The 53761-nt window shown below is 37.1% G+C and carries 73 protein-coding genes, 1 tRNA gene and 1 pseudogene (1 of these 75 cut by a window edge); 26 read left to right on the plus strand and 49 right to left on the minus strand.

What is annotated here, in order from left to right:
* The first annotated feature begins 545 nt into the window (after window positions 1–545).
* Window positions 546–797 carry a hypothetical protein gene (locus F3H00_RS03065; protein WP_148800801.1) on the plus strand — a complete coding sequence of 84 codons (252 nt, stop codon included), beginning with the start codon at window positions 546–548 and terminating at the stop codon, window positions 795–797.
* The gene (locus tag F3H00_RS03070; RefSeq protein WP_103644369.1) at window positions 798–1085 is read left to right on the plus strand and encodes a type II toxin-antitoxin system RelE/ParE family toxin; all 288 of its coding nucleotides are present in this window, start codon (window positions 798–800) and stop codon (window positions 1083–1085) included.
* 10 nt (window positions 1086–1095) lie between these two features.
* Here F3H00_RS03070 and F3H00_RS03075 read toward each other — a convergent pair whose 3' ends face one another.
* The 4 genes from F3H00_RS03075 to F3H00_RS03090 all read right to left on the minus strand — a co-directional run bounded on the left by F3H00_RS03075 (window position 1096) and on the right by F3H00_RS03090 (window position 6287).
* On the minus strand, window positions 1096–2346 hold the full coding sequence (locus tag F3H00_RS03075; RefSeq protein WP_149703691.1) for a coiled-coil domain-containing protein: 1251 nt from the start codon (window positions 2344–2346) through the stop codon (window positions 1096–1098).
* 440 nt (window positions 2347–2786) lie between these two features.
* Window positions 2787–4067, minus strand: coding sequence for a 5-methylcytosine restriction system specificity protein McrC (locus tag F3H00_RS03080; protein WP_149703692.1), 1281 nt, complete (start codon window positions 4065–4067; stop codon window positions 2787–2789).
* 4 nt (window positions 4068–4071) lie between these two features.
* The gene (locus F3H00_RS03085) at window positions 4072–5733 is read right to left on the minus strand and encodes an McrB family protein (protein ID WP_149703693.1); all 1662 of its coding nucleotides are present in this window, start codon (window positions 5731–5733) and stop codon (window positions 4072–4074) included.
* Window positions 5734–5834: 101 nt separating this feature from the next.
* Window positions 5835–6287 (minus strand): Lcl C-terminal domain-containing protein, encoded by a 453-nt coding sequence (locus tag F3H00_RS03090; RefSeq protein ID WP_103644365.1) that lies wholly within the window; start codon window positions 6285–6287, stop codon window positions 5835–5837.
* Between the two features lie 352 nt (window positions 6288–6639).
* On the opposite strand from F3H00_RS03090, the gene F3H00_RS03095 reads away from it, so the two are divergent.
* The 6 genes from F3H00_RS03095 to F3H00_RS03120 all read left to right on the plus strand — a co-directional run bounded on the left by F3H00_RS03095 (window position 6640) and on the right by F3H00_RS03120 (window position 12545).
* On the plus strand, window positions 6640–7071 hold the full coding sequence (locus tag F3H00_RS03095; protein WP_103641169.1) for a hypothetical protein: 432 nt from the start codon (window positions 6640–6642) through the stop codon (window positions 7069–7071).
* Window positions 7072–7200: 129 nt separating this feature from the next.
* The gene (locus tag F3H00_RS03100; RefSeq protein ID WP_107792765.1) at window positions 7201–8142 is read left to right on the plus strand and encodes a hypothetical protein; all 942 of its coding nucleotides are present in this window, start codon (window positions 7201–7203) and stop codon (window positions 8140–8142) included.
* A gap of 10 nt (window positions 8143–8152) precedes the next feature.
* Window positions 8153–8764 (plus strand): hypothetical protein, encoded by a 612-nt coding sequence (locus F3H00_RS03105; protein WP_149703694.1) that lies wholly within the window; start codon window positions 8153–8155, stop codon window positions 8762–8764.
* Window positions 8765–8979: 215 nt separating this feature from the next.
* A complete protein-coding gene (locus F3H00_RS03110) occupies window positions 8980–10329 on the plus strand; it encodes a hypothetical protein (RefSeq protein ID WP_149703695.1) in 1350 nt (449 codons plus the stop codon).
* Between the two features lie 109 nt (window positions 10330–10438).
* Window positions 10439–10996, plus strand: coding sequence for a ClpP family protease (locus F3H00_RS03115; protein ID WP_149703696.1), 558 nt, complete (start codon window positions 10439–10441; stop codon window positions 10994–10996).
* A 1-nt stretch (window position 10997) separates the two neighbouring features.
* Complete coding sequence (locus F3H00_RS03120) at window positions 10998–12545, plus strand: type IV secretory system conjugative DNA transfer family protein (protein WP_149703697.1); 1548 nt, start codon at window positions 10998–11000, stop codon at window positions 12543–12545.
* Between the two features lie 439 nt (window positions 12546–12984).
* Here F3H00_RS03120 and F3H00_RS03125 read toward each other — a convergent pair whose 3' ends face one another.
* The 34 genes from F3H00_RS03125 to F3H00_RS03280 all read right to left on the minus strand — a co-directional run bounded on the left by F3H00_RS03125 (window position 12985) and on the right by F3H00_RS03280 (window position 39748).
* Entirely contained in the window at window positions 12985–13425 is a 441-nt protein-coding gene (locus F3H00_RS03125) for a hypothetical protein (protein WP_149703698.1), read from the minus strand.
* The gene (locus F3H00_RS03130; RefSeq protein WP_149703699.1) at window positions 13422–15050 is read right to left on the minus strand and encodes a phage integrase SAM-like domain-containing protein; all 1629 of its coding nucleotides are present in this window, start codon (window positions 15048–15050) and stop codon (window positions 13422–13424) included. Before F3H00_RS03130 ends, F3H00_RS03125 begins: the two co-directional genes overlap by 4 nt.
* Window positions 15051–15079: 29 nt before the next feature.
* Window positions 15080–16390 (minus strand): tyrosine-type recombinase/integrase, encoded by a 1311-nt coding sequence (locus F3H00_RS03135; protein WP_149703700.1) that lies wholly within the window; start codon window positions 16388–16390, stop codon window positions 15080–15082.
* 285 nt (window positions 16391–16675) lie between these two features.
* Window positions 16676–18451, minus strand: a complete 1776-nt coding sequence (locus F3H00_RS03140) for a hypothetical protein (RefSeq protein WP_148800588.1) — start codon at window positions 18449–18451, stop codon at window positions 16676–16678.
* Window positions 18448–19098: a hypothetical protein gene (locus F3H00_RS03145; RefSeq protein ID WP_148800586.1), complete on the minus strand. Its 651-nt coding sequence runs from the start codon at window positions 19096–19098 to the stop codon at window positions 18448–18450. Before F3H00_RS03145 ends, F3H00_RS03140 begins: the two co-directional genes overlap by 4 nt.
* Window positions 19088–19354, minus strand: coding sequence for a hypothetical protein (locus F3H00_RS03150; RefSeq protein WP_148800585.1), 267 nt, complete (start codon window positions 19352–19354; stop codon window positions 19088–19090). The genes F3H00_RS03145 and F3H00_RS03150 overlap by 11 nt, the downstream gene beginning before the upstream one ends.
* Window positions 19354–19908: a putative peptidoglycan-binding domain-containing protein gene (locus F3H00_RS03155; RefSeq protein ID WP_148800583.1), complete on the minus strand. Its 555-nt coding sequence runs from the start codon at window positions 19906–19908 to the stop codon at window positions 19354–19356. Before F3H00_RS03155 ends, F3H00_RS03150 begins: the two co-directional genes overlap by 1 nt.
* Before the next feature lie 11 nt (window positions 19909–19919).
* Entirely contained in the window at window positions 19920–20276 is a 357-nt protein-coding gene (locus F3H00_RS03160) for a phage holin family protein (protein ID WP_021091152.1), read from the minus strand.
* 96 nt (window positions 20277–20372) lie between these two features.
* Entirely contained in the window at window positions 20373–20621 is a 249-nt protein-coding gene (locus tag F3H00_RS03165) for a hypothetical protein (protein WP_148800581.1), read from the minus strand.
* Window positions 20602–20952: a hypothetical protein gene (locus F3H00_RS03170; RefSeq protein ID WP_148800579.1), complete on the minus strand. Its 351-nt coding sequence runs from the start codon at window positions 20950–20952 to the stop codon at window positions 20602–20604. Before F3H00_RS03170 ends, F3H00_RS03165 begins: the two co-directional genes overlap by 20 nt.
* Window positions 20949–21575 carry a DUF7338 family protein gene (locus F3H00_RS03175; protein WP_148800577.1) on the minus strand — a complete coding sequence of 209 codons (627 nt, stop codon included), beginning with the start codon at window positions 21573–21575 and terminating at the stop codon, window positions 20949–20951. Before F3H00_RS03175 ends, F3H00_RS03170 begins: the two co-directional genes overlap by 4 nt.
* Window positions 21575–21715 (minus strand): hypothetical protein, encoded by a 141-nt coding sequence (locus F3H00_RS10295; protein WP_187424124.1) that lies wholly within the window; start codon window positions 21713–21715, stop codon window positions 21575–21577. Before F3H00_RS10295 ends, F3H00_RS03175 begins: the two co-directional genes overlap by 1 nt.
* Entirely contained in the window at window positions 21712–21978 is a 267-nt protein-coding gene (locus F3H00_RS03180; protein WP_148800575.1) for a hypothetical protein, read from the minus strand. Before F3H00_RS03180 ends, F3H00_RS10295 begins: the two co-directional genes overlap by 4 nt.
* Window positions 21975–22421 (minus strand): hypothetical protein, encoded by a 447-nt coding sequence (locus F3H00_RS03185; RefSeq protein WP_148800573.1) that lies wholly within the window; start codon window positions 22419–22421, stop codon window positions 21975–21977. Before F3H00_RS03185 ends, F3H00_RS03180 begins: the two co-directional genes overlap by 4 nt.
* 9 nt (window positions 22422–22430) lie before the next feature.
* Window positions 22431–23864, minus strand: coding sequence for a tail fiber protein (locus tag F3H00_RS03190; protein WP_148800571.1), 1434 nt, complete (start codon window positions 23862–23864; stop codon window positions 22431–22433).
* On the minus strand, window positions 23858–23992 hold the full coding sequence (locus F3H00_RS10690; protein ID WP_262367398.1) for a hypothetical protein: 135 nt from the start codon (window positions 23990–23992) through the stop codon (window positions 23858–23860). The genes F3H00_RS03190 and F3H00_RS10690 overlap by 7 nt, the downstream gene beginning before the upstream one ends.
* Complete coding sequence (locus F3H00_RS03195; protein ID WP_148800569.1) at window positions 23979–24362, minus strand: hypothetical protein; 384 nt, start codon at window positions 24360–24362, stop codon at window positions 23979–23981. The genes F3H00_RS10690 and F3H00_RS03195 overlap by 14 nt, the downstream gene beginning before the upstream one ends.
* 2 nt (window positions 24363–24364) lie before the next feature.
* Entirely contained in the window at window positions 24365–25348 is a 984-nt protein-coding gene (locus F3H00_RS03200; RefSeq protein WP_148800567.1) for an SU10 major capsid protein, read from the minus strand.
* Between the two features lie 131 nt (window positions 25349–25479).
* Window positions 25480–29727 carry a hypothetical protein gene (locus tag F3H00_RS10300; RefSeq protein ID WP_188115293.1) on the minus strand — a complete coding sequence of 1416 codons (4248 nt, stop codon included), beginning with the start codon at window positions 29725–29727 and terminating at the stop codon, window positions 25480–25482.
* Between the two features lie 10 nt (window positions 29728–29737).
* A complete protein-coding gene (locus tag F3H00_RS03210; RefSeq protein WP_149703701.1) occupies window positions 29738–30880 on the minus strand; it encodes a hypothetical protein in 1143 nt (380 codons plus the stop codon).
* Window positions 30881–30906: 26 nt separating this feature from the next.
* Entirely contained in the window at window positions 30907–31218 is a 312-nt protein-coding gene (locus F3H00_RS03215) for a hypothetical protein (RefSeq protein ID WP_148800562.1), read from the minus strand.
* A gap of 10 nt (window positions 31219–31228) precedes the next feature.
* Window positions 31229–31879 (minus strand): HIT family hydrolase, encoded by a 651-nt coding sequence (locus tag F3H00_RS03220; protein WP_148800560.1) that lies wholly within the window; start codon window positions 31877–31879, stop codon window positions 31229–31231.
* A gap of 157 nt (window positions 31880–32036) precedes the next feature.
* Window positions 32037–33611: a portal protein gene (locus F3H00_RS03225; RefSeq protein WP_187424122.1), complete on the minus strand. Its 1575-nt coding sequence runs from the start codon at window positions 33609–33611 to the stop codon at window positions 32037–32039.
* Window positions 33598–33870 carry a helix-turn-helix domain-containing protein gene (locus F3H00_RS03230; RefSeq protein ID WP_148800558.1) on the minus strand — a complete coding sequence of 91 codons (273 nt, stop codon included), beginning with the start codon at window positions 33868–33870 and terminating at the stop codon, window positions 33598–33600. Before F3H00_RS03230 ends, F3H00_RS03225 begins: the two co-directional genes overlap by 14 nt.
* A gap of 23 nt (window positions 33871–33893) precedes the next feature.
* Window positions 33894–35183, minus strand: a complete 1290-nt coding sequence (locus F3H00_RS03235) for a phosphatase (RefSeq protein WP_148800556.1) — start codon at window positions 35181–35183, stop codon at window positions 33894–33896.
* A complete protein-coding gene (locus tag F3H00_RS03240; RefSeq protein ID WP_148800554.1) occupies window positions 35176–35709 on the minus strand; it encodes a hypothetical protein in 534 nt (177 codons plus the stop codon). Before F3H00_RS03240 ends, F3H00_RS03235 begins: the two co-directional genes overlap by 8 nt.
* Entirely contained in the window at window positions 35709–36089 is a 381-nt protein-coding gene (locus F3H00_RS03245) for a DUF1064 domain-containing protein (protein WP_148800552.1), read from the minus strand. Before F3H00_RS03245 ends, F3H00_RS03240 begins: the two co-directional genes overlap by 1 nt.
* The gene (locus F3H00_RS03250) at window positions 36058–36318 is read right to left on the minus strand and encodes a hypothetical protein (protein ID WP_148800551.1); all 261 of its coding nucleotides are present in this window, start codon (window positions 36316–36318) and stop codon (window positions 36058–36060) included. Before F3H00_RS03250 ends, F3H00_RS03245 begins: the two co-directional genes overlap by 32 nt.
* Complete coding sequence (locus tag F3H00_RS03255) at window positions 36315–36497, minus strand: hypothetical protein (RefSeq protein ID WP_148800549.1); 183 nt, start codon at window positions 36495–36497, stop codon at window positions 36315–36317. Before F3H00_RS03255 ends, F3H00_RS03250 begins: the two co-directional genes overlap by 4 nt.
* Window positions 36494–37108, minus strand: a complete 615-nt coding sequence (locus F3H00_RS03260; RefSeq protein ID WP_222862605.1) for a DNA cytosine methyltransferase — start codon at window positions 37106–37108, stop codon at window positions 36494–36496. Before F3H00_RS03260 ends, F3H00_RS03255 begins: the two co-directional genes overlap by 4 nt.
* Window positions 37105–37731, minus strand: coding sequence for a DUF6475 domain-containing protein (locus F3H00_RS03265; protein ID WP_148800547.1), 627 nt, complete (start codon window positions 37729–37731; stop codon window positions 37105–37107). Before F3H00_RS03265 ends, F3H00_RS03260 begins: the two co-directional genes overlap by 4 nt.
* Window positions 37718–38563: a helix-turn-helix domain-containing protein gene (locus tag F3H00_RS03270; protein WP_149703702.1), complete on the minus strand. Its 846-nt coding sequence runs from the start codon at window positions 38561–38563 to the stop codon at window positions 37718–37720. The genes F3H00_RS03265 and F3H00_RS03270 overlap by 14 nt, the downstream gene beginning before the upstream one ends.
* Window positions 38564–38575: 12 nt before the next feature.
* Window positions 38576–39388 carry a hypothetical protein gene (locus F3H00_RS03275; RefSeq protein WP_149703703.1) on the minus strand — a complete coding sequence of 271 codons (813 nt, stop codon included), beginning with the start codon at window positions 39386–39388 and terminating at the stop codon, window positions 38576–38578.
* A gap of 90 nt (window positions 39389–39478) precedes the next feature.
* Window positions 39479–39748, minus strand: a complete 270-nt coding sequence (locus tag F3H00_RS03280) for a hypothetical protein (RefSeq protein ID WP_148800540.1) — start codon at window positions 39746–39748, stop codon at window positions 39479–39481.
* A gap of 85 nt (window positions 39749–39833) precedes the next feature.
* Between F3H00_RS03280 and F3H00_RS10305 the strand changes: the two genes are divergently transcribed.
* On the plus strand, window positions 39834–40007 hold the full coding sequence (locus tag F3H00_RS10305; RefSeq protein WP_188115294.1) for a hypothetical protein: 174 nt from the start codon (window positions 39834–39836) through the stop codon (window positions 40005–40007).
* On the opposite strand, the gene F3H00_RS10310 is transcribed toward F3H00_RS10305, so the two are convergent.
* The gene (locus F3H00_RS10310; protein ID WP_188115295.1) at window positions 39991–40143 is read right to left on the minus strand and encodes a hypothetical protein; all 153 of its coding nucleotides are present in this window, start codon (window positions 40141–40143) and stop codon (window positions 39991–39993) included. The two genes, F3H00_RS10305 and F3H00_RS10310, sit on opposite strands and share 17 nt — an antisense overlap.
* Before the next feature lie 51 nt (window positions 40144–40194).
* Here F3H00_RS10310 and F3H00_RS03285 point away from each other — a divergent pair, with 51 nt between their 5' ends.
* Window positions 40195–40401: a hypothetical protein gene (locus F3H00_RS03285; protein ID WP_149703704.1), complete on the plus strand. Its 207-nt coding sequence runs from the start codon at window positions 40195–40197 to the stop codon at window positions 40399–40401.
* Here the strand turns inward: F3H00_RS03285 and F3H00_RS03290 are convergent, their stop codons facing one another.
* The gene (locus F3H00_RS03290; RefSeq protein WP_148800536.1) at window positions 40402–40620 is read right to left on the minus strand and encodes a hypothetical protein; all 219 of its coding nucleotides are present in this window, start codon (window positions 40618–40620) and stop codon (window positions 40402–40404) included.
* Window positions 40621–40734: 114 nt separating this feature from the next.
* Here F3H00_RS03290 and F3H00_RS03295 point away from each other — a divergent pair, with 114 nt between their 5' ends.
* From F3H00_RS03295 to F3H00_RS03310, 4 genes are all read left to right on the plus strand, one after another.
* Window positions 40735–41430: a S24 family peptidase gene (locus F3H00_RS03295; RefSeq protein ID WP_148800534.1), complete on the plus strand. Its 696-nt coding sequence runs from the start codon at window positions 40735–40737 to the stop codon at window positions 41428–41430.
* Window positions 41431–41771: 341 nt separating this feature from the next.
* Window positions 41772–42212 carry a Panacea domain-containing protein gene (locus tag F3H00_RS03300; protein WP_148800532.1) on the plus strand — a complete coding sequence of 147 codons (441 nt, stop codon included), beginning with the start codon at window positions 41772–41774 and terminating at the stop codon, window positions 42210–42212.
* On the plus strand, window positions 42196–43074 hold the full coding sequence (locus F3H00_RS03305) for a hypothetical protein (RefSeq protein WP_148800530.1): 879 nt from the start codon (window positions 42196–42198) through the stop codon (window positions 43072–43074). Before F3H00_RS03300 ends, F3H00_RS03305 begins: the two co-directional genes overlap by 17 nt.
* Entirely contained in the window at window positions 42992–43456 is a 465-nt protein-coding gene (locus F3H00_RS03310) for a thermonuclease family protein (RefSeq protein ID WP_148800528.1), read from the plus strand. Before F3H00_RS03305 ends, F3H00_RS03310 begins: the two co-directional genes overlap by 83 nt.
* Window positions 43457–43459: 3 nt before the next feature.
* Here the strand turns inward: F3H00_RS03310 and F3H00_RS03315 are convergent, their stop codons facing one another.
* Entirely contained in the window at window positions 43460–43981 is a 522-nt protein-coding gene (locus F3H00_RS03315; RefSeq protein WP_148800526.1) for a hypothetical protein, read from the minus strand.
* Between the two features lie 782 nt (window positions 43982–44763).
* Here F3H00_RS03315 and F3H00_RS03325 point away from each other — a divergent pair.
* The 12 genes from F3H00_RS03325 to F3H00_RS03380 all read left to right on the plus strand — a co-directional run bounded on the left by F3H00_RS03325 (window position 44764) and on the right by F3H00_RS03380 (window position 49935).
* Window positions 44764–45111 (plus strand): hypothetical protein, encoded by a 348-nt coding sequence (locus F3H00_RS03325; RefSeq protein WP_149703705.1) that lies wholly within the window; start codon window positions 44764–44766, stop codon window positions 45109–45111.
* 62 nt (window positions 45112–45173) lie between these two features.
* The gene (locus F3H00_RS03330) at window positions 45174–45980 is read left to right on the plus strand and encodes a PD-(D/E)XK nuclease-like domain-containing protein (RefSeq protein ID WP_148800520.1); all 807 of its coding nucleotides are present in this window, start codon (window positions 45174–45176) and stop codon (window positions 45978–45980) included.
* A gap of 16 nt (window positions 45981–45996) precedes the next feature.
* A complete protein-coding gene (locus F3H00_RS03335; RefSeq protein ID WP_148800518.1) occupies window positions 45997–47019 on the plus strand; it encodes a recombinase RecT in 1023 nt (340 codons plus the stop codon).
* Window positions 47020–47021: 2 nt separating this feature from the next.
* Window positions 47022–47216 (plus strand): hypothetical protein, encoded by a 195-nt coding sequence (locus F3H00_RS03340; RefSeq protein ID WP_148800516.1) that lies wholly within the window; start codon window positions 47022–47024, stop codon window positions 47214–47216.
* A complete protein-coding gene (ssb, locus tag F3H00_RS03345) occupies window positions 47201–47686 on the plus strand; it encodes a single-stranded DNA-binding protein (RefSeq protein ID WP_148800514.1) in 486 nt (161 codons plus the stop codon). The genes F3H00_RS03340 and ssb overlap by 16 nt, the downstream gene beginning before the upstream one ends.
* 76 nt (window positions 47687–47762) lie before the next feature.
* The gene (locus F3H00_RS03350) at window positions 47763–48014 is read left to right on the plus strand and encodes a hypothetical protein (protein ID WP_148800512.1); all 252 of its coding nucleotides are present in this window, start codon (window positions 47763–47765) and stop codon (window positions 48012–48014) included.
* Window positions 48004–48501, plus strand: coding sequence for a hypothetical protein (locus F3H00_RS03355; protein ID WP_148800510.1), 498 nt, complete (start codon window positions 48004–48006; stop codon window positions 48499–48501). Before F3H00_RS03350 ends, F3H00_RS03355 begins: the two co-directional genes overlap by 11 nt.
* Window position 48502: 1 nt before the next feature.
* Window positions 48503–48793: a hypothetical protein gene (locus F3H00_RS10485; RefSeq protein WP_223155230.1), complete on the plus strand. Its 291-nt coding sequence runs from the start codon at window positions 48503–48505 to the stop codon at window positions 48791–48793.
* A gap of 168 nt (window positions 48794–48961) precedes the next feature.
* Window positions 48962–49201 carry a hypothetical protein gene (locus F3H00_RS03365; protein WP_148800508.1) on the plus strand — a complete coding sequence of 80 codons (240 nt, stop codon included), beginning with the start codon at window positions 48962–48964 and terminating at the stop codon, window positions 49199–49201.
* Window positions 49198–49578: a YopX family protein gene (locus tag F3H00_RS03370; protein WP_148800506.1), complete on the plus strand. Its 381-nt coding sequence runs from the start codon at window positions 49198–49200 to the stop codon at window positions 49576–49578. Before F3H00_RS03365 ends, F3H00_RS03370 begins: the two co-directional genes overlap by 4 nt.
* Complete coding sequence (locus F3H00_RS03375) at window positions 49571–49753, plus strand: hypothetical protein (RefSeq protein WP_148800504.1); 183 nt, start codon at window positions 49571–49573, stop codon at window positions 49751–49753. The genes F3H00_RS03370 and F3H00_RS03375 overlap by 8 nt, the downstream gene beginning before the upstream one ends.
* On the plus strand, window positions 49750–49935 hold the full coding sequence (locus tag F3H00_RS03380) for a hypothetical protein (RefSeq protein WP_103648448.1): 186 nt from the start codon (window positions 49750–49752) through the stop codon (window positions 49933–49935). The genes F3H00_RS03375 and F3H00_RS03380 overlap by 4 nt, the downstream gene beginning before the upstream one ends.
* Here the strand turns inward: F3H00_RS03380 and F3H00_RS03385 are convergent.
* The 8 genes and pseudogenes from F3H00_RS03385 to F3H00_RS03420 form a co-directional block, all read right to left on the minus strand.
* The gene (locus F3H00_RS03385) at window positions 49909–51099 is read right to left on the minus strand and encodes a tyrosine-type recombinase/integrase (RefSeq protein WP_148800502.1); all 1191 of its coding nucleotides are present in this window, start codon (window positions 51097–51099) and stop codon (window positions 49909–49911) included. The genes F3H00_RS03380 and F3H00_RS03385 overlap by 27 nt on opposite strands.
* Window positions 51100–51309: 210 nt before the next feature.
* Window positions 51310–51400 (minus strand) — tRNA-Ser (locus F3H00_RS03390).
* A gap of 107 nt (window positions 51401–51507) precedes the next feature.
* Window positions 51508–51745, minus strand: a pseudogene (locus tag F3H00_RS03395) (helix-hairpin-helix domain-containing protein).
* An 89-nt stretch (window positions 51746–51834) separates the two neighbouring features.
* Window positions 51835–52515 carry an orotidine-5'-phosphate decarboxylase gene (gene pyrF / locus F3H00_RS03400; RefSeq protein WP_148800500.1) on the minus strand — a complete coding sequence of 227 codons (681 nt, stop codon included), beginning with the start codon at window positions 52513–52515 and terminating at the stop codon, window positions 51835–51837.
* Complete coding sequence (gene nusB / locus F3H00_RS03405; RefSeq protein ID WP_021090843.1) at window positions 52512–52907, minus strand: transcription antitermination factor NusB; 396 nt, start codon at window positions 52905–52907, stop codon at window positions 52512–52514. Before nusB ends, pyrF begins: the two co-directional genes overlap by 4 nt.
* A gap of 1 nt (window position 52908) precedes the next feature.
* Complete coding sequence (ribH, locus tag F3H00_RS03410; protein WP_148800497.1) at window positions 52909–53379, minus strand: 6,7-dimethyl-8-ribityllumazine synthase; 471 nt, start codon at window positions 53377–53379, stop codon at window positions 52909–52911.
* Between the two features lie 10 nt (window positions 53380–53389).
* Complete coding sequence (locus F3H00_RS03415; protein ID WP_148800496.1) at window positions 53390–53713, minus strand: DMT family transporter; 324 nt, start codon at window positions 53711–53713, stop codon at window positions 53390–53392.
* On the minus strand, window positions 53710–53761 hold the end of the coding sequence (locus F3H00_RS03420; RefSeq protein WP_148800494.1) for a DMT family transporter. The gene runs 278 nt beyond the window's last position; 52 of the gene's 330 nt are visible here — the last part of the coding sequence; its start codon lies off the right edge, out of view; it ends in the stop codon at window positions 53710–53712. The genes F3H00_RS03415 and F3H00_RS03420 overlap by 4 nt, the downstream gene beginning before the upstream one ends.

Below are 53761 nucleotides of genomic sequence, written 5' to 3' on the forward strand. Positions count from 1 at the left end.
TGAAACAACAATATAACCAAAAAAATCATAATTTTTTAAAAAATGTGTGATCACTATAAAATTTTTACTTATAAATTTCACAAAAAATCATCAGTCTAAAATCTACAAACTTATAGTTAAGTTTTACTAGGTAAGCAATTTTCTAACGCGAAAAATTTTATATAAAGATATTTAAAAAATAATGTTAAACAATAATAAAAATTTATGATTATCTATAAGTAGTGGCGGACAGAGAGGGACACTCCGCCAATCTTATGGCTTTTGTCATTATTTAACCTTTTAAAAGTCCAATATATACGACTTCTTATTAATATTAGAATTATATATTTTAAAGCTTTATTTTTGCTGATTTTCTGTAACAAATACCCAAATTCTCTGTAACAAGTATTCTGTTATTTTATAGGGCTTTTATAGTATTTTTAATAAAAAAATTTGTCCAATTATAAGGACAACTTTTTCTAAAATTCTTAGCTATAGAAATTTTTGTTTTAATAAAATCAAAGACTCTAAAGTGCTATAATCTACCCAAATTTAAAAGGACTTTTATGACTACCATGATAAATATTCAAACAACTGCAGATAATACTACTCTTGAAGCGATAAAGGCTCTACTTTTTAAAATAGATCCAGCTGCTATTTTTGAAACATATGGTGAGCAGCAAAACTATCTTAGTAAAGAGGATGAGGAGCACCTGAAGAGGATTTCTGATATGGATGATAAAGGGGAGCTAGAGTATGTCTCAATGGACGAAATGAATGCTCATGTAAATTCTATTTTTAAAAAATACGGTGCCTAAATGCAGCAAATTCCTTATTTAAGCAAGGAATTCCTAAGCCAACTTGATGCAATTTTGGATTTTTACTCTAAGGATAGTGTTGAAACTGCTTGGACTTTTTATTGTAAGCTATTAGAAAGGCTAAAAAGCATCTCTTATATGCCTTACAGATTTAGAAAAAATAAAACAATCAATAGAGAAGACACGAGAGATCTTATATTTAAAGGGTATGTGGTAGTCTTTCGTATAGAACAAGATCACATAAAAATACTTGCAATATATAAGCACAATCTCACTCCTTACTCATAGAAATACGCTATTAGCTTAAATTTATAGAGGCTATAGCTTCTAAATTACTATTTAGCTCTTGCGCCTTAATCTCCACAGGAAAGGTTAAGCCCAAGCATTCAAGTTCTCTTTTTAGCTTGATGTTTGTATTTGCGTGAGTCATAACTAAACTATAAATTTCTCCTTTCATCTGTTTTATTTCTTCTCTTGTAATTTCTATTTCGCTATTTTTTTCAATAATCTCTTCATTGGCTTTACAAAGCTCATTTTTAGTAACTTGTAGCTCAACTTCTTGTGCTTTATATAAGCTTTCTTGATCATTGAGCCTTGTTCTTAGTATTTCATTTTCATATTCTAGATCTTTTATATTTACCTTTTGATCTTCACTATACTTAGAAATAATATCTATATATGTCTCGTCTTTTTCTATGATAGCTTTTAGCTCTTCTATCTTTTGTGTTAGCTTATCATTTTCGCTGGCTATTCTAAAAGCTTTTAGTTTTTTATGCCTACTGCCACCACCACCTTTTATCATTCCTAAAATTTCAGAATTTATGTTATATACGGTTTTAAAAACAGTTTTATAATCTAAATTCGGATCGGTTGTGTTTTTTTTGAATCTTTGCATTTGGTTTCTACCATTTACTAAGCTATTCCATTCCACATGAGCATGCTTTTGAAATATTGGCTCAAATTTTTCATATTCTAGTTCAGCCCCTTTTTCATAGTATTGTTTGCCATTTATGCTTTCTTTTATATGTATATAATAAGCCCTGCCATCCTTATCCGTAATGTATGTGCCACCTAGTTTGCCATTTTCATCATGAAATAGTGGAAATATCTCCTTGTTATCGCTCTTTCTCAAAAGGTGCCCCTCATCACTATGAATGTATAAATTTATGGGTTCAATATTTAAAATTTTGCTTACAGCTTTTATGGATTTTAGTAAGCTTGATAGTTGCGTATGCTCGTTTAGTCCTATGACACATTCATAGTGACAGTTTTGTTTTAGTGGTTTTTTGCCCTTATGCTTATCTATCAACTTTATCTTGCCAAGATGTGATACTTCATACTTCATCTCATCTCTTCTTTTTTGCCATAAGTCATCAAAGCTAAGCTTATTTAATCTTATGTGCCTCACAGGCTTTTTCAAGATGCCATATTTTTCATTTAGATAGTATCTTGGCATTAGGTAGCCAGGTTTTTCTTCTCTGCTATTGTGAGCATTTGTGCGGTCACTAGCTAGCTCAAATGTTATGTTTGCTTGTTGGTTTTTAAACATATTGCCTCTTTAAATTTAATATCTATTTATAGTAATTATATGTGTTTGGGCAAAAATCATTCGTCTAAACCATTTTATTGCCCAAATTGGTTTAGAGAGCTCTAAACCTTTTGGGCTCTGCGAGGCTTTTTAATGTAAAAGAGAGATTTGACCTACATTCTTTTAAAATCCAAGTCCTATTTTAAAGCTTATATGGATTTTGCTTTTTTCAAAGTATTTTGGCTTGTATAGGCTTTGAGACTAGCGGATCGTAGTTTAAATTTGATCCGAATAGATTAAATGAGTCCTTTATGCCTACCCCTGCTAGCTTGTTTGTATATCATTTGCCACATAGACAGTGCCGCCATTTTTCTTTTAAAACAAACATCTTTGCCATATATCCTTCTATAGACAAAGCAGCTTTTACATCCAACAAGCTTATAGTTATAACGCTACAACTTTCATAATGTTTTCACCTTATCTCTTTTTTTTATAGTTTCTAAAATCTTTTTAAGATACTTTTTAAATTCGTCAGCAAATGTTTTATTATCATTTCTTAATACACTGAGTATAAAAATTTTGTTTTCAGTACTATGTCTTATGTTTTCTGACCCATTAAAGACGTTACTTTTAGCATAGATTAGAATTCCAGTGTTTGAACCGGCTTTCTCCACGTATTGTTTTATTTGTAGCAAATTCTTGCAATCAGTTTCACCTAAATAGGCATTATAAAAATGCCTATATTTAGCATCCAAAACAGCTAAAATTTTCCCTTCTTCATCTTTTATCGCAAAATCGGGTCTCAAATCCAAGCCCGGAATTTTATACTGAGTTTCTAGCCTAAATTTACCGCCAAATTCGCCTAATACGCTTCTTATGAGCCTCTCAATATAAAGCTCAAAAAGATTAGGTGCATATAGCAAATAACCAAATTTTAGATTTTTGACGGCGTTTTTGCTAGTGTATCTTGAATCTTGCAAAATGATAATCCTAGCGATTTGAAGAGCAATTTTGTAGTCTTTATAAAGCTCGTTCATCACGGATTTTGAGTTCAAAGCCGTATCTATGTCTCTAATGCTTTTCATCTCTCCGTTAGCATTGACTAGCAGAAAATTCCTTATTTCTTTGTCGTAAAGTGCGAATTTAGTGTTTTTTCTAACCAAGATATCGTATGCCCTTAAAAGTACCCTTGCGACTACTTCGTCAGGTACTCGCGAGCTTTTTCGGCTTGAAATTTTACCCGTAAAGGGCTGATCTTTTTTGATGAAATTTTTAACGTCAAGGCTTCCGTGCAGGGCGTAGTCTCTAAAAGGAATTTTTTTATAAACACTTGGGAAGCCGCTTAGCTTGGCTAGCTTTAAGCGGCTGATAAATGAGGCGTAAAGGACGTAGTCCATAGGGATGTCGCCGCTTGCGCCCGCGACGCTACCGCCAGAGCTAAAAAACGCCGAGTCGATAGTTTTTAAAAGCTCGGCTTCTAGTTCTTTGCCGAAACAAGAGGTTATGACGTACTCTTGCCCCTCAAAGGTAAAACGGCCTATATAGTTACCGTCTTCGCACTTTTTAAGGATATAGTGCGCATCTTCTTCTTGGTGCGTTTTTTTATTTTTTACTATTTTCGGCTTAAATTTATCATGACGTCCATATAGAAAGATGATATCAGTTTTGCCTTTTGCCAGCTTGTCAAAGGTGATTTCTTTTTTATAATCTTCTTGGCTGCAGAGGCTATTATCTTTAAACATCGCATTAGCCTATGAAAATTTCCCTAGCTATATTTAGCTTATCTTTCGCGTCACGGTCACCAAACTGCGTTCTTATATACTCTCTCAAGATAGGCTCTATATGTCTGTTCCATATCTCTTCTTCGTTTAACACCTCTTTTCTTAAAAAATACGAATGCCCTATCTCATAAGCTCTACCTAAATTTAAGCCATCTGTTTTTTTGCTACCCTTTAGCTGGTACTCTTCTTTAGTGATGTAGTTATTTAAACTTTCACATTTTGTCTTGTAAGCTTCATCCGTAGCATTTTCTACAACCCCATAATCGCATCCCATCAAGACCCACGCAAAGCGCCTTCTAAGAGCTAAGTCAAAGCAGTCGATACTCTTATCCACATCGTTCATCATGCCTATGAAATAGATATTTGCAGGTATATAAAATTTAGTTTGCAAATTACCGTAATCAATGCAAAGCGATTTTTTGCTAGCATCCAATGCTATTATGTTTTCCATAAGTGCAGAATTTTTTATTTTTATGGCACTGCTTTTTCCGCGGTAATTCTCCTCCAAAAGTGATAACGTTTCGCCAAATACCGCTGCTATGTCGGCTCTATTTATCTCATCAACTATGAAAAAGAAATTTTCTTTTTCATTTTGCGCCGCTTTTAAGCAAAATTCTTTAAATACGCCGTTTGTCAAAGCTAAATTTAAATTTCCGTTTTGTATGCCGATAGGTTTTATGCCGTCTATAAAATCCTCGTATTCAAAACCGCTATGAAACTGTACCCACTCGGTTCTAGCGTGGTTCGGATCTAAAATATCAAGGCAGTCTTTTACGAATTTCGTCTTGCCGGTTCCAGGCGCACCGTAGTAGATGATGTTTTTAGAACCCTTAGTAAGCTCTCTTAGAACTTTATTTTTAATAATTATGCCGATAGCTTCCCAAATAGCTTTTCTAGAATCCGCAAAAATTCCAAAGAGGTCGCCCAAAATTTCTCTTAACTCATCATCGGTTAATTGCTCTCCGCTTCCATCGTTACTCCAATTAATATTGGACAGCAACAAGCAAAGTATTTGATGGATTTTAAAGCATACATCTAATCTTAATTCATATTTGCTATCTAAATTTTTGATGCCACTTTGGGTATAGACGTAAAAACTATTTTTACCGTCTCTAAAATACTCTATTAATTTTTGAAAGATATTAAGATAAAAGATGGTATATCCCTCTTTGTCTAGCGCAAAATTACAAACCACTAATAATTCGTAAAAGCCACCATATAAAATATTAAAATCGTTTTTTTCTAAGAAATCATTGCTAGTTCCGTCGTTTTTATACTTATCTAGCAATACATTAAAGTGCTTATTGATATTTTCATCTCTAAATTTATTTCCACTTCCATCTATATCAAATTTTATGCCGAGATCTTGGTAGTCGGTTATATCTTTACAGATATCAAGTATATTAGCCTTTGAGCCGTCATAGTCGTAGTAATCCTCAAGCTTACTTACGGTAGCATTGCTAACCTTTGATAGCGATACGCCTTTGCTGTCCCTATATGCTATAACATCCCCCTTGCGAGCATCCCAATCAAAATCCTTAAACACTTTCAAATTTCCCTTGCAGTTGACGATCCTACTAAAAATCTCATTTATCTTTAGTATCTGCTCAGCTGTAAAGTTACTCATTTTATTCTCCTAAATTTTAAAAAGCTCCCGCAAAGGGAGCAAAAGGCTTTTTCAAAGCGTCACCATTAGGTCTGAATTTCTTAAAAAAGAAATTTCAAAGATCAATCCTGTCGGACGCACCGTACGAAGTAGCTACCAGAAGCTTTGTCCCAATCAGCGCGACCGCTCAAGAAATTCGCGAACGCTATAAAAGACGAGTCGATATCACCTATGGTAGAGCTCCAGTACCATGGATAGCCGGATTTTGCTATGTATTTAAAAGCGGTATTTAGAGTGGATTCGGATCTTGTTTCATTCGCTATGCTTAGTAGCTCCGTTATGGTTGGTAGCCTCCAGTCTTTGTATCCGGCTAGGTTTACTATCTTACAGTATTCTTGCGCCTGCCCCCACGTTCCTTTAAAAATTTGTTTCTCATCCTGCCACATTAGTCTTCCCAGATTCTTTTCGCTACATATCACTACGTTTTTATCATCATCTCGGTAGCACGCAATGCTTAACTCCTCTGCGTGAAGCAGTCCGCAAAGCAGCAAAGATATAGTTATGTATTTTTTCATCCATCTTCCTTTACTTTTTTAAAGTTATATATCACTTGGATATTTTCTCGGCTTTCGTTTATCAAAGCCACCTTTTGCCTTAGCCTATTAGAGTTAGCCCATTTTATATGAGCTAGAAACGAAAAAAAATTATCTATCTCTTTTTTTATCCATTTTTCTTTCTTGTTTTACTTGAAATTAGACCTATTAACCTGAGATGATGTATGTTGGTTTATAAACACTATCGCTATTTAAGAATAAATTTACTATATGGATAATTTTATTAGAATTATTCTTATTGAATACTTAATTCATATAGTATTTTTTTATCAATTATACTTCTTTAATTTAGAGCAATTTTAAAGAGTATAAAATGCAAATTTATGAAAGAATAAATGCGATCTTAAGAAGTAAAAAGTTAAAGAAAAAGGACTTTGTCCAAAAATTTATAGATCTTGAACCTAGGCTAAAAAGCACAGGCGAAGTGCCGTCCTTGCCATCTATATATAACTATCTCAATGGAAATAGAGAGATCAAAGCCGAGCTTATACCTTATATAGCAAAAGCTCTTGATGTAAGCGAACAAGAACTTTTTATAGACGACCTTAATATCTCAAGCTTTTTAAAAGATATAGCTAGTAAGTGTAACTACAACGATAAAGAATATGCAAATTTGCAAAACATAAGTCGTATCATAGATCTTTGTCAATACGCTTCAGAACCACTCTTATCAAGGCTAATAGAAATTCTAGAGAAAAACAAAGAGCAAACGCTAAGACAAATGAGGGATATTTCTCTTTTATAATCCGCCTTCTACTCACCGCAAAGATAACCCCACCTATAAAATATATTGTTAGAAAAAAATTTATATTGAATAAAGTTCGTATTGAATAATATACTTGCAAATTTTTACTTATAGAAAAAGGAGTTCTCGATGAAAAAAGCATTATTTATTGTATGCTTTTTAGCTAGTATGGTATATGGATTAGAAAGAGGTGCTACTAACAATTTCAAATACATTATAGACACAGGTGTTCAATCAATCTATGTGCTTCAAGATAGAACAGGCGGCTACGACTTATCATTTCAGCTTGTTTTTAACTTTTTTGATTCGCAAAGAAATGACAAGGATAACTTTGGGGAATGCTACGACTACCGCAATATGGGCGAAGTAATAGTAGATGGACAAAAGACAGAATGCACTAAAACAGGTAAAGATATTGGATGCTTTAAAAAAGATAAATTCGGAAACAATGTAAAAGTTTTTGAAATAATATCAACACAATACAATAAGGATAAGCCACAAGATTCAAGCTATTGTCTAAAGGCACAAAATGAGTGCATAGCACTCACAAAGGTTTTGGAGCTGAAGTCTATCTTTGTAAAAAACTATGATATTAAGCTTACTCCGGATGAAGAAGAGCTCATTAGAAATAAGGATGTGTGCTATACAGGGCCGTATGGTAGTTTAGATAGCTATAGAAAAAGTAGTTTAAATTCCAGTGAGCATATGATAGGTCACACAAATATTTACTTCTCTTCACCAGACATAGCGATCGAAGACTCTTTAAGATATATGAATACTACTGGTAATGCAGAAGGAGATTATAGAGAAGTAAGGATGATAAAAGATGGTAAAGAAAAGGATATCCAAGACTTTTTTACGGTTGACAAGGGAAGCCTAGAGAGACTATTAGACGAAAAAGGCATTATAGATCTTATGGTTGGTGTAGGTTGTCTTAGTATGAATATGTATATATTTAATGGAAAGATGTATGTAGATCAACGATGCGATGATCTCAAAATGGTGCCATATAGATTCATAGAAGACATACTGTCGGAAGAAGGCAGAAGATACATCAAAAGATATTACTAAAGGATTAAAAATGTCTACTGTAATCGAAATATTAATATTTTTGGTAGTTTCAGTTATTATTTATGGTATGTATGAAAAATCTTTTAACAAATGTCTTAACCTTGGTCCTAATGAGTTTGTAGAAAGAAAATTTTTGTTAAAAGCAAGTTCCTTGGACCTTAGTAAAATATTAATTTGGGCGATATTGTTTACTACATTTATAGTAGGTTTAGTTGTTCATTTTTCCAACAATCTCACCTTAGCTCTTTCTGCTGGCATAATTGTTTTTATTGTGTATGCCATATATATAATGAAGATGTTTATCTTTTATATAGGGAGTGGAATAATCATAACACAACAAAGGGTTATAGTGATTAAATCATTTAAGCCAACCAGTTTTAATATAGAGGAAATATCATATGTTGAAGTTACTGATGCAGCAGCAGACGGAGGTCTCATAACAAAAGATAAAAAAACAACATACGTAATAACAATAATGGATATAAATGGCAAACGAGAGACTCTGGAAAATTTTCCTGACGCAAATATAGCCAGACTAGAGATAATACAAATTCAAAGCACGCGAGCAAGAGAACTAGAGCGAGAATTGGAGCGTTTAAAATCACAAAACAATCAAAACTAAATTTGGTATATTTGCTATTTTAGGCACTGCATAAATGCCTAAAATAGCATAAGATCACCTTTATTTTGCAAGGTCACATATGGCTTTGCAACCTATCTTGTAGCAACCATTATCGTATTTTTTATTTATTTGAATAATTTTTATTATTTACTTATGAATTAAATATTATTGCTTTGTTTTTTTAAAGAACTAATAAAAATATAGGTAGAATTTTAGTGAATGTAGTGTGCCAAAACACTGCAGGCGATATCAAAAAACTACAAGGAGAAAACATGCCGTTTGAGCTTGAATATAAAAATTTTAATGGTAGAAACAAAAAGCAACCAAATAAAAACCTTAAAATAGATCAAACACCTATTTTAAACTCTCTTGTAAATACATACGCACTATCTCTTTTTGCTAGTAATTTTTATGAGTTTGATAACGAAAATGATCTAACTATACTTAAAAAGATGGTTGATAAAAAAAGAGATAGACAGACTAAAAAATTTATGGATGAAGTTAGCAAGGTTTGCGGTAAAGATGAGTATCTAGTAGTAAATGTGCCAAGGCTTCGTGGTTACATTAAAAATTTTGATGAAAAAGATAGAAATAAGAGAAAGCATATAAATGCGATACTAAAGAAAATATATGAAGAGTTTTTTGCGCTTATAAAACTAGATCAAAATTTATTATCTAGCCAAAAACAGCATATAAATGATAAAAATAGTTACATCCTAGCTCCAAATTTCCACCTCGAAAAGCATGTAAAATCTCTAAAAAGTAGATCAATAGGCAACGATGATAAAAAATTTGCATATATGCAAGATGCTGCCTTTATAATGATGTGTTTAAGTCCAGGAGACTACTTTTGGGAGTGTAGATACACAGACTTTTCAAGTAGCCAGCTAGATGGTATGATATTTTATCTTTCAGGATATGATTATGACAAGGCAAAAGTTCAGAGATTTTTAGAACATATGAATGTGCTGATAATAAAAAAAGGCTTCGTAATGGGGCTAGACAGAGACAATCAATCGTTAGTTTTTAATAATATGAGATCCGAAATTTTTGAGCTTGAAATTTTTAAGGATAGATATATAAGTTTTAGGAAAGATGACTCTTTGGTTATATTCTCGCCCACATTCTTTAGAAGCTTTAATAGAATTTATGATGAAATTTGGAAGATAGAGCAAAAGGTGCTAAAAATAGAAATTACCCTTGTCAAAAAACGCTTAAAATCTTTAGATGATAGCTCACTCTTAGATCCTGAGGGCATATATAAATCCCTTAAATGTGAAAATATTTTTGTATTAAATAAATTTAAAAAAGAGCTAAATAATCTAAAAAATGATCTTTCATATAGAAATTTTGAAATAAACAAAGATAGATATGCAAGGCAGTGGCTTACGGATAACATCTACGGACTCTACCTTACCGTGCATACTCCATTTAAACACAAAGATGCTAAAGAGCTAGCTAAAATTTACTTCGAGGATTTCTTAGGTGAGAGCTTAAATTCGTTCATTAAAAAAGATAGGCTTCCCGCTTTGAGATATAGCATGAATGAATTTGAGACCTTATAATAACACTCCAAAACCACCAAGTCACAGGCTCTAGAAGCAATAGGTAGAATTTAAAGACACAGTTGCTATCTTAAACTTCTCTCACAAAAACCAAAAAAAAGGAGAGAAGATGGTAGAGTTTGACAAGCTAAATTTAGCTGACATTCAAATGAGCTTACTTGCTGATAGAAATATCTTTTTATATGGGCAGATAGATCAAGAAATTTGCCTGGCTACACAAAAGATACTTTTGTATCTCGACAGTGTAAATCAAAGCGACATAAACATATATATAAGTGGCCCTGGTGGCTCAATATATGATGGCTTTGGACTAATCGACTTTATGAAGACCATAAAATCACCAATCAACACTTTTTGCGTGGGTCTAGCTGCCTCTATGTCTGCGCTCATATTTTTAAACGGAGATAAACGCTATATGCTTCCAAACTCAAGCCTCATGCTTCATCAGCCTCTTGGTGGCGCATCAGGTCAGGCAAGCGACATAGAGCTGATCGCAAATCAAATTTTAAAAATCAAATCGAAAGTCAATGAGATGATAAAGGCTAATAGCAACCTAAAGATAGCAAAGATAGAACAGATCACCGATAGAGACTGCTATATAGACGCACCATTAGCCATTACTTATGGCCTAGCAAATGAAATAATATCAACTAAAAAAGGAGAATAACATGTCAGTTTTTTCACTACTCAACAATACAAAAGGCGCAGCCCTCTGTGCTGCCTCAAACGCTATTAGCATACCTATTAGCTTTACACATGCAATGATAACAGGTCAAACAGGTTGCGGTAAGACCACTTCGGCGATTTTGCCAGCGATGGATGAACGTATAAAAGCAGGGCATGGTATGCTCGTCTTTGACTACAAAGGAGTTGAGCATAAAAAGGTTAAATTTTTAGCCAAGAAACATGGCAGGCTAAAAGATGTTGTAATGATAAACGTGCCATGGGGCGATAAAATAAACATAATGGATGATGCTAGCGAGAGTTTATTAATGAATTTCTTTCAAAAGACATTTGGCACAAAGCGTGATCCTTTTTGGGGGAATTTAGCGGCAAACATCGCTACAAAGTCTCTTTCAATGATGAAAGCGATATGTGACTTTAAGGAGCAAGGTTTTTGCACCCCACATATAGAAAATAAGGTAAAAGATATGAAGCCAAACTTTGCAAATTTATGCAAATCAACCCAGCAACTAGGTGACTTTAAAAACTTTTATGCCTTAGTTAAGCTGGTAGATGATCATGTAAAAAGTGATACAGTATTTGCAAAAGTTATAAAAAAAATATCTTTGGCTGGTTCTTTAAATGAGAAAATTTGGGCATTAGGCGAGTTTAATGAAAAATCTGAAAATTTCATACAAGCTTTTAAGGAGTATGAGGGTGTAAGAAATGATGAAGAGTCACAAAAAGCAAGGCTTTTCTCAAACTACACATTTATGCTTTTTGCCTTGCAAAGCATAGCCGACGATGAGATGCTAAACTATCATGGCAATAGCATAAGCAAGCTACTAAATGAAGGAAAGATAGTCGTTGTAAATTCTCAAGGGCTAAAAGATAGTGCGGTTGAGCTTATGCTAAATTCCACCCTTTCAAATATGGCGCAGCGCATAGCAAATGAAGAGAAGGTGCCAGTTAGTATCTTTATAGACGAAGCGCAGCGTGTGCTAAATCACTCAACTGATCTCCATGCTGACGTGCTAAGAGAGGCTAGGGTCGAGCTCATACTTGCCTTTCAAAACGAAGACGTGCTAAAAAGCAGCCTTGGTAGTGACTCAAGATATAAAGAGTTGGTTGGAAATTTAACCAATCAATACTTCTTTAAAAACTCGGTCAAACAATACGCAAGCGGAGAAGATAAAGATTTTAGCAAGCTAAAAAATTTTGAGTATTATCACGATGGTAAAATTTATAAAGCCTCGCCTATATTTATAGATGAAAAGGATCTTTTAAGGGCTGAGCTGAGCTATCAAAAAGAGCTTGGCATAGGTAGTAGTTTTACTAATGTAGCTCTTGGGGATAATGAAATTTTGGTATATAACGAGCAACTATTTAAAAGGCGCTCTTTGCTCATAAAGCAAGACATAGTGACAAAAAAGAAGTCTGAAGTGCCAGTGCTAAATAAAAAACTTGACGCACTGCTTAAAAGACTAAATGATTTAGTTCAAGAAGCAAACGAGTCAAATGACGAAGATGAAGAGCTATGGCAGGTTTTATGATATGTTAATTTACTCATGGGAGATTTTCCCATGAGTGTTTAGTAGCTAAAATATTGATTAAGTATCTCAATTGCTTTCTTGTCACCTAGTTCATAGTATGCTTTATTTAGCGCGTCTCTTGCCTCTTGTTTTGCATTGGTATAATTACCATATTTGCATAATATTTCACCTAAATTTGTGCATCCCCTAGCATAATTGTAGTCATAACAAGATTTTTTTGAAGTAAGAGTATGCGGTTTGTATATTTTTTTCAAAGCCAACACCATCTCTATAGTTCACGCCAAGGTAGTTACAACATTGACAAAATTTAGTCTCCATACTATATCCCTTTTTTATTTTTAAAGAATAGAATTATTCAAAGCGAATAATTCTATTTAACTTTTACTAAGCTCATTCTTAAAAACTAAATATTGTCTTAATGAGTACAAGAAAACGTGGATTATTTAAAACCATATTGCATATCTATGCCTTGTGGTATTTTAAACTCACCTAAAATTTCTTTAAGCTTATCAAGTTTTTTATTGAATTTTTGATAAATTTCATCAAATTCCTCTTTGTCCGTGCAGCCTATGGACTGACAGAAAAGTCCAACCAACTTGATCCTGATCTTAAAGACTTCATCGTATAGCTCTTTACAAAAATTATAGACATCTTGATAGGTCCATGCTTCGGCCTTTTTACCACCCACGGTGTAATTACTCGTTTCTGTAGTAAATTCTCCAAAATATGAACCACTTAAAACAAAAGGACATTCTTGTTTTAAGCCCTTGATCGTCGCATCAAGCCAGTCATTAATAGTCTCAAACGGATCATCAAATATATAAAGTTCCTCCGAACAAGCAGGTCTGAACAAAAGTTCATTATTATGAATTGTTATCATTTTTTACCCTTTTTATTATTTTTATTTGATTTAATATGTGGTATCTTATTATTTGGTATGTCCAAGTATTTGAAAATATCTGAATATTCATCAAATGCTTTCATGATTCTTTGTTTTAGTTTCAAAAAGTCAGACTTGGCGTATATGTCAAGAGCGTCGGAGAGATCGTAACCTAGCATTCCTTTAATTAGGTCATTATATTGTTCGAGACTCTTTCTATTGTTTTTATTTATATTGTGTCCTAATTCATCTGCAGCATTTACAATGGAGCCACTTATGTTGTTTATACGATCATACTCTACTACTCTCTTAGCAAAGTTGCCTCTCAAACGATGATCACTAATTTTTTTATCGCCTATAACTTTATTTATGCAACCATTGGCTTTCTTATTAAAAGACTTTATTGTAGGGTATTTTTCTTTTATGGCTTTAACCCATTTATAATTATGTAAGTCTTTGATATTTTCATGTAGGACAATTACTCTTTTGGATTCACTACTGTATTTGCCTTTTGCTGTATCTATAATGACATAATTGTATGTTTGTCCATTTACTGTCTCTGTTTTGAAACTATTCTCATTCAACCTAAAAAATTCCTCCATACGAAGTCCAACATGTAGCTTGAACCGAAAATAGTCCAACACCTCTTTTTCGATGCCATGTTGCCCTAAAAATAATAATTTCAGTTCATCTTCAGTAAAATTTCTCTTAGTAGTTTTTTCGTTAATAGAAAAACGTATAAGCGATGTTTTACTAAAATAATTAGTTTCAATAAGACCTAGCTTTACGGCTCTTTCAAAAATATTTGAAAGAAACCCGACTATATTATTCACTCTCTTTTCACTACGTTTTCGTGAGCCATCTTTAGAATTTAAAAGACCATCTTGAAACTCTTCGGAGATAATTAAATTTATATCATTTATGCTAATACTCTTACTATCAAGAAAATCTTGAAGTAGTTTTGATACCAATCTGTATTCTTTTTTTGTACTTTCACTAAGTTTTTGTCGTGATCCAACACTTTCTATATAGTTTTCAACTAAATCTTTGACTGTTGATATATTTAGTGAATCTTTGTCAGGTTTGATTGGTTTTATTTTTGTTCTCTCTTTCTTTGTGGCATAGTTTGATATCTCTGACACAATATAATGTGGCACAAAAGCACCAAGAACAATAAGCCCGCCTTTTACTTCTACTGTATTGCCACTAGAAATTTCTTTAGCATTCTTCTTTTTCTTATAGGCTAGTTTTTTCTCTGGTGTAGCTGGATAAAAACTATTTATTATCTTCTCTACAGGCAAGTCATTATCTATTGGGACGATAGGTCTTTGGGTAGTATCAGTCCTTGAATTTAAGGCACCAAATCGCTCGTCCATTATATCTTTAAACTTTTTAGTTCCAAACAAATGGACAGAGTATGGAAATAGATTAAAAAGATGACAACATATTTTTAACCAGTAGTTTTTACCCTTATCACTTGTGGCTCTTTCATACCCCTTTCCAAGGCAATAATTTATATCATCAGATAGTAGTTTTGGATCATTTTGATAATGAAACTTTATTGCTAGATGATTTAATTCATTAAAATCATCGACTTCAAGTAGTTTTTTAATCTCTTTATTCATGAGAAAATCCTTTATTGGTATTTTTACTACTAATTATATCTTTTGCGATAAAAATTTTTGCTAGCACTAAAAATCAAAAAATTAAAGATTTCAAGCCCCTTTAATGCCTCTTTTTTAGCCTTTAGAGATACTCCCTTTGCATATGTATCAGTTGCTAGGTCTGTGCTATGACCCAAAAGAACTGAAGTCAAGTCTGCTAGAGAATTTTCCAAACAATAGTCTTTAATAGCTTTTGCAAAATTGCCACGCAGTCTATGAAAGCTGACATTCGCATTTGGGATAGATTTATGAATATACCTATTTAGGCGCTTTCCGAAATAATCACTACTCTCTTTTCCTTTCTTGATTTGCTCTAGCCACTTTAAGTCAGCCAAATACTCAATATTCTTATGCAGCGGAATTTGCCTATATTTGCTGAGGCCTCCTTTTTGCTTGGCAGTCTTAACATTTATAAATTTTATACCATCTTCTTCACCTATGCTTTTGCTATCAAGTTGCCAAATTTCATTAAGCCTTAGCCCAGTATGAAGAGCAAACATCATATAGTTTCGTAGATCAAGCCTTTTTGTGTCAAAAACTATTTTTAATTCATCTAGACTAAAGTTGTCTTTTGGTGACTTCTCGTCAGCCGAAATTTTAAAAGATGTAAGCATTTTAAATGGATTTGTCGTAAGCTTGCCCATCTTTATGGCATAGTTAAAGAGCCTTTTTGAGTAAGATGTGTAGTTGTTGATGGTCTTTTTGTTAAGCTTTTTGTTTGCTAGAGTTGTTTGAAAATTTTCAGCATCGTTGTAGCTAAACTCTTTACCTTGATGATCTTTAAAAAACTCATCCAAGAGCTTGCCAGTTTTAACATAATAGCCCTTTGTTTTATCACTGGATTTTAGCTTTAAACACTCTGTTTGCACGTATCTTTTAGCTACTGCTTCAAAAGATAGTGATGAACCTAAAGATACATCCAATAATGTTTTGGGCTCTTTTAAGGTATGCTTTTCTTCTAGTGTTGCCAGATTATAAAATTTAGCTATCACATCTTGTGACAGCTCTTTATATTCGCTAACATCTAAAAATATGCCATTTTGTTTAATGCGCCGTTCATTTTGCATTTTGATGTTTATTAAGACTCTTAGGTTTTTAGAGTTTGTATGTATTGTGGTTATCTTATTAGCAAGAGCTTCGTTGGCTGCGGCTTTTATAGATTTTGCCAGTCTTACTGCCTCATCTAAATCTTTTGTGAAAAGGCAAAATTTAATAGTTAGCTTTTTGCCATCTTTAAGAGCGGTATCAAAAAAGTAGAAATTTGGTCTGTTTGCTATCTTAGTAATTAGCTTAGAACTCATGATAGAGCCTGTCTATTTTCTGTAACAAAAGTGCAAATTTTCTGTAACAAAACTGATTTGTCTGAAATTTAGGACAAAAATATCTGCTAATAAACGTAGCTAAAACGCCGAAATTTAGGGAAGTTGGAAAGAAAAATATTGTGTTGGTGGCGGACAGAGAGGGATTTGAAAAATTAACTTTTAATACGCAATAGACATCATTTTAAAAATATTAGTCAGCTAAAAGGTCAGCAAAAAAGATATTTTCTTTTAAAATTTAGAGTATTTTTAAAGAATTATACCATTTTATTTTCGTCCGTTTTTGTTGGCTTGTCTTTCTCTTGATTTTTGCCCTCTGCTTTTTTTGCCAAGCCCAGTTCTTTCACTAGAGTGCGTCCTTCTTCCACTACTATCTCGATTTAACCGCCCATTACTTGTTGTATATCCAAAGCCAGTGCTGTGATCATTCCAGCCTCTTGTTTTTTGCCCATAACTATCTCTTTGTGAATTCCTTTCTGCTTCAGCTTTTTCTACTGCTTTTTGTTTTTCGATAGTCGTTTTTGCAGCAGCAAGGGCAGCCGCTACTTTTGAAGCAAGCCCATAGTTTATTTTAGCCCCACCAAACCCAACCAAACCCATTGCTTCCACCATGTTGCCTGCTGGAGTATTTGAAAAGCTAAAATTCCCATTCTTATCAACTGACACTCCAAGTCCATTACCGCCATTTCTCATTATTGATGCAAGCTTTGTAGCGGTGTTTGCCCACTCATTTGAGCCAGTATATGTGTTTTCTCTAGCCGTTGTGCTAGCGTTAGCGTGATCACTTTCTGACGCTCCAGCTGGTGCGATATTAAAGGCATTGAAATCAAAAGCTACTACTTTATCTAGCAGTGATTTTGTTATCTGCTGCGTTGCACTAAATGCCATATCTGATAGTGCTGTATCAAACCCTGCATTTTGTAGCGATGTGCGAGTATTTATCTCGTAGTTTAACCTGCCTAGACTATCCATGCGCATATTTGTCATTAGTGAGTTTTGTGATCTTATGCCCTCTAGTTTATTGTGTGCGAAATTTTGCATCGCTGCTCTTGCTGGATCAAGACTGGTTAGTGTTTTAGTGCCAGGTCTTCCATGTAGTGCATCATTAAAGGTTTGTTCCATTTTGTATCCATATAATTGTTTACCAACTCTTACGCCAGTTATGTTGCCGTTGTAGTCAGTTTGCCCTATCACTGCATCAGGTATACCAAACCAACCACTAAACTTATCTTGCAAAAACTCGCCAAAACTCATAGGGCGGTCATAAAATGCTGTATTGCCAACAACTGCGTTTAAGTCGCCACCAAAACCAAAATGATTATCAAGGCCTACTGCCAACTCAAAAACCTCAGTCACAATAGCGTTAATTAGACTAGCAGCAACAGCTACTCCTATTGGCGATATTGTAGTGCCAAGTGCCGAAAGTGTGTTTTGTATAGCTAGCGAGGTCATTGTGCTTTTCATATTTTGATACATTGCCTCGGCTACATTAACGGCGTTAAAACGTCCGTTTACGATGCCGTCATATAGCATGCCTGCTAAAGCTTGCCCTACTACCCCACCATACATTTTGCCTATATCCTCGGCGATATTTTCAGCATAGCTATCATTTCTCATTTCACTTAAAAACTCTTTTAGCCCTGTGTAGTCGCCTTTTTGTAAATTTGCAAAGCCGTTTCCGTCTATCCTGCCAAAGCGATTATCTCTATTTGAGCTTTTAGGTTTTGAAAAAGTGATGTTTGCCGCAGCATTTACGCCGTCAATTAGCATATTTAGGCTAGTATCATAATCAGGCTGATTTATGGCTATGATCATCGGCATTAGCACGTATTCTGCAAAGTCCTCATTTAGCCCTATTATTGCACCACTTAAGTTGCCGACTTGTGCTATAAAAAAGCTCCTTAGATCAGGGCTTGGCAGGTTAAAAGCGGAGTAGCCAAGACTACCTGCTTGATAAAAATCAAACTGACCGCCAGCCATAAATTCATAGTCATCGCCAGTGTCAGAGTTTGTTAAATTTAGTAGTTCACTTAAACCGATCATTTCTTTGTCATCGTGAAGTTTTTGTTTTCATCGATCGTTATATCGTTTTTAATCAAGGCGTGCACCATATTAAATAGGTATTTCGTCATATCAGACGGCACTATCATACCGCCAGCTTGATTTTCTGCTATGAAGTTGCCAAGCACCGACATTGATTTGATTATTCTATTGTCGATTACTTGCCTATCTACCGCTCGCTGTTGGCTTTCTGCTAGTGCTTGCTCTTTTGCAAGTTTTGCTATTTGGGCACGCAAGAGATTGTTTTGCTCTTTTAAATTTTCTAGCTTATCCGCTGCTTGTGCCTCTAGTTCATTATTTTTTAGTTTAGTATTTCTAGTTTGCTCTTTTATACCATCAATATTTGCATCCATTGCAGCCGCTTGTTTTTCAAGGTTTTTGAGCGATAGCTCAAAGCTTAGGTCTTGTTGTGTTAGCTCAAGCCCAGTTTGCATAGCCGTAATAGTAAATTGCGTCGTGATTAGTGGCAGCATTTGAGAAAGTACGTTTATTCTGTGTTGATTTGGTATTTCGTATTTCTCAAAACAATCATCAAGATATTTTAGTGTTTCTTGATATGGTGTGTCCGCTCCGATGCTTAATTTTAATAACTCTCTCGTTCTTTCTAAATATGCGTTTTTAAAATCCATTGTCTCTTCGCTCCAATCTAGTTACTTTCATTCTCTGTAAATTTAGGTCTGTTTTTATGTCACCTATGGCCGTTTTTAGCCCATTTGTTTCTATTGCACCAACTCTTGAACTAAGCGAGTTAATAGCGTTGTTTAAATCACCTAATAAGCTTCTTAGCGCTCTATCTTCACTTTCTAGGTTACTGATCTTATTCGTAATTATTTGTAGTTGTGCTTTTATTTCATCGATCTCAGCGCCTAAATTTCTTTCAGCCATTACACACTCCTCGCTCTATTCTCCCAGCCTCTTTCATAAATATAATATGCTGGTTTTGCTTTCACTAAATTTCTATAATAGGCGATCTCTGCTCTATCAAAATCAACGTCAAAGGCTTGTTCGTTATAGTTGTTTAACGCTTTAAGAGTCTGGGCGCCCATAATGCCGTCTACCACTACACCTAAAAGCCTTTGTAAAACCCTAACTGCTGGTACTGTATCTACGTTTACACCAAAAACAAAAAGCTCACACGCTTTTAATTCACTATCTACCTCGTCAAGCCTCATTTTGTCCCAAAATTCTTTTTTATAAAATATTTTTACTTTTTCGATTAATGTGTCATCATTATATAGGGCGACGCTAGCCTTTTCAAGATCGCCGTATGCGTTGATAGCTTCTCTAACTTGCCCCCAGCCTTGCCAGTTTGGGTGAGCAGCTTCATAAATACCCATAAAAGTTAACCCTTTTTCATTTGGGTTTTTGTGTAGGGCATTTTTAGGACTATTAAATTCTAAGCTCATTAATGTATAAAATGCGTTAGTAAAGTTTTTCATTTTTTTATCCTTTAAAAATTTAAATCTTTAGGTGGTTTAGGCGAGAAGTCATCATAATCGCCAAAACTACTAATCTTTTTATCTATTACTTTATCAACCACAGCGCGTATCCACGCTGTTCCACGCCAAGAAAAAAAGCCGCCGACTGCAAGACTAAAGCGATCATTATTATTTGTAAAAAATGATGCTATTTCAAAAAATATCCAGCAAATAAAGCCTGAGCTAATAGTATCAACTATAAAATTTACTACTTTACGCTCTCTATTTATGGTTTGTTCTTTGTTGTTTATAGATCCTAGCGCTCCACCTAGAAGGCCGACAACTACAACCCAAAAATAAATACCTAATTTGCTGACAAGATCCTCCATTATCCGCTCTTTTTTTAAAATTTATATGTAAAAATATACATTATTAGGACGGATAATATTATTTCTACTACAACCATCTTATTTAGCCAAAATTTCTTAGTACTTTTTATGATCGCTTCCATTTGCACATCCTTTTAAAAGTTCTTCGCACGTGAGAAAGTAGCCCATTAGCTCTCTTGCGCTCTCTAAATTTTCAGGGCTAAATTTTGGCTTTGGTGGCATTTTCTCAATGCACGCCACTGGCACATATACATCTTGATATTGCGTTTTTACGATCACTTCAGGTTTTGCACCACAACCGGTTAAAACAAAAGCCAAGATTAGGCTACTTATTATTAGCTTCATTTAAAAGCCTTTCGTAAAAGCTTAATTTCTCTTCGCATGCGGCGTCCTTGATAGGCACTGCCACACGTTCAACTCTAGTTACAATACGCTCGTTTATTTTGTTTTCATCCTGCCTTTGCACACTTAGGGCTTTTATTGTCGCATTTGTTAGCCCTATCTTTGCGTTACATGTTTCCAAATTGGAAACAACTACTGCATTGCTTGCCTCTTTTAGCGCTATCTTGGTCGTTAGCTCGTCGATTTTATCTGCTGCTCTGCTATTTAGCCAAAAGAGCACGCCACACACAAAACTAAGCCCAAAAATGATAGTTATGTAAAGTTTATTGCTCATTTTTTTACCCTTTTAAATGGGTTGATTACCCATACACTCTTAAGGTACTCTTTATCATCTGGCTGCATAAATGTATCTTTGTTGTATTCGTTCATCTCTGCCACGTCGAGCAGCTTCCAACCTACATAGATACGGCAATAAAAGCCACTTAAAAAGCCTTTGTAGAGGATAGTTTTATATAAGCCAAAGTGTGAACGGCCATCTTTTAAAATACAAGTTACTTTGCAAAAGTCGCTTATCACTCCGCCGTTACTCGTTACCTTGATATTGCCTTGTGTTCTCACACTTGATGGGTCTATTTCGCTCACTTTTACGCCGTTTATTCTGCTTGAAAAGTAGCCAATACGATTTCTATATAGCCATAAAAGACGTGCAAGATATGTTTTATTTTTGCCATTTGGATAGTGTTCTTTACGCCATCCGCTATCTCCGTTTATCGCCGAGTTTTCGCCGTCATATAGATCACTAGCGTCCTCAAAAAATCTAGCCCACTTTGGCAAGTGTTCGCTTTGTTTGTTGCAAAAAAGCAGAGCGATCGGCACTACTATATAGCCAGCTATCTCAAGCGGTAGCTCAACGATTACTATGCAAAAGAGCTGTAAAAGCTCTCTAAATTTAAGCATTACTCATCCTTTTTATCTTTTGGCTTTTCTTGCTCTTTTGCTTTATAGTTAGGGCACTTAGGGCAGCCGTCCCAAGTGCATTTTTCGTCTTTATCGAGTTTTGATGCACAGACTTCGCATCTCTTTACCTTTAGTCTCATTTCTTATCCTTTTGTGTTGGTCTTGTTCGGACTATGTCCGAAAATTCATCGCCGCTCAAGTACCAAAATGGTTTCTTGCCATCTTCATACTGAAACCTGCTAAAGTCATCAGGGTGTGTCGCCAAATGACTAAACACTCTTAAAATGTTTGTCATATTTGAGCTGTCCCAGCCCTCGCATTTTCTAGCACGCAAAAAAATCACGATAGGGCATAACAAAACGCCCAAAACAAGCGATAAAACGCAGATTAAGAAATAGCTCATTTTCTTAGCTCCTCTCTTTGAGTGATTAGCTCTTTTAACTCCGCCCTTAAGCTCTCTAACACGGCAGTGTTACCGATGATTAGAGCGTGGCGGATATAGTTCTCGCACTCATTAATTTCGTTTTCAAGCTCTACTAGTTGCATAGCTTTTTCATCTACCTTTGGCTCTTTACTTAGCCCCTTTTCTTGTCCTAATTCGGTTATTATTAGGACATTGTTGTCATTGTCATAGTAGGTTTCGCCTCGCTCGTCTTTGATTTGCTCCCACTTTCCATTAATAAAAACATTTGCGTAACCAGCTTTTGGCTCAGTTGGTGCGATCTGTGTTGCGTTTGGAGGCATTAGATAGATTGTTTCGCCCTTGCTACTTGCTAGTGGGTCTATTTGAGCTTCTGACTTGTGTAAAAACTCACCATTTTTTGTGTCAAAAATATAAATTTTCATAAGTTGCTCCTAGTATTTGATTAACACGACTACCGCCATGTTATATGGGCGGTTTTCGTTAGCTGTTGGCACTATTCGGCTAGCATCAAAGTTAATATTAGTTCCTGACCCTCTTGTCATTTGTGCCCACCAACTAGAATTTACTTCACCACCAAAAGCCCCTTGAGCTTGTATGTTACCATCGGTGTTACTTCTAGTGACTATGCTACCAGTGATATTTCTTATTGCATCCCCTTGAGCTGTACCCAGAGCGGCTGCATTGCCACCAATGCCACGCATGAATTTTCCATCCGCGAAGTTTGGCAGTAAGAATTTATCGCCGCTTCGTCCGTACGTGTATCCGACTACGGAGAAGAGTGCAGCGTACGCTGTTTTGTCAAGAGCTGAGCCGTCGCAGCGTAAAAAGCCATCTGGAGTATTTGAGTTTGAGCTGTATAAAAGATAGCTTCCAACTGGTATAGCCTTTTGTAACTCCGTTTTTAATGCAAATTTATCGTCGCTCTCCGCTTTGGTGTATGCATCGATCTTGTCGGTTATTTTTTGAAAAATAGCTTCTAAAGAAGTTATTGATGGTACATCATTTTTATTAGCTTTATTGCTTAAATCATTTGTTACCTTAGTTGCAAAAGTATTGTAAGTCGTTGCATCAACCTTTTGTGATAAAGTGGTTGATACACTTGTAGCTAAGTTGTTTAAATTACCTTGAGTAGTATTAATCTTACCATCAAGAGTTGTTATAGACTGCTTTTGATTATTCATAATAGTCGTCAAACTATCCGTCTTACTCTCTATATCTGCTGTAAGAGCAGTCTTGGTATTATTTACTAAATCTTCTATCTTTTTACTAGAGTATGTCTGAGTTGTACTAACTTTAGTATCTGTTATTAGCCCAGTTGTGCTTATGTTTTCAAGTGATCTTTTTAGCTCAAGTAGTGTTGTTTTTAGGGCTTCTAATTCTGCAAATTTAGCTTGTGAGTTTACTATAGTATCAAGCGCCGCTTGCGTTCTTTGCTCCATTGGCTTAATAGCTTCTAAAACAGTTTTTGCCTCAGCCAAAAGCGCACTTGTGCTATTTATTTTTTCTACATTGTCAGAAATAAAAGCGAAATTGCTTAGTGCAGTATTATTCTTACTATCAAAATCTGCTTTTTTCTCGTCAAAATCTGCCTTATCACTTCTAAAGGCGCTCATATTGGTATCAAAATTTTGTTTTTTCTCGTCAAAATCTGATTTTTTCAGATTTAAATCAGAGCTTATTGCTTCAACTGCACTTTTAACATCTTGCAAAGTCGCTATTTGCTCTTTTGTTAAAGTATTCGCTTCTTTTATTTCACTTATATTTATTTGGCTTACTGCTGTTTCTAGCTCAGTTATTTGAGAGAGTAAGAATTTTAATGCTTCTAGCGTTCTATTACCAAGCTTCAATTCCTCTATTGTTACCATTTTTTAGCCTTTATAGTTTCTTTAGCTTTTTTTAGTTTTTCGCCTAGTTCTGTAAAAAAACGCAAAAGATCTATCTTGCTTAAATCTCTTGCGTTTTTTAAAACTTTAAATAAATCATATTCGGTCATAGTCACTCATTTCATTTGCGTTGTAGTCAGCTATCGCTTCAATTGCTAGCGTGCGATAATAAGTGTCTTTATTTATTAAAAAGGCTACGTAGTTAATCACTGCATAACTCAAAGGCTCGTCTATTTGCAAATGCTCTTTTGGATTACTAAAATTTGGTATATCTGGCACGCAAATAAAAGTATCTTCTTTTAAATTTCTATATGGTGTCTCTTCACTATCCACTCGCCTAATAAGGACGTTAGGTACGCACTTATCGCAGCAAAAAAGCATAGCTTCTAAAAATAGTGAGCTAAGCATATCATCAGCAGGGAGCTTAACCCCTGCTGTCGTTTTAAAGCTCAAATGTTTTTTGGCTTCAGTGCAAAGCATTGTTATGCCTTTAAGCCAACGCCTATTGCGAATGCGTCTGCATTTCTTACCTCGATACAACTTTCTGTGTAGTATCTCTTTTGGATAGCTGTTTTTGAAGTTGTGACGTCTTTTAACTCAGTTGGTACAAGTAGTCCATTTTTCATGTAGTCAAAGTCGCCAGCGATGATACAATCGCCCAAGCCGTATTTAGGGCTTAAGAAGCGGTGAAGTCTAAAATTTACCCTGCCAAAGTCAGTGTCAAGGCTAACAACGCTAGAGTTGATATTTTTCTCGTTGCCAAATTGACGAGTTGCTATTTTATTGATAGCTGGCTTTAGATCAGCACCGATAAAGACATCTTTTGGAGTTGTGCCTGCGTCCCAAATGTTTTGTAATAGTCCAGATAACACAGCCTCAGTTAGTTCTTTTGGTGTTCCTTTCCAATCGCCTGAGCTATCAAATGCTACAACATTGCCACGTCTGCCAGCAGCAAATGCAGCTGCACCTTTAGCCAAGAAATAAAACAAGCCTGCCATTTCGCCAGCCGTTGCGTCAGTTCTAACAGTCGGTGCTTTAAACACGCTCTTTTTAACATCAGCATCACGACCAAGACCAAAGATAGCATACTCCATATCTAGCTTATGCTCTTTTGCTCTTTTAGCTGTCTCGCGCTCTAGCTCTTTGCCACCATAAGTAGCCACTGCTTGCATACTTCTTGAAACGCTAACATTTGAAGTGAAAATTTGCACTGCATTTGAAGTTTTTTGCACGCTTGATTTTATCTGATCATCAAAGTCAGAAATCTCTAGTTGTGCGTTTTTCTTTGGCGCAGCCAAGCTGTCAGTTAGCCAAGAGTGCTCTATACCTTTTACACTTGAAGTGCCAATTAGTTTAAGTATAGGCGTCTCGTCAGCACCTATTAAGATTATGTTGTCATAGACTGAGGGCTTTAAGCCTTCACGTCTTGTTGCTGGGGCTTGAAACCCAGTAGTTGTTATTGCCATTTTTGCTCCTTTTATGCAATTTAAGAGCAATTTATCATTTGTGGCTGTGTCAAATCTACCCAATTTTGAGAAAATCAAAAAGAAAATTTAGTGTGTTTTAAAAAAGTGAGCCCTAAAAGATAGGGCTTTATTTAATTGTCTTGAGAGTTTTTAGTAGAAATGTATGTGCCCTTAGTAGCCTGAGCAAATTTATTTCTAGTTAGTCTATTTACTGCCTTAGCTTTTACGCCGTCGCTTATGTCTTTGTTTAATAACACTTTCTTAACTAAGTCTGCTTTATTGTTGCTTGCATCTATCGCATCAAGTAGTTTTAGCTTTGGATTTTCAAACTTCATAGGCTCTTTTAAGTTTCTATCAGAATAAAAGGTTATAATGTTGTCAAGGCTGCCACTTGGGCTTAACCCCTTTTTCGTGGCTGGGCGAAGGTCATTAGTAATTGAGGACACGTCTTGGCTTTTGCCAAGCGGCAACCCTCTCCCTTCGCCATTTTTATTACTAACTACTAGCTTAAACCTGACGCCTTTATCATCTTCCCACTCATAAATACGAGCATTTTTCTTATTTACAAATGGCTCTTTGTGTTCTTTAATAAAATTACGCACATTTTCACCCAAATTTAGCAATTCCTCTTTCGTAACAAAGCCGGCCTTATTTTCATCATCTAAGTGCCTGATGCTTATATGCTTCGCTCCTTTACCAATATTGCCTCGTTCGTATTTGATAGCATCATTTATGTTGTCTAAGTCTTGCTTTATTTGTATAGCGTTCTTACCATTATATGTGACATTATAGATGCCTCGTTTTTCTTGCTTAGCGAGTTTATCGGCTCCTGCATCATCTACTATCTTTTTTATCTCTTTGCTTGGCTTTTTAGATATGCTTAGTATCTTATTATAAAGCTCAGGGCTTACTCTTTTTACTCCCTCGGCTGTTATCTTTGATCCAAACAACGCATATATAAAACCTTTTGCAAACTCTTCAGGGCTTACATTGCCGTTTTCGTCTGTGCCGTTTGCTGTGCCGCCAAGTAAGCCACTTGCGATATGTGGGTTTGCGTTGATAGTTCTGCCACCTTTTGGGTTATATAAGCTTCCAAATTCTCGCTCAAAGTCTTCCATATCAGCATATTCACTGGCTTTTTTATACTCATAGCCTAGTGCATTACTGCTTTCAAGATCAGATTTTAGTTTATTAAAAGTAGCCTCATCCATCTTTCCAGCTCTTATCTTTGCAACGTCAGCTTTTGTAGTTAAAAAATCTGCCTTATAGTTTTTTTCATAACCTGCTGGAGTTAGCTTATACTCCCAGCCGCCAACTCCGTCGTTACTCTCAATATTTCTATCAGCTATTCTATTTCTGCCATATTTTGCATTTTTAGCCAATATATTTTCTCTATCGCTTAAAAACTTATCCACATCATATTCATTTAAAAGCTTTTTAAACTCTTCTTGTGCTTGTTTTGGTATAATAGACCCATTAGAGCTAGAGAACGTGCTTTTTGCACCAGCCGTCGGTCCGACCTGATTATTATCAGCACGTTGGAGTGTAGGATATGGCGACCCTACCTTTAGCTCTTTCTCGTTGGCTTTTCTTAGCCTACCCATTTCATTTTTATTTGTGCTTTTAGACAAGTGCCCAACATGACCGCTTTCCTTTACTATACCAAGTTTCCCTACGCTCCCATCTTCTAAAACTTTAACTATTAAAGCCATGTCTGGACGATTATTTTTAAAGAAGTGAGTTGGGTTATTTTTTATCTCTTTTAGCAGTCTATACACATCGCTTGGCTTTTTAAAAAATTCAGGGTGTTTATTTTGCAAGATAAATAAATTTGCACTAAGCTCGTTATTGTTTATTTCTGATAGTTCCCTCACCCAGTCATCCACGCTAACTTTTACATTTAAATTACTCTTTGGCGCTGGACTTTCTTTTGTGATAAAATTATCCCCTTTTATTTCTGCGTTTTTAGGGTTGCCTTCTGCGGCGTCCATTTTTATTAGCTCACTTTTTGCCTGCTCTTTTTTAGCCATAAAATCATCAATTAAACTCCTTATCTCTTTGCTTTGTGCCTGAGTAAGTAGATCAAATCTATCTTTTATTGGTATAGCTTCGTTTTTCATTATATCGGTTAAAGCGTCAGACGTAGTTTTTGCTTTTAAAAATGCCTCAGCATATAAATTCTTTTTACCCGCTTGTTTGCCTATTAGTGGGATATGTTTTGCCAAGCGTTCAAAACTTCTTGCTACAAATGCCATAGCTACTTTGCCGCTAAAGCTTGTGGCTATACTTCCACCTTGGCTCTTTGTCTTTAGCCCTGCATCTATTGCGTCAATTATGCCTTTTGTGTTTGGGCGAAATTTTGCATCATCAAATAGTGCTTTTTGTAAAGTTTTTGCTTCATCACTTACAAATTTAGCGTCGCTTAGTTTTTCTGCTACCGCAATAGGATTAAACCCTTTTCTATTCATACCAAGATCAGCTAATTCATCTTTGATAGTGTTTCTAATGTATGCTTTTTCTATCTCACTTATTTGTTCTTTACTAAGGCCTTTTGTCGCCTTAGCCCAAACATCGTTATTCTTATTTATTAACTCACCCATTTTGCTAAAGCTAAAATCATCATTTAAAAGATCGTTGTTTTTATTAAAAATTCTGGTATCTTTTAGTGCTTTCATTTGAGCATATTTATCATCTTGTTCTTTTAATAGTGCTCTTAATATTCCATCATCACCAAGAGAGCTAAACATACTATCATCTAACACCTCCTTTAAGGTTCTTGCTTGTTGCTCGCCTGTATAATCTGAGTTTCTTATTGCTTTATTGAGATAACGCCTAACATCAAACGCTTTATTAATATTAAACCCCTCTTGCGCCATTTGGTCTAAGGCTATACGCATTTTATCTCTATCCTCTACTTTTGCGTAATTAGCCACAATGCTGTTTATTGTATCGTCCAACCCCTTTTTATCTATTTGTAGTGGGCTATCTCCTGCAACTCGTTTAAAGGCATCCACTACCTGATTATAATCGCTCTTTGTAGCATTTACGTAACTACCTAAAATTTCACTTACTAGAGCCTTGTCTTGATCATCTAGCTTTCTAAAGCTTTCAGGGTTTATCCTAAAGTTTTTATCAATGCCAGCTGCTTCTAATCTCCTTTGTGCTTGGTCATCAATTATTTTTATAGCTTTATTTCGCACCAAGTCATCACTGCCTATTACATCTGCAATAGTTTTCATTTCGCTAGGATCAGCAAAGGCATTATTTAGTGCGATCTCTTGCTCTTTTGTGATTTGTGGGTCAAGTGTGCCTTTGGCTTTATTCTCTACGTATTCGCCAGCCTTTGTGACTTTATCTTTTACCCAAGGGCTACTTGTTCTGTTGGCATAATCATCTGCATAAGCCTTTGCTTTCAGCCCTAAAGTGTTTATATCATTTAACTCTATTTTATTGTTGGCTAAATAAGCCTCTTTTTCAGCCAGCTCTTCAGGCGACAAGACTGCATCTGCTGCTTTAATACTCCTTGTTATATCTCCCATTGCTGGTGCGTGATTTGAGCTTGTTACATCACCTAATAGCGGGGTATTATTTATTGCATTTGTAACTTTTTGTTTTATACTTACATCTTTTATTTCATTGCCAAGGCTATCTTTTAATGTTTTGCTCTTGTTAATTACATCGCCTGCTTTATTTATTAGTGCTTTGCCGCCTTTAGCTACTGCATAACCTACACCATCGCCTAATACACTAAGTCCTGCGTTTTCTAACATTAAATTTGCAAGTGTTCCGGTATCTACGTTTTGCCCAGTATCATTTGCGTTGCCCACATAATCCCCTGCTGCACCAAGCGCAGAGCCAGTCGCTCCACCTACCATTACCGGCAATAAACTACTTCCGCCAGTAACTGGCGCTAAAAGCGCTCCCCCTATGCCTGCAGCAATAGCCCCTTTGTTCGCCTTTGTGCTATGCCAAAGGTCTTTTAATATACCTTGGTCTAAATCTACAAGCTCTCCAGCTTTGTTTTTAAAAAGGACATTGCCGTCAGCATTTACAAGGCTACCTTTGCCTTGTCTTTTTAGCTCAGCTGATATTTGTTTTAATGCATCAACCCCTTTTTGATCTACCTTTGCTTTATCGCCAAAAAACTTTTGCGTTAGTGGCACTTGTGCGTCAAATTGCGCCCTGATACTATTTATTGCATCCACCATTTCTGCGTTATTGTCAGCGTTGGCTTCCCTTATTCGGTTGTCATAGCGATCGTCTGGGTCGCTAAAATAGTTTGTCATTGATCGTTTTAGCTCATTTGCTTGGGTATTTATCCCTAGCGCCTTTTTATCATTTACAAAGGTATCGTGGTTTTTTAGTTGATTAAATTGCATTTTTGTCCTTTTAATATTCGCTCACATTGTTGTAATCTTTAGTGCTTTTATTGGCACTTTTATTAAAAAACTTGTCTAATCTCTTATTTACTTCATTAGCCTCATCTATTTCTTTTTGGTATCGCTGTTTTGCATATTGGTTACTTACACTATCTCTTTTTAGCTCCAGCTCTTTTATGGCAGCAGGTATTGTTATCCCTTGTAGTTTTTGAGCTTGAGAAAACTTGTCGTTATCGGCAATGACACTATCAAGCTCTACTTTAAATTTCTTGTCAAAATCTTTTCTTTCAGCGTCAGCTCTGCCAACTCTCATGTTTTGAAAGCCTAAGTTGTTTAACGTTGCTAAGATAGCTTCGGCTGCTTTCTTATCTGCTCCTCCTCCCATTAGCGCATTTATATTGTCGCCAATTTTATCAAGCCAGCCGTCGTAATCATCTAGTTTTTTATCCTCTGGGATTTGACTTAGTTGTTCCTTTAACACTGCTATTGTTTTTATGGTGTTGCTTTGTGCGAGGTTCGCATCTAGTGCTTTTTTCTCAGCCAGTGCTTTATTTATTGCAGTGACGGCGGCTTTTGGGTTTGTTTTATATTGAGCCACCAGTGTTTTTACAAATTTATCTTTATTTATCGTTCCGTCAGGGTTTAGCGCCCCATATTGTCCTGCTAAAAAAGCATTGTCTGAATTTGCCTCTGCAAGTGCGATTACTTCATCTTCATTTGCTTGCATTTTTATTTTTAGGTCTATATCTTTTTGCTCCTGCGACGCCTGCCTTGCTGCTTGTCTATCTAGTAGCATTTGGTTTTTGTACCATTGATTAAAGGCTCTGCTTTCATTGGTTGCGTCTATTTGAGCGTTAATTTGTTTCTCTCTTATACCAAGCTCATCACGCTTTAACCCTTGAGTTATAGCGTTATTGTTTGCTGTTTCAGTTTCGGTTGTTGTGTGATGGCGAATATCTTCATTTAGTTTATTTATGTTGTGTTGCTCAGTTGCTAAATTTGATCTATTCTCCTCTGCTAATTTCTGCTTAGTGAAGTTGTTTCTTACGCTGTCTTGGTAAATATCCCATAATGCTCTGCCAGTAGCACCCACTGCGTCTATTGTGTTCGTGTTATAGTTAAAATCTACCTTGTTGGGGTTAAAATATGGCATTTTTGCTCCTTTTTGTGAGGCTTAAATTAATAAGCCTCATCCTCTTGTTGTTTATGAAAGTTTGATGCGTTCCAAGCATTGACTAAATTTTGGTTTGCCTGATTTTCTCTTTGCAATTGCCTTTGTGAAAGCATCTTGTTAAAGTCGTAAGCATCTTTATTTAGATTAAATGCTTTTTTCGCCATTTTGCTTTGATTATAAGCGCTCCATAACGCACCACCAGTTCCTAAAGCTGTTAGCCAGTTAGGTGTGCCACCTACACCGTTTTTATCTCCACCACTTGAACCGCCAAGCCAGCTAAAAATATTTCCAAGTACGCCATTTTCAGTTCCTACCATTTTATACTCCTTATAGCCCGGCTAATTTCAAAAGCTCTGCGCCATACTCTACGTCGCTCACGTTCTCGCCTTTTTTTGCTCTATCAAACGCCGATAGCTCACTGCTTGCATTTGAGCCACTTAAAATTTCGTCTGGCTTTTCTTTGCTTTTTGCCACATTGATCATTCCCATTGCGACTGCTTTCCAACCCACATAATTTTCGCCAAGTAGATCACTCATGCCGTGAGCTTTTGCAAACTCTGCTAGATCATCAGGGCGTATTGTTGGGTAGTCTTTTTTAAACTCTGCTAGGTTTTTGTCAAAGACTGCTTGTCGCCTTGCCTCCTCTGCTTGTGCTGCCTGAGCTTGTGAGATTTGATCCATTTGGTTTTTCAGCTCGCTTAAATTGCCTAGCCCTAAGCTTTCAAGTAGTGCTTGTTTTTCAGGGTCAAGCTGTGGCTGTGCTGGCTCTTGTGTTTGTTCTTTTGCAGCCATCGCCTCAGCCATTGCTTGTTTAATAGCCTCTATGCTAAGCTCCTCTTTTTTTGGCTCTTCTGTTGCTACTGGTTGCTCTGCTGGCTGTTCTTGTGGTTCTTGTGCCACTTCGTTTGTTTCAGGCTCTACCTGCTCGTCACCATTTACGATACTTACCAATTCGTTTAGTGCTTCTTGCTCTGTCATTTATTACTCCTCTTTGTAATTTTCAAAAAAACTTAAAAGGCTTTCGAGTGTTTTAATATTCTCAATCGCCCTTAACCTTATTTCATCGCTGTTCTTTTCATTTTGGCTAGCGGTCACACTTGCCGCATAAAGCCCTAATAGATATTCTGAAAAATCCCTAAATGCTTGGCATTGCGTCAGCTGGTAAAGCTCCTGCTTCTGCGATAGGCTCTGCCACGCTTGGTAAAATAGCCTGTGGCTTAAGTTGTTTAGCAAGCTCACTCTCCTTTCCGATAAAATTCTCTGGGTCTTTTATGCCATATAGTGGCAATAGCTCTAATAGGATTTTCTCGTTTGCTTCTTTCATTCTATTTGCACCATCGCCGTCCCCAAGTTGTAAGCACATACCGAATTGAGCTGATATAATCCCGCTAGCATCCATTAGACTTTTCTTTTGCACCTCTTTGTTTAATGCGCCTATCCCAGTGTTTAGGTTTATGTTAAAGCTCGGTGCTTCACCACGATTAAACCCTGCAAAAAATAATGGATCGCCATATTTCCAAACTAAAAATGCAAGGCGTTCAAATATAGGCTCAAAAAAGGTCTCATTGTAGGTTCTTATATACCCTTGAAGCCTTACGCTACCCTCATTTGCCATAATTGACGCCATTGTTGCTGTTTCTTGCCTAGTTGTTGGTGCTCCGTTTTGCTGTGGGCTTACTCCGCTTACTTCGCTCATCTCCTGCTCGATCACTTGAAGTGTAGCCATTGAAGCGTTGATGTCGCCAGGCGGTATTATCTTGATGTCTGCTGGGCTATCAGTAAAAATCGCACCACTTGGGCGCTCTAAATCAGCCCTTGATATACTTGCACTTCGGTTAAAAATGATCTTTGGCGTTGCTTGGTTTCTTGTTACGTCCGTAATTGAGTTTCTGATCGCATTTAGCTCATCTTGTAAAGGCAAAAGCGAAGCAAGAGCAGGCTCGCCATAAGCGCAAACAAACATTTTATCGGTATTGCGTTTTGTTTGTGGCAGCATATAGCCAAAAATAAATGGCTGTCCGTCTTTTAGTTCTACTTTATCTCTTAGTAGTTCGCTATTGTAAAGCGTGCTAACGCTCCATTTCTCATCGTTTAGTTCGTATATCTCATTTAGGCAAATTCTCTTATAAGGTCTATTCTCGCTTAGATCAATTTGCTTAAATGTTTTATTTTTGATTAGCTTTTTGATGTCGTTTGTTGTAAGGTAAATTCTGTGCACGATATAGCGGATGTCGTCTGTATTTTTTGCATCAGGATCAAAATAGATGTCGTTTATGTCTACTTCCTCTATCTTTGCTTCATCTTTCCCCCAAAACACTTTTACTACCGAGCTAGGGCTAAAAGCAGCTTTTAAGAAGATAGGTGAAAAAATCTTATACAAATTTATCTTGTCGCAATAGAAATTTAGCGCCTCTTGCCACTTGTTGATCACGTCATGTGTTGAGTTTACATAAGGCTCTAGCTTGGCAAATGTGTCATTGTTGAAATATGTTTCGGTTAGGCCGTCATATATCCTTTTTGCTTTTGAATTTAGCTTTGGTGTGTAGTTTTTGCTCTTGCTTCTCTCTTTTAGGCTGTTATACTGCTTGCTTTCTAACACAAGCAAATAAGCGTCATTTAGCTTGTCAAAAAATGGTTTATACTCCGCATATCCGTTGTATGCTGTCTGCACTAACTCCTCGAGGTAGCTTATTCTTTCATCGTTTGTCATTTTCGTGTCCTAATCTGTAAATTGTGCTTATGCTGATATTTGTTAGCTCGCTCACTCTTTTTTTACTCACCCCTTTTTCTTTCAGGGCTTTAGCAAGACAGATTTTGGCTTGTTTTGTAGGGATAAACTTTGCCCCCTTAAGCCACTCGCAAATCATCACACAAAAGCAAAGACGCAAAGCCTCATCATCAAGTGTTGCCACCTTTCTAATTAGTTCTACGTCGATACTTTCTGAAATATACTCGATTTGTTTTCTCAAATCTACCCAATTTTGACACTCTTTCACCAAATGCCTCCGTCATCGTAGTTGATTGTGTTAATCTTTGCTGGTAGTGGATCAAAAAACGTCAAAGCTAAAGCATCCGCCAAGTCAGGGCTAAAGCCAAACTCTTTTTTGATATTCTCTTTTGGCAAGAGTAAATATCGCTCTTTCTTGTCGTAATAAAAACTAATAGTGCTAAGTTGTTTTTTGAGTTTGTCATTTGGCACGATGCTAAGCAGTCTAAATTTCTCTTTGAGTGTAAAATAAGCCTCCGCTCTTTTGTTTGCGTAAAGTTTTTCATTTGTTGCTTTGTATGAAAATTTAGCCTCTCTAACTATCCCACGCAAGCCAAAATCAACCAAAGTATCAAATACTCCAGCCCCAACTCCAACGCTATCAATAAAAATAGCGCTTGGCTTCTCTTCACTTCTCTCATATATACCAAAAATTTCTCTTGCTAAAGCTGTAACACTATCAAGCCTAAAAGTGAAAAAGTTTGTAACGCCATATCCTTGCCTAATACAAAGCACGCTTTCATCATCGCCCTCGCGTGCCACATCTAAGCCCCAGACAATGCTGGTTTTTTCGTTTGGCATCTGAGTGCTAAAGGCATTTTCAATTAGAGCAAGATTAAAAAGCACGTTTGAGGTTGTGTCTAAAAACTCGCCGTATATCTCTTGGCGTACTACGTCGCTATCTATACCGCCAAGTTCTGCCACCATTTCGTCTATTTGTTCTTTTTTTAGCAGTGGGTTGTTAAAACTTGATATTTGAAAATTTACCCAGTCTTTCTCGCCGCTCATTCCACGTTTGGCAAGGTCATAAAAGCGGTTTTTGCCTTTTGGCACGCCACCTATAAACGCTCTTGATTTTGGGTTATCTAGTAGCATTGCTCTTATGGCGTTGTCCCAAAGATAGGCATCTTTTAAAATAATGCCGGCTTCGTTTAGGATCACTATATCGTAGCCAAAGCCCTCAATATTTTCTGGACGTTCTGCGCTTCTCATATCAAGGTAGCCCTCGCCGATGCTTAGCTTTTTATCTTGTGCGTGAAATTTATAAAGCTCTTTTGGTAGAGCCTTTAGCTCAGGCAAAAAATAACGCTCGTAATATCTTTGTAGGTTTGATGTGATAGTATCTACCCAAAGCACTTTTTTACCCTCGAGCAGCCACTCGATAGTAGCGTTTGCTATGCCTTTGGTAAATCCCACACGGCGTCCTTTCTCTATCGTTGTAAAGCGTGCGGTATTCTCAAAAAAAACTTCCTTTTGCCACGGCGTATAGGTTAGGCTCAGAGTTGCTTCACTCATCACCTTTTAGCTCCTTTCGCTCGATTATGATCTTTTGTTCGCTTTGCACGTTTGCATTATTGATCTGTGTTGCAGCAACTCTTTGATTAACCCCAAGCGTTAAACTAGCCTTATCAATCATATCTTGCAGTGTTTTATAGTCGTTTGCATTAAGCTCTACTGGTTCGAAATTTTGTACTCCATCGCCCACACCAACTTTTTCAAATTTAGTATTTTTATCTAACATGTCCATCACTCGATTAAGATTTTTTTGAGTAGCATTAAATATTAATCCGCGATTATATGCTTCATCTTTAGCAGTGCTCAAAATACTGCTCATTTCTATTTCTGATTTTTGAGTTTGTGCCGATAACAGCGTTATTTGAGCTTCAACTAAATGCTCATTTTTTGGCGTTAATCCTTTGAGTAAATTGGCCACAGTGCCATTTGATACGCTATGTTTTTTTGCTAGCTCCCTTTGTGAAAATTTGCCCGTATGAAAGTCAGCTAAAATTTTCTCTTTTATCGCCTCTGTTATCTTCGCCATTAATAAATCCTAAACTCGCCCTCTATTACTCCAAGGGCTATTTTTCTCTCTAGTAGTTTTCGCTTTATCTTGAAAACGTCCGTTTGCATTCCTTTTACGTCCTCTATTATCCGCTTGCCATTTTTTAGGCGGTATGTAAAATCTGCTATGTATCTGATCTCGCGTACGGTTCTAAAGCCTTGCTTGGTTGTTTTATCTGCTATTGTGTAGCTTGGCGTTAGCACAAACGGCACTTGGCGGTTTAGCTCACTTATTTCGCCTGCTCTTTGCATAATTTCTAGCTCTTGGTTACGTCGCCACTCTTTGGCACTATCAAAGCCTTTGGTCTTGCGGTTGTGGTATTTGTTTCTAACATTCACCGAAACATTGCCAATTCTCATCAGCTACCTCCTCGTATTTTTCTATGCTTTCATGCTTGTGTGCGTGACACCATTGATGGCACTCTCTACAAACGGCTATTTGCTTACTATCGTCCTTGTCTGCTCCAAAACTGCCATATCTTACGTGGTGGCATTCTATGCTTTGTTGTTTCTCACATATTTGGCAAAGTGGGTATGCTTCAAGTAGTCTTAGCTGATAGGTTCTATTTTTGCTTTTAGTTAGCCTCAAAATAGCCCCTTTGTATCATCGCTCTTGTGCTTCTCGTTCCACTTTCTCATTATCTCAAGCACTCCGCTTGCATCCTTACGGCTTATCTCAAAGCTATCAAGTATCTTTTTGTTTTCGTCCGCTACCTTTGCGATTATGCTAGCTCCGCTTTCGGCTATTGTGATATATACGGCTTTCATCTGCTCTCCAAATAACGCTCAAATATCTTTTTGCCTATCTCATAATCAACTTCATTTCTTATAGCCTGGCGTTTATTTGTTATATTAAACTCGCTCAAGTCAAGGTCTTTAAAGTCGCCTATTTTAACTTTCTCTATGATCCTGAATTTATCATTACTTAAAAAAAATAGATCAAGATTAGCCCAAAAATAATGCCTACCTATCTCAGCGGTCGGCTTTATGAGCGGCTCGTAATATGGCACTACATTTTCAACTACAAAAGCTTTTTTACAAAACGTCTTAAGATACGATATAAGTTCATAAAGCCTAAAATCAGGCAAAACTCTCGTTGCCTCATTGCGTGAGTTATTACAAAAATTTAATCTGCTGTGACTTTGACACGGAGGGCTAGCCCATATAAAATCAAAATCTAAATAATTTTTAGCAGCGTAGCCCCAAGCGTCGCCTACTATTACGTTGTCATTTGGATAGCGTTTTGCATAAGCCTTTGCTATTTCAGGGTCAAACTCAACGGCTGTTACTTCTATGCTTATGCCTTTTTCTCTTGCTACTTCGTCCCAATACTTGCGGTTACCACCAAGCCCTGCAAAAAGATTTAAAACTTTGATCACGCCCCAATCCTTTTTATCACGCCCGTCAATATCGCCTTAATAGGTGATTTTTGCTCAGTTAGGGCTTTAAATTTAGCCGCGCCCATAAACTTGCCGTCGTTAGCTCCACCGATAAAATATACTGGCTCGTTTCCGCCTACACCGTTAAAGCCGTTATTCGCCTCGCTCTCGCCGATTAGATAATCAGGACAAATTTGCGGGGTTTTCGCGTAAATCTTGTAAAGCTTGGCGAAGTCCCACTTTTTAAAATTCTCCCAGTCTTGTCCTCCTAGGTTGCAAACCTTTACCCAGCCGCCCCTAGCGCGCACTACTGACATTATCGCGCCGTCTTTAAAGCACACGCTACGATAAGGTCCGTATCGTCCTATCGCGTAAACCAGCTCGTCTAACGCTTTTTGCGCTTTGTCGCCCTCGTCTCCGTTAAGTGCTTCTAAGATTTCCGCCGATGTAGGCATCGTAGGATATTTTCGCGTTTGTCTGACTAGTTTTAGCGCCGCGGCTAATTCGCTCGCCTCGTAGTCCATTAAGTCCTCGAAATAAAGTGCGATAACCGCTGGGCTAAGATCAGCCTTGTAGTATTCGACTATCGGCATAAATACGTCATAAAACTCATTTGTCGTCATAATTTCCTCCTACTCTGTGACCTTGACCGCTAGCTATTAGCTGGGCTTCAAATTCTCTAAAAGCTCGCATTGTGTTGAGCGTGCCTTGATTTAGTCCGTGTGGATTTGTTGCGGCATTGTTCGGCACGTTTCGCCCGCTACCCCCTTGCGTCTTGGGCTTAAATACCCCTTGCCACTCGTTACGCATTGCTTCTCTTAGGCACTCGTTTACGTCTATGCCCTCACTCGCCCACTTAGCCCACTCGCTAAATTTCATCTCGATACCCTCAGTGCTTAGTTTTTCTCGTCGCTCTTTCTTGTAGGCTAGATATTTTTGCCATAGGTTTGGATCGATGAAGTCAGGCAGTGAAACACCCTTAGGGGGTAGGGGGTTAATTGACGGTTCTTTGATGGTTCTACTGACGGTTCTATTGGTGGTTATATTAATAGGGGTGACACCCTTGTCACTACACGGTGTCACGCTTGTCACCCTAGGGGTGTCATCTATGTCACTAGGTAGTGTCACGCTTGTCACCCTCTCTTTTTCGTTTGTCACCCTAGGGTGCGTCTGTGTCACCCTATCGTTTTCACTTAAAATTTTGTATAGATTTGCACTGCTTGTTCCGTCTTTTAATTCTCTTTTTTCTTTTTTTAAAAATCCAAGCTCAGCCAACTTTTCAACTGCTCTTATTGCTGTTCTTTTTGATTTTGATATTTTTTTAGCTAAAACTTCATAGCTAGGGTAGCAATAGCCCTCATCATCTGAAAAGTCAGCCAAAGCCATAAGTGTCAGTTTTGCAGTGCTATCATCGATCTCCATATTCCAAACTTGGCTCATTATCCTTATGCTCATCTAAACCCCCTTTTAAATTTCTATACCGCTTTGAGCTCCTAGACTGCTTATATATTCGGTTCTAGGTTCGTATTTGCTCTTTTTTAGTATTGCATTGATTTTTACTTTGCTTACTCTAGGCGCGTGTCTAGCACTAAATTTAGCCTTAACCGTTTGTAAGTCTAAACGATAACCGCAGGCACACTCCATTCTCACTGGATAATCCATTTTTAAAAACATTGATTCTTCTTTACATTTAGGACAAGCTCTTGGGCTACCTAGTTCAGGGTAAATAGCTAGTTGGTCTTTTAAATTTAGAAATATCTCGTTAAAAAACTCGGTTTTTCGCTTTTCTATCTTGTACCAAAACATATCGCGCCTTTGTCCTACTGGGACGTTCAAGCTTTCATATAAGCTCCAGCCACCTTTGCGACGTTGATTGCAAAAGTGGCGACACACATCTTTAAAGTGTTTCTTTTCGTATTGGTTTTCGTAAAGTCCGCCATGTTTGGCATAAATGCGAAAATTAGGCGTATCTTTGCCTTGCTTGCCTACAAAATTTTCTACGCAGTTCTTGTGGCGTGACACAAAACGCACATTTGAGGGCTCATAATCTCCGTCTGGGTCTATGCGATCTATCGTGAGCCCCTCGCGCCCTTTGTTTTCTTTAAGTGCAAAAAGATAAAAGCTAGTTGGGTTATTCATCCACTCCTCGCAGATTTTTATACCTCTAGCACCATAAAATTTGTAGTCTTTGTTTTTAGGATCGTTGCAACGCCTCTTCATATCTGATAGTCGGCTGCGTTCTCTTAAAATTTGCTCTTTGCTAAAGTCACTTAAATCCATATTTTCATATCCTAAAGTTGAAGTAATTTATCAACTCAAACAAGATGACGCCAGCTACAAACGATGTGATCACAAGCTCTATACTAGGCATTACGCTATCCTTTCAGTGGGTTTTAATATCGATGTGCTACACCCACTTATTGCGTCTTTTTTGGAGCCAACTTCGATTAAATAGCCACGCTCTACTAGCTCATTTACACGTCCACAAACGCTGTTTATCGCTACGTTATACCAGCGTGCTATTTCTTGCCTTGTCGCACCCTCTTTGTGCTCACAAAACATTTCATATACGGCTCTACGTTTGCCGCTTAGCTCTGGCTTTAGTTTGTTGTATGCCTCTAGGCTATTGTTTGCGATCATTACACGCTCCTTAAGTTATCTTTCATATAAGCCCTTTTAAAATTTTCTAAGCGACCAAGCCAAGAAATCCACAAAAAGGACTTATATGACAGATAAAGAGATAGTTTTAGAACTCACAAAAGCTTTACTAGAAAAGCAATCGCCAGCAAGTGGTATTTTTGTTGATCCCGCCAAATACAGCGAAGCAGTAGCCGAGATTTTTAACACCATCGCTGAAAATATTAAGCCTGCTCTAGACAAGCTTAAAGATCATAATTAGCTCTCATAGAGCAGTAACTAGCCAACATTTTTACCATCTTGGCTTGGTCGTCTATAGGAAGTTTGTTAAGCTCTTTAAGCATCTTTTTAAGTGACTTTCTAAAATCTTTCTCTTTCTTTTCTTCTACTTCACTCATTTTTTGATCTCCTTAATATTTTTGTTGTTATAATTTCCCAAAGGATTATTGATGTTTGAAACACTAGATACACTCCTTAAAGTGCTTATCCTTAATGGCTTTACTCTCTTATCCATTGTTCTTATCATTGGCTCTATTTTTTTATCAGGTGTTGTTTTTGGTGTTTTGATAAATAGACATTTTGGCACTAAACCTTTTTTTAAAAAAGGCAAATGCAAGGGCGACCATAAGTGCTTAATGTTAGAAAAAAGGTTGTAGTTAGCCATTTTTAGCCTTTTGAGATTTTTCTTTTAACCTTTGAGTTCTATACCAGCCGTTTTTTACTTCCTCCCAAAAAGTCGGTTTTATGCTATCCTCGACATACATAGCTGTTATTTTTTCTCTCTTAGGGCTAAAATAGCCATACTTTATTCCTTTGACAGAAACCTCTTTACTGTAATGTTTTCTTAATATTTGTGTAAATTTTTTAGTTGTCATAATGAAAGTATAGCTATACTATTCTTAAAAAGTTATTAATAGTATAGTATTGCTATATTAAATTATTTTTAAAAAAGGATATAATTACTATACATTTTTACTTTGGAGGATAGCATGGAATACAAACTCAATAAGCCACTATTAAAAAAAGTTCTAAAGGAAAAGAAAATATCTTATGCAAAATTAGCAGAGATACTTACAAAAGCCGGGTATGAAATATCAGAAAGCGGTATAAAATTTTGGTTTAAAGACGATAAAAACAAGCCCGAAATAGAAAAAGCACAAGCAATGTGCGAGCTATTAGGCATTCCAACAAATGACTTAATTTTACAAGACTTATTTCAGATCGTCCCACCAGATAAAGAAGCTGGAAATAGAGAAAACAATAGCGATACCGTCTATGTTCCGTTTTATAAAGACGGGGTGGTTTCTGCAGGTCGTGGTGCTGAAAACGACGATTTTGGTGAACCTGAATTGCTACCTTTTAACCCAAATGATTTAAAGATTATGTTTAATGTAAGCCCTCACGCAAAATTAGGTATTGTCCCTTGTTTTGGTAACTCAATGGAGCCGACTATTAAAGAAAGCGACTTGGTTGTTTTTTGCGATGATATAAACCAAATAGAGGGCGCTATTTATGTTTGCAAATATGAAAACGAAATATTTATAAAAAGAATAAAAAAACGTCCTACATTGGCGTTAATAAGTGACAATAAGGACTACGAGCCAATAATTATCGAGGAAGAGTTAAACGTCGAAATTTTAGGGCGTGTTGTTGGTTGTTATGCAATAAACTCTAAAAGGATATAGTAAGTCCATTGCGAAGTATATAAAGGGCTAACGTTTGAGGATTATGGGATAAAGTAGACGCGTAGTCGGCAGCTACTCCATAAATTCAAAGAGGTTAGGGGAAGGCTTGATCTGAAAAAGTGTGTATCGTATTGAGCCTGCTTTTAAAGAAAAGATCAATTTCAGCTCAATATGGTATATTTTTTGCTAAAATATGTACAAAAATAGTTATTTTCTTAATATAATGCACGATTTTTTTAACAGTTCTTTTAAAATTTTATACTTTATAAACCATAAATTAGACACAACATGTCTTAAAAATTTAATATAATTTCATTGATTTTTTATCGAAAGGAGCAAAAATGAAAGCAATGGATGTTGCAAGATATATATTGACTAAATGCAACAAAGAAGGACAGCCTATTAGCAATTTACAGCTTCAAAAAATGCTCTATTACATACAGTACGAGTTTTTAAGGGAAACAGGCGAGCCTCTTTTTGAAGACGATTTTGAGGCATGGAAATTTGGCCCTGTGGTCCCCACAGTATATTATGAATACTCCCATATGGGGGCATTTAGAATAGGAGCGGATTATAAAGACTACGATAAAATTTTAAGCGACCTTTTGCCTAATAATATCCAGCGACTTAATGGCATAATAGAAGAAAAAAGAGACATAAATGCTTGGCAACTTGTGGATAGCACCCATAAAAAAGGGAAAGCTTGGGATATTGTCTTTGCAAACGGGGAAGGGCTTGGCGGCACTATAAGCAAGGAATGCATTTATGAAAATGCTTTCTGAGCTAGATCCGTCTTTAGACCAGAGCCATATAGTTATAAAAAATGTTTTATGTTCGTTCTCCAAACAAAGAAACAATAGAGCAAAAAGTAGTATGTCGAAACTATATAGAGTTAATATTGTAAAGCTACAAAGAATTTATCAAAACAATTTTAGGCATCAATATTCAAAACTTTTTCTCATAATATCAACCATAGATAAACACCTAACCCTCAATACTACCGACCTATTGCAGACAATGGATGAATTTATAGATTATATAAAAAGAAATGAGTCGGCTTATAGTATCAATTTTAAAAAAGATATTTACAAGTTATACGATCATGTAGTATTGGAAATATTGCAGATAAGATATATGGGCGAAATCGAAAACAAAGGAGACGCCAACAATGCTATTGCGATGAAAGAACTAAAACATGCGAAGTCTTTAGCTGAAGCCGCTAGCAATAACGCAAACAAAGCAACCGATAAATTAAGCAATATGCAAAAGGAGTATATCGCTATTTTAGGTATATTTGCTGCAATTATCCTTGCTTTTGTAAGTGGGCTAGTTTTCTCAAATTCCGTTTTGCAAAATATAGATAAGGCAAGTATTTATAAGCTTTTGCTTATATCTATAATAATAGGCTTTTTTATAACAAATATTTTATTATTTTTATTTAATTTTGTAAAAAGCATAGTAAGAAATAATGAAAATAATAGCGCATTAGACCCACATATTTCATATTTTAATTTGGCTGCGATAATACTAATATTGGTGCTTTTTGCAGTATCTGTATCACATGAAAGTATTTATAAAAAATACGATAGCAACTCTACTATTAACGTTAATACCGCCAACATCAGCTTTAGCTCTAATCGTTAAGGTCGTTTCCGTCCACGACGGCGACACTATCACTGTGCTAAGCGGCAAAGAGCAAACAAAGGTCAGACTATACGGCATTGACGCTCCAGAGAAAAAGCAAGACTACGGACAAAAATCAAGGCAATTTTTAGCCAGCCTGATCGCAGGACAAGTTGTAGAAGTAGAGCCAAAGGGCAAAGATAGATATAAACGCACGCTAGGTATTATCCACTACAAAGATCAGGATATAAACGCTCAAATGGTGCTAAATGGCTACGCTTGGGCTTATGTAAAATACTCGAGAATGTATGTAGATCAAGAAAAAACGGCTCGTGAGAAAAAACTAGGGCTTTGGCAGAGTAGCGATCCTACTCCGCCATGGGAGTGGAGAAAAGGGCGATAAATTTTAATATAGTGGTCGTGGCTGAAAATAATATCCTTGCTGGTTTTGTTCCATCCTGCGTGCTGAATTATAATTCATCTCTCTTAGCTGATTAGCATAATCGTTTTGTTGGGCTGCACTTTGATTAAATCCATTGGTCCAACTTTGCATAGCGTCTAATACGCCATACCCGACCTGATTATTACGCTGCATTGCTTGAATATAATACTCCAGTTCTTGTTGCGTCATAGGATGAGAACAACCAGCTAAATTATCATAAAAATATTTTCTTAGCAGGTTTTCATTTTCTGATTGTATCAACTCATCAAAGTCATACTTAGACACCCACATCAGATCTCCGACCTCGCAACTTACTCCGACACTACTAAGATGTTGTATTATGTCGTCCGTTACTATAAACTGCTTTGTCTCTACCGGGATATAATAAGCCTTGTTATCGATGAAGGCCACATCCCTATTGTTTGGATTAAACACACACCCTGAAAATAAAAGCCCAACAAGGCATATAAAAGCGACATTTTTCATATTTAAATCCTAAATTCTACCACTTAGGCCTTTTAGTGCCTTTCTTGCCGGTGTATGGATTATAGTTGCCTTTTGACGAGTAGTTATTGGTTTGCGTATGGTCTCTGCTCGTTCTATGGTAGGATCTGACATAAGTCCCGTTTCTTTTATGATACCCGCCTACACTTTTTCCGTAGGCGAAGCTTTCCATAGAGCCCAATAGGCAAACTGCTAAGATTACAAATAATGTCCTTTTCATAAAACTCTCCCCTAAAAAATTTAACAAAAATTATACCACAAAATATATTTTAAAAAGTATAGCTACACTATTCTATTTTATATAAATTTAAGGATAGTTATACTATACTTCTATCATCGAAACAAAAAGCCTTAAAGCCCTGACAGACATCAGGCAGGAGCCCCACTCCTAGCTAGAGTTTAGCTGAAGCTACGCGGTAACCCGAGTATAGCGGACATAATGTTATACCCATCGCCAGCCCTGATTTAGGATAGTTTTTCACAGGGTTATCAATAAAACGAAAAACACTACTTTTTCTAATAAAAGCCTTGCTTGCTTGGAGTATGCGAAAGCCTGCTAACATTTTTCATATAAAAAATTTTCCTTTAAAAGTTGCTTTTTCAAGCTAAATTAATTTCTGACATCTAGACGGCGGTGGCGAGCAAGGTTTCTATTAGAAAAAGGAGCTAGAGATGAAAAAGCTAATTAAATTTTTTAGAGTGCTTTTTAGCAACGGCGGCGAGATCAAAAACATCGCCTATTTAAACATCAAAAGGAGTTAAAAATGAGTTTGAGCCATGACTTAGCGTGTGCTGAAAGCGACGTGGCACACATAAATTTAAATCAAGAGTTTGACCCACTAATAAGCGACATTGAAGCTGTATATAACAGCTATCGCTACACGTTTAAAAATGCCCTTGGCGAAGATAGTGGCGAAATAATTGATCTGCTTATTGAGTATTGCAAAGATGATATTTTTGCGTATTCGGCGCTTATTTATGTGTATTGCGTTGTAGCAGGGTTTAGCAAAGATAGCTTTATAAGCTACACAAATACTTACAAACAAACACTTAAAAAACTACGAGAGGAGGCAGAGAAAGATGCGATACTCCACACTAAAGAGGCTTGTTGAGTTCTACGGCAAGCCAAATATGACAATAGGCGAGTTTTTAGAGTTTATAAAAGGACTTAACAATGCTAACAAATAAACAATACCACGCACGCCCTGAAATATCAAAGAGTGACCTTGACCTACTAGCACGTAGCCCCTTGCATTTAAAAATGAAAAACGAGCTTAAAAGTGAACCTAGTGACACTTTAATTTTAGGCTCCGCCGTGCATAAGCTAGTGCTAGAAAGAGAAGACTTTTTAAACGAGTTTAAGATAGTTCCTGGAGCTGATAAACGCACCAAAGAGGGCAAAGCTATATATGAAGATTTTTTAAAAAAATTAGGCGAAAAAGCTCCAATAAAGTGGTCTACTATAAAAACAGCTTTAAAGATAGCAAAAAATGTTAATTCTATGCATGAAACAGCTGAATTTTTAAAAGACGGACTAGCCGAACAAAGCTATTTTAGCGAGATAAACGGCGTTGTGGTTAAATGTCGCCCTGATTTTTATAATGAGAAAATGGGAGCAGTGATCGATCTAAAAACAACTTCTGACGCTTCTGCTACTGGGTTTGCCAGATCGGTCGCTAGTTTTAATTACCACATACAAGCAGCGTTTTACAGCGATATTTTAAGAAGCTTAGGCAAAGAAGTAAATTACTTCTTGTTTATCGCCGTTGAAACGAAAGCCCCCTATTTTGTAGGTTTTTATGAGCTTGATACAGCAGCAATAGAGCAAGGACGGAAAGCATATCTTGAATTACTAGAGCTTTACAAATATTGCAAAGAACGTGACGAATGGTGGGGCTATGCAAAAAAAGACGGCGACAAGATAGAGGCGGTGCAAACTTTGAGCTTGCCAGCGTGGAAATTTTACGAACAGATAGCATAATTTAAAAGGATAACAAATGAACCAAATACAACCAAGAGAGCAACAAGCGAGGGCGTTAGTGGGCTCAAAAATGAACCAAATCTCAACCATAGTTGGAAATGATAAGGCTAAGGCTTCAATTTTTGCTAGTGCTATCGCAAATATGGCAAATGATTATGGATTAAGAAATTGCAGCGTTGAAAGCATAGTAAATACCGCAATGCAAATAGTCCAAATCGGTTTGCACCCGAATAAACTATTCGGGCAAGCTTACGTCGTGCCGTATAAGGGCGTCGCGCAACTGCAAATAGGCTATAAAGGGCTTATATCGCTAGGCTATCGCAACGGCTGGAAATTTAGAGCTGTGAGCGTGTATACGTGCGATAGGTTTAAACAAAATTTCGGCGGCATCAAAGACGAGATAATTTTTGACCCAAATTATGACGAGCGCGACGAGACTAGCGCAAGCTGGGTGTTTGCCAATCTAAAGGGCGTTTTGGTATATGCAGTTGATAAGCAAGGCGCGGAGTTTAGCGAATTTGTAAGCAAAAAGAAGCTAGAGCAACTACGCACCACTAGCCCGAACCAAAACAAAGAGGGATTAAGCGGTACGTGGGCGAACTGGGCAGAGGAAATGTATAAGGCAAAGGCGATAAAGCACGTAGCTAGCCGTTTGCCGATAAACGACAGCCTAGCCGAAGCCCTAAGCCTAGAAGACGAACCGATAAGAGCCGAGCAAAACGCGCCTAAAACTGAAACAAAAGCAGCGCAAAACCTAAACGAGCTTTTGAGTAGTTCGGAAAAACCGAACAGCTCAATTGGTGCAAAAACTTCACAAACTGAGGAAGCCGAATACATCGAAGCTACAACGTTTGAAGTCGAAATCGACGTAAACGAGGACGTTTTGCCGCTTGACGCTTTGCAAAGCGAGCTGATGAATAGAGGCGCGAGCGAGGTCGAAGCCGAAAAGCTTTTAGCTAGAGTGTCGCCTGATGAAGCTAAGGCGTATCTAGCCGATCCGAATAGTATTGATGCATTAATGGAAAATTTAAGGAGCTAAAAATGAAAGCATTAGGAATTTTAAGCGCATTGTTCGCGGGGCTAAACGGCATAGATGATTTTCAAGGTGCGCCACAAACAAAAAAGAGCAAAGCCCGCATGCCATACTCAAAAACTAGACGCACAACAGGCGCTTACGATAGAAGCCAAAGAATAAGGGCAAATAGGCGAAAGGCTAAAAGATGTTTAACAAAATAGTTTTAGTGGGTCATCTCACGCGCGACATTGAGCTCAGATATACGACTGCGGGCGCAGCCATAGGCAACAGCGCCATTGCTGTAACTAGAAAATACACACTAAACGGCGAAAAACGCGAGGAAACGTGCTTTATAGACATAACGTTTTTCGGCAAACAAGCGGAAGTAAGTAACCAATACCTACAAAAGGGAAGTAAGCTTTTAGTCGAGGGTCGATTAAAATTCGACCAATGGCAGGATAGCAACGGGCAAAACAGAAGTAAGCATAGTGTCGCTGTGGAAGTAATGGAAATGTTAGGCGACGCAAAACAAAACAATCAAGGCTATCAGCAAGGCGGCTATTCAAATCAGCACCCGCAGCAAGTAGCGCCTAAGAAACCGCAACAGCAAAAACCGCCTGCCGATGACTACGACCGCGAAATAGACATTGATGCCGGCAAATACGACAACGACGAAACAATACCGTTTTAGGAGTGAAAATGGGTAAGAACTTCAGCGGCAACACAAACAAGAAGCGCTCAAAAAGTTACTTCTAAAAAGGAAAAAAATGACTTACGGCGAAGCAATGGTAAGGCAGCAAGAAAGCCAACGTATGGAAAATGGCGTCTGGGTATTTGATGAACTAGAGCCTTACGAGCCTTTTGCAACTAGCACCGAGGCGTATAAATACTACGGCGAAAAACTAGATCGCTACTGGCTTAGTAAAATTGAGTTAAGCCCAGCCTCTAAATTTTCAAAGCAAGACGTATTACAAATACTAAAAGGTAGAAACCTAAATGGAGGGAGCGATGACAACTAAAGAAAAAATTGAAGTTATCCGAGCTTATGATAACGGTGAGGATATTGAATATACAAATATTAATAGCGTTGTTGAGGAGTTTTGGGGGGATTTGCTTAGCCCAGAGTTTGACTTTAGTAGGTTTAAGTACAGAGTTAAATCAAATGAAAATTTTAAAACTACATTTAGACTGGGAGATGTCGTAGTATATAAAAGCGAAGTAGGCTGCCCTATCCCTGACAGATACGAGATTACCAAAATATTAAAAGACGGGTATGAATTAGACGACACAATAATTAGATCAACGGAATACTGTGAAAAAGAATTTATTAACGAAAGAGATGTTTTGTGGTATTTTGAAGTATACGATAGCTGCCATGGGAGATGGTCTATCTTTGATGTAGGCAGACTAACTATTGACGAAATGACCAAAGAATATGCCCCCTATGATGATCATATCCATAAATTTAGACCTTTTTACACTTTGGGTTTTAGTATGAGGGCATAAAATGACAACAGCTGAATTAAAGGACGCCGCCATTTTTGTTATGGCATATAGCTTTTTGCAGATGGACAGCACCGAGAAGTTAGGACTATTCATAAACAAAAAAGCGAGCAAATTTATCGACGAGCTAATAGAGACGATGACGCCGATCGTTGAGTATTACCGCGAATTTAGAAAGCGGATTAATATTCAAATAAACGCCTTGGATAACAAGGCGAGCATTGCCAAGCAAAACTTTAGCACGACCGCTCCACAATTAGCTTGCGATGCTTTATTTGAGGTTGGCACCAAATGAACGCAAGGGGCAAAGACTAGCGCCGATACTAGCCGATTTTTACGCAGCAAATAAAGAGAAAATAGCGTATATCTCAAATAAAAGCTGTGATACAAAATACCGTAAAGAGGCAGAGGATAGCCAAACACTGGCTTATTTTTATATTGAGAATATTTGAAAGGATTGATAGTGTTCTGGCGAAAAACGGATAAAGAAAAACTAATGGAACTTTTAGAGTGGTTTTTGAGCCACAATTGGGAATTTAAAAAAGACGACTACAAAAATCTACAGCATCTCAATAAATTACTTTTAAAATTTGACATCCAGCCAACTTGGATAAATTTTTCGCTTTACAATTACTTTTACCTCAAACAAGACGAGCGAGAAAGGCTACTTGAAGCATACAAAAAATTAAAGGATAGTAAATGAGAGAAATTAGGTTTAGAGCATGGGATAAACAAGAAAAGAAAATGGTGTATGATGTAGAGCATGCCTATGATGGTTATCCTATTGATACGGCATCATCCTTTGGGGAAATGCTAGATTGTCCTGACTTTTACGATGTTATGCAATATATAGGCATTAGAGATGTCAATAGTAATAGAATATATGGGAAGGATATTGTAAGAATTACTACAACTCAAACAGAGGAAACACGCATAGGAGAAGTTAAATACTATGATGATAATGCTTGCTATCTAGTTGAAACTACTAAGGAAGAATATTTTACGTTTATGTCTGAATACATTAAAAGCGTTGAAGTCATAGGAAACATTTACGAGAATAAGGAGTTACTAGATGAGTAGCCCTGAAAGAGAGAGGCATTTATCAGCCCTTGCAAGCTTAGAAGAGTTTTGCAACGCACACAATGAAAAGATAAATTTAGTTGAGCGAATACAAGCTCTTTTGTTTAAATGCGAAGTCCGTTTTTTACGGCACGCTCTGCGAGATTTAAAAAATTATATAAAGGATAAAAAATGAGCGATAAATTTATTACTCGTGATGAAGCCTTAAAAGAACTAGGGCTAACATCGCCTATCAGTTTAAGGCGATTAGTGCTAGCAGGCAAGATTACAGCAAGCAAGATCAACTCTAAAATAATTTATTATTCTCAAAACTCTATTTCTGCCTACAAATCAGGCAAATCCGCCCAAACTATCTAAATAATCGCTCCACCATTGTATAAGCCTAGCCCTAGCTTTTAGGTTCTTGGCGTGGTTGTATGCATCTTTAACTTTATTACTCTCAACGTGGGCAAGGCAAAGCTCGATAACATCACTATTGCAGCCGTGTTTATCTATGTTTTCATTAGCGATTGTGCTAAAAGTAGCTCTAAAACCGTGTGGAGTTACCATTTCATTATTAAAGCCTAGACTTCTAAGCATTGAGCGGATAGTATTATCACTAATAGGGCGTATATTTGATTTTACGGACGGAAAAATTAACTCACTTTTTAATGGTAGGCGCTCACGATATGTTTTTAACAAGGTGATTACACTCTGAGATAAAAATACATCGTGGGGCTTTGCTGTTTTCATCTCACTTGCTGGGATATGCCAAACACAATTTTCAAAATCTATCTGCGACCATTTGGCATTTCTAGCATTTTGCCCTCTTACTGCGGTATATAGTTGAAATATCGCACACGCTTTTACTCTTAAATCCCCAAAATATTCTTTTATTGCCATTAACACGGCTCTTATTTCATTGTCATTTTTTAAGTATGCAAAATGTTTAACTTCTTGCTTACCTATTAACGCACTTTTATCAATATCCGAGATAATGTTATGCTCTACATATTCGTGCAAAAGAGCAAATTTATAAAAGCTATTTAGTGTCCCTAGCGTTTTTCGTATCGTTTCTTGCTTGTCATCGCCAAGAAGTGGTGCAAGTGCGGCTATAATATCTTTCCTGCTAATATCTTTTATGTTTATCTCGCCAAATTTAGGCAAAAATAACGTTTCAAAACGCCTTTTTATCCAAAACTGCTGCTTCTCACTCAACTTACTTTTTGTTTTATACCACGCTTCAAATACTGCCCTAAATTTTGTCTTTTCTGCTATTTGAGTTAGGCTCTCGCCTTGATTGAGTTTTAATCTTAGCTCGCTTCTTTTATCCCGCGCCTCGCTTAGGCTCATTTCATCATATTTACCTAGCGTTAAGCGGTGACGCTTGCCATTTTCTCTAAACTCATATATAAAAAACTTTGTGCCGCTTGGCATTATTTTAATTAGAAGGTTATCGCCATCGCTGACAAAATATGGCCTCTCTTTGGCTTTTAGGTTTTTAAACTGCGTAATCGTTAACTGGCGTGAAAGCTTAGGCATTTTAGCTGTCCTTTTGGCTGACTATTGTTATATTTTTAGCTACTTTTTTGGATGTGATCAGCTAAAAGTCAGCTAAAAAGTTGTGATAATAATAGTTTGTCATTGTTTATAATTGTTTGTAATTTTATGTATAAAGGCTTTAAAATAACGTTAAAATCGTGGCTCAATGTTTGCAAAAGTTGATAAAAGTTTGTGATTGTTTATAAGTAGTGGCGGACAGAGAGGGATTTGAACCCTCGAGCCCCGATTAAGAGCTGCACCCTTAGCAGGGGTGTGGTTTCAGCCACTCACCCATCTGTCCATAAAAAGAAATCGCATTATAATTGAACGCCGCTGATATCTTGCTTAAATTTGCATTTCACAATTATAGCCCTCAGATAAAAAATCTAAAAACAAAAATTTATAAATTTAGTCCTTCAAAAGCCACCATTTTAGCTTGGCTTTGTCTGGGTGCGGCGTATTTGCATAGTAGCAAATCATACGGTAAACATAGAGGATATACCTATCGCTGCCGCGTCCGAGCGCCTTTATGCATTCACGCTTCATTAGAATTTGCGCCATTTAGTAAAGCGATATCCTTAACCAAGTGCTAGTAGATACGCTTTAGCCGCTCAGCCAACAAGAGGATTTTCTTAAAATCACTCAAATTTAACTCCTCACTTCGCTTTGATATCATCTTCACGCAACATTTTGTAAAAAAGCTTAGTTAAAAACCACTTCACACAAGTTCAAATTTTAAATTTGCTCCAAAATTCTTTCGCAAATTTCTCTTGGATTTGTATTTTCATAAATCGGCCTGCCAACAACTATAAAGTCACTACCTTCTTGCTTTGCGCTCACTAAGTTTGCTACTCTTTTTTGATCTCCAGCACTCTCACCAAAAGGCCTAACACCAGGGCAAAGAGTGATAAATTTTTCATTTGTTACATCTTTAATGAGCTTGCTTTCAAAAACAGAACAGACCATTCCATCAAGCCCTGCTTCAAAACTCATCTGGCTAAATTTTCTAACAGCTCTTGTGATCGTATCATTATAAACAGAGTCAAACTCGCTCTCACTAAAGCTAGTAAGTGCCGACACTGCGAGTACTAAAGGACGGTTTCCAAGCCCAGCTAGCCTATCCATCACCGTTTTCATGGCACGCTCGCCAGCACTAGCATGCACATTTATCATATCTACACCGATTTTTGAGACGACTTCAGCTGCATCTGCCATCGTATTTGGTATGTCATAGAGCTTTAGATCAAGGAAAATTTTAAAATTTCCAAGTCCCTTTAGCTCTTCTATAAATTTTGCCCCATCCCTAAGATAGCTTCTAAGCCCCACTTTTAGCCAAAGATCAAGCCCTTTTAGCTCGCTAGCAAGGGCTAAATTCTCTTCACGACTAGCCATATCAAGTGCGACGCAGAGCCTCACAGATCGCCCTTTAGCTTATCAAGTACACCGTTTATAAATTTTGGTGCCTGATCACTTCCAAGTTCTTTCGCAAGCTCGATCGCTTCGTTTATGATAACAGCCTTATCCGTTTGGCTAAATTTCATCTCATAAAGTCCGAGTCTAAGGATTGCTAGTTCGGTTGCACCAACTTTGCTAAAATCGCCGTCTTTTAGATATGGCTTTAAAATTTCATCTAGTTTTTCTTTATTTGCGAGCACCTCTTTAAAAGTCTGCTGCGCCTCACTTTTTCGCTCGTTTCTTATCTTTTTCTCTTCTAGAAATTCCTCTTCAAATGCAGCAGTTACCGGATTTATCTCATTTGAGTAGAGCAGCGAAACAACGGCCTGCCTAACCTGATGACGAGTCGCCATTTTACGCCTCCAAATTTTTATATAAGCTTAGCATCTCGATCACGCCCGTCATCGCTTCAAAGCCCTTGTTTCCGGCCTTTGAGCCCGCTCGCTCGATGGCCTGCTCGATGCTATCGACCATTAGCACGCCAAAGGTCACCGGCTTGCCGTATTTTAGCGTGACGTTTGCGATGCCCTTGGTGGTCTCGGCGCTTACGTAGTCAAAATGAGGCGTAGAGCCGCGGATAACTGCTCCCACGCAGCAAACCGCGTCAAATTTACCGCTAGCTAGCGCCTTTTCAAGCGCCATCGGTATCTCAAACGCGCCCGGCACCAAAATGAGGCTCAAATTCGCCTCGTCGCCGCCGTGACGCAAAAACGCGTCCCTCGCGCCCTCCACCAGCCTATCGGTGATGATGTGGTTAAACCTAGCGCCCACTATGGCGACCTTCTCGCCGCCTTTTAGAGCCAAATTTCCTTCGATTATTTTCATGATTTCTCCTTTAAATTATCTTTAACATTACCGCGCTTAGCGTTATTAGCGATAGATAAAATGCCTTTTGCGCGCTCATTTTTTCGCCGTTAAAAACCACTCCGACGCCCACGGCTCCGATCGCTCCGATACCCGTCCAGATCGCGTACGCCACCGACATCGCCATCGCTTGCATCGCGTAGCCAAGAAGCCAAAGCGAAAGGGCAAAATTCGCGGTTAAAATCAAAAAATTAGCCGCTTTTTTCACGCCGAAGCTTTTTTGAAATTTGGTTAGAAAAAATACACCCGAGACCTCGCAGCACCCGGCCGCCAAAAGGGCTAAAACGTGCGTCAAGATTTTAGCCTCTTTAGCCCCAGTACGCCGGCAACTAGCGTCGCTATG

It is taken from the genome of Campylobacter concisus (assembly GCF_902460845.1).
GTDB lineage: Bacteria > Campylobacterota > Campylobacteria > Campylobacterales > Campylobacteraceae > Campylobacter_A > Campylobacter_A concisus_X.

Coding starts and splice junctions, on each gene's coding strand:
- F3H00_RS03185 (WP_148800573.1), bottom strand. CDS start 22,421: ATGAAAATTTATATTTTTGACACAAAAAATGGTGAGTTTTTACACAAG.
- F3H00_RS03255 (WP_148800549.1), bottom strand. CDS start 36,497: ATGAAAGCCGTATATATCACAATAGCCGAAAGCGGAGCTAGCATAATC.
- F3H00_RS10310 (WP_188115295.1), bottom strand. CDS start 40,143: ATGAGTGAAGTAGAAGAAAAGAAAGAGAAAGATTTTAGAAAGTCACTT.
- F3H00_RS03275 (WP_149703703.1), bottom strand. CDS start 39,388: ATGGATTTAAGTGACTTTAGCAAAGAGCAAATTTTAAGAGAACGCAGC.
- F3H00_RS03265 (WP_148800547.1), bottom strand. CDS start 37,731: ATGACGACAAATGAGTTTTATGACGTATTTATGCCGATAGTCGAATAC.
- F3H00_RS03235 (WP_148800556.1), bottom strand. CDS start 35,183: ATGAGTGAAGCAACTCTGAGCCTAACCTATACGCCGTGGCAAAAGGAA.
- F3H00_RS03355 (WP_148800510.1), top strand. CDS start 48,004: ATGACAACTAAAGAAAAAATTGAAGTTATCCGAGCTTATGATAACGGT.
- F3H00_RS03090 (WP_103644365.1), bottom strand. CDS start 6,287: ATGAAAAAATACATAACTATATCTTTGCTGCTTTGCGGACTGCTTCAC.
- F3H00_RS03125 (WP_149703698.1), bottom strand. CDS start 13,425: ATGATAACAATTCATAATAATGAACTTTTGTTCAGACCTGCTTGTTCG.
- F3H00_RS03115 (WP_149703696.1), top strand. CDS start 10,439: ATGGTAGAGTTTGACAAGCTAAATTTAGCTGACATTCAAATGAGCTTA.
- F3H00_RS10300 (WP_188115293.1), bottom strand. CDS start 29,727: ATGCAATTTAATCAACTAAAAAACCACGATACCTTTGTAAATGATAAA.
- F3H00_RS03350 (WP_148800512.1), top strand. CDS start 47,763: ATGACTTACGGCGAAGCAATGGTAAGGCAGCAAGAAAGCCAACGTATG.
- F3H00_RS03375 (WP_148800504.1), top strand. CDS start 49,571: ATGAGTAGCCCTGAAAGAGAGAGGCATTTATCAGCCCTTGCAAGCTTA.
- F3H00_RS03105 (WP_149703694.1), top strand. CDS start 8,153: ATGTCTACTGTAATCGAAATATTAATATTTTTGGTAGTTTCAGTTATT.
- F3H00_RS03210 (WP_149703701.1), bottom strand. CDS start 30,880: ATGCCATATTTTAACCCCAACAAGGTAGATTTTAACTATAACACGAAC.
- F3H00_RS10295 (WP_187424124.1), bottom strand. CDS start 21,715: ATGAGACTAAAGGTAAAGAGATGCGAAGTCTGTGCATCAAAACTCGAT.
- ssb (WP_148800514.1), top strand. CDS start 47,201: ATGTTTAACAAAATAGTTTTAGTGGGTCATCTCACGCGCGACATTGAG.
- F3H00_RS03180 (WP_148800575.1), bottom strand. CDS start 21,978: ATGAGCTATTTCTTAATCTGCGTTTTATCGCTTGTTTTGGGCGTTTTG.
- F3H00_RS03295 (WP_148800534.1), top strand. CDS start 40,735: ATGGAATACAAACTCAATAAGCCACTATTAAAAAAAGTTCTAAAGGAA.
- F3H00_RS10305 (WP_188115294.1), top strand. CDS start 39,834: ATGACAGATAAAGAGATAGTTTTAGAACTCACAAAAGCTTTACTAGAA.
- F3H00_RS03290 (WP_148800536.1), bottom strand. CDS start 40,620: ATGACAACTAAAAAATTTACACAAATATTAAGAAAACATTACAGTAAA.
- F3H00_RS03225 (WP_187424122.1), bottom strand. CDS start 33,611: ATGACAAACGATGAAAGAATAAGCTACCTCGAGGAGTTAGTGCAGACA.
- F3H00_RS03215 (WP_148800562.1), bottom strand. CDS start 31,218: ATGGTAGGAACTGAAAATGGCGTACTTGGAAATATTTTTAGCTGGCTT.
- F3H00_RS03190 (WP_148800571.1), bottom strand. CDS start 23,864: ATGGTAACAATAGAGGAATTGAAGCTTGGTAATAGAACGCTAGAAGCA.
- F3H00_RS03280 (WP_148800540.1), bottom strand. CDS start 39,748: ATGATCGCAAACAATAGCCTAGAGGCATACAACAAACTAAAGCCAGAG.
- F3H00_RS03175 (WP_148800577.1), bottom strand. CDS start 21,575: ATGCTTAAATTTAGAGAGCTTTTACAGCTCTTTTGCATAGTAATCGTT.
- F3H00_RS03085 (WP_149703693.1), bottom strand. CDS start 5,733: ATGAGTAACTTTACAGCTGAGCAGATACTAAAGATAAATGAGATTTTT.
- F3H00_RS03070 (WP_103644369.1), top strand. CDS start 798: ATGCAGCAAATTCCTTATTTAAGCAAGGAATTCCTAAGCCAACTTGAT.
- F3H00_RS03155 (WP_148800583.1), bottom strand. CDS start 19,908: ATGAAAAACTTTACTAACGCATTTTATACATTAATGAGCTTAGAATTT.
- F3H00_RS03315 (WP_148800526.1), bottom strand. CDS start 43,981: ATGAAAAATGTCGCTTTTATATGCCTTGTTGGGCTTTTATTTTCAGGG.
- F3H00_RS03335 (WP_148800518.1), top strand. CDS start 45,997: ATGAACCAAATACAACCAAGAGAGCAACAAGCGAGGGCGTTAGTGGGC.
- F3H00_RS03140 (WP_148800588.1), bottom strand. CDS start 18,451: ATGATCGGTTTAAGTGAACTACTAAATTTAACAAACTCTGACACTGGC.
- F3H00_RS03080 (WP_149703692.1), bottom strand. CDS start 4,067: ATGTTTAAAGATAATAGCCTCTGCAGCCAAGAAGATTATAAAAAAGAA.
- F3H00_RS03165 (WP_148800581.1), bottom strand. CDS start 20,621: ATGAAGCTAATAATAAGTAGCCTAATCTTGGCTTTTGTTTTAACCGGT.
- F3H00_RS03200 (WP_148800567.1), bottom strand. CDS start 25,348: ATGGCAATAACAACTACTGGGTTTCAAGCCCCAGCAACAAGACGTGAA.
- F3H00_RS03095 (WP_103641169.1), top strand. CDS start 6,640: ATGCAAATTTATGAAAGAATAAATGCGATCTTAAGAAGTAAAAAGTTA.
- F3H00_RS03145 (WP_148800586.1), bottom strand. CDS start 19,098: ATGGATTTTAAAAACGCATATTTAGAAAGAACGAGAGAGTTATTAAAA.
- F3H00_RS03130 (WP_149703699.1), bottom strand. CDS start 15,050: ATGAATAAAGAGATTAAAAAACTACTTGAAGTCGATGATTTTAATGAA.
- F3H00_RS03285 (WP_149703704.1), top strand. CDS start 40,195: ATGTTTGAAACACTAGATACACTCCTTAAAGTGCTTATCCTTAATGGC.
- F3H00_RS03340 (WP_148800516.1), top strand. CDS start 47,022: ATGAAAGCATTAGGAATTTTAAGCGCATTGTTCGCGGGGCTAAACGGC.
- ribH (WP_148800497.1), bottom strand. CDS start 53,379: ATGAAAATAATCGAAGGAAATTTGGCTCTAAAAGGCGGCGAGAAGGTC.
- F3H00_RS03240 (WP_148800554.1), bottom strand. CDS start 35,709: ATGGCGAAGATAACAGAGGCGATAAAAGAGAAAATTTTAGCTGACTTT.
- F3H00_RS03075 (WP_149703691.1), bottom strand. CDS start 2,346: ATGTTTAAAAACCAACAAGCAAACATAACATTTGAGCTAGCTAGTGAC.
- F3H00_RS03065 (WP_148800801.1), top strand. CDS start 546: ATGACTACCATGATAAATATTCAAACAACTGCAGATAATACTACTCTT.
- F3H00_RS03170 (WP_148800579.1), bottom strand. CDS start 20,952: ATGAGCAATAAACTTTACATAACTATCATTTTTGGGCTTAGTTTTGTG.
- F3H00_RS03220 (WP_148800560.1), bottom strand. CDS start 31,879: ATGACAGAGCAAGAAGCACTAAACGAATTGGTAAGTATCGTAAATGGT.
- F3H00_RS03120 (WP_149703697.1), top strand. CDS start 10,998: ATGTCAGTTTTTTCACTACTCAACAATACAAAAGGCGCAGCCCTCTGT.
- nusB (WP_021090843.1), bottom strand. CDS start 52,907: ATGGCGACTCGTCATCAGGTTAGGCAGGCCGTTGTTTCGCTGCTCTAC.
- F3H00_RS10485 (WP_223155230.1), top strand. CDS start 48,503: ATGACAACAGCTGAATTAAAGGACGCCGCCATTTTTGTTATGGCATAT.
- F3H00_RS03245 (WP_148800552.1), bottom strand. CDS start 36,089: ATGAGAATTGGCAATGTTTCGGTGAATGTTAGAAACAAATACCACAAC.
- F3H00_RS03380 (WP_103648448.1), top strand. CDS start 49,750: ATGAGCGATAAATTTATTACTCGTGATGAAGCCTTAAAAGAACTAGGG.
- F3H00_RS03385 (WP_148800502.1), bottom strand. CDS start 51,099: ATGCCTAAGCTTTCACGCCAGTTAACGATTACGCAGTTTAAAAACCTA.
- F3H00_RS03310 (WP_148800528.1), top strand. CDS start 42,992: ATGAAAGTATTTATAAAAAATACGATAGCAACTCTACTATTAACGTTA.
- F3H00_RS03135 (WP_149703700.1), bottom strand. CDS start 16,390: ATGAGTTCTAAGCTAATTACTAAGATAGCAAACAGACCAAATTTCTAC.
- F3H00_RS03100 (WP_107792765.1), top strand. CDS start 7,201: ATGAAAAAAGCATTATTTATTGTATGCTTTTTAGCTAGTATGGTATAT.
- F3H00_RS03305 (WP_148800530.1), top strand. CDS start 42,196: ATGAAAATGCTTTCTGAGCTAGATCCGTCTTTAGACCAGAGCCATATA.
- F3H00_RS03325 (WP_149703705.1), top strand. CDS start 44,764: ATGAGTTTGAGCCATGACTTAGCGTGTGCTGAAAGCGACGTGGCACAC.
- F3H00_RS03160 (WP_021091152.1), bottom strand. CDS start 20,276: ATGGAGGATCTTGTCAGCAAATTAGGTATTTATTTTTGGGTTGTAGTT.
- F3H00_RS03150 (WP_148800585.1), bottom strand. CDS start 19,354: ATGGCTGAAAGAAATTTAGGCGCTGAGATCGATGAAATAAAAGCACAA.
- F3H00_RS03330 (WP_148800520.1), top strand. CDS start 45,174: ATGCTAACAAATAAACAATACCACGCACGCCCTGAAATATCAAAGAGT.
- F3H00_RS10690 (WP_262367398.1), bottom strand. CDS start 23,992: ATGACCGAATATGATTTATTTAAAGTTTTAAAAAACGCAAGAGATTTA.
- F3H00_RS03370 (WP_148800506.1), top strand. CDS start 49,198: ATGAGAGAAATTAGGTTTAGAGCATGGGATAAACAAGAAAAGAAAATG.
- F3H00_RS03270 (WP_149703702.1), bottom strand. CDS start 38,563: ATGAGCATAAGGATAATGAGCCAAGTTTGGAATATGGAGATCGATGAT.
- F3H00_RS03300 (WP_148800532.1), top strand. CDS start 41,772: ATGAAAGCAATGGATGTTGCAAGATATATATTGACTAAATGCAACAAA.
- F3H00_RS03195 (WP_148800569.1), bottom strand. CDS start 24,362: ATGCTTTGCACTGAAGCCAAAAAACATTTGAGCTTTAAAACGACAGCA.